The following is a 57671-nucleotide window of genomic DNA, read 5'->3' on the forward strand; positions in this document are numbered from 1 at the left end:
GCCCCGCGCGGCGCTCGCGGTGGGCACGGCCGCGACCCTCGGCACGGCCGAGCGCTACGCCCTGCACTCGGCGATCGCCCTGTTGACCCTCACCACCGAACGTTCCCGGGCGCTGTACGAGGCCGAGCAGCGGATCGGCGCGGCCGTCCTGCGGATGCTGCTCGCGGGGGAGCCCGACCACGCGCGGGCCGTCGCGGGCGACCTGTACGGGGCGCTGCTCGACGCGCCGTTCCGGATGGTGATCGCGGACTCCGTGGCGCCGCCGTCGAGCGGGAGGGCGGCACGGGGCGGGGGCACGTCGACCGGGACGGCGGCGCTGCTCGCGGAGGCGGTGACCGGGGCCGGTGGTCCCGGTGTGGGCCCTTCCCCAAGCTCTCAACTGCGTACGAGCAGCGGAGACCCCATCCCGGTCCTCGCCGACGTGGTGGAGTCCGCCGCGGCGCGCTCCGGGGAGGCGCTGCTCGTCGTCCCCGACAACCAGCGCCTCGTGCTGCTCGCCGTCGACGGCGGGACGGCTGCCGAGGCCTGCCTCCAGTACGCGGAGGCGCTGGAGTCCACGCGCGGCGAGGGCTCGTCCGAGGAGGAACTGGTCATCGGCTTCTCGGCGCCGGCCGGGCCGATCGCGGCGGTGTCCGCGTACAAGCAGGCCGAACAGGCGCTTTCCGTTGCCCGCAGGCGTGGGCGGATTCTCGTCGAGCACGAGGACGTGGCGACGGGTTCGGTGCTGCCGCTGCTCGGCGACGATGCGGTGCGGGCGTTCGCGGACGGCCTGCTGCGTGCGCTGCGTGACCACGACGCCACCGGTCGGGGTGACCTGGTGGCCTCGCTCCGGGCGTGGCTCTCCCGGCACGGGCAGTGGGACGCGGCGGCGGCGGACCTGGGCGTCCACCGCCACACGCTTCGCTATCGGATGCGTCGGGTGGAGGAAATCCTGGGCCGCTCCCTGGACGACCCGGACGTCCGCATGGAGCTGTGGCTGGCCCTGAAGGCGACGGGGGCGTAGGAGCCGCCACAACCTTGGGGCTCCGCCCCAAACCCCGCGCCTCAAACGCCGGCGGGGCTGGATCTGTCAAGCCCCTGCGGCGATTGAGCAGCGGGGTCCGGGGCAGAGCCCCGTGGCCGTAACGCCGTTCTGCCGATCTGTCGAAGACGACCCCGTCCACCACTCCGTAACGTCGAAACCGTCACCCGCCACTACCGACCTACCGTGGTCACACGCACCCCCACCCACCACGGAGAGGCCGGTACACGTACTCATGACCACCCACGCCTTCTGGCTCGCCGGCCGCCAGGCCACCGGTGACACGACGTTCGACGTCCACAACTCCTACGACGGCCGCCTCGTCGGCACCGTCGCCGAGCCGACCGAGGCCCAGGTGGAGGAGGCCGTCGCCGCCGCCCACGCCGTGGTCGACGAGTTCGCCGCGACCCCCGCCCACGTCCGGGCCAAGGCCCTGAACCACGTGGCCGACCGCCTGATCGAGCGCACCGAGGAGATCGCCCAGCTGATCTCCGCGGAGAACGGCAAGCCGATCAAGTGGGCCCGCGGCGAGGTCGGCCGCGCCGTCTCCGTGTTCCGCTTCTCCGCCGAGGAGGCCCGCCGCTGGAACAGCGGTGAGGCCCAGCGTCTCGACACCGACGCGGGCGGCACCGGCCGCATGGCCATCACCCGCCGCATCCCGAAGGGCGTCGTCCTCGGCATCGCGCCCTTCAACTTCCCGCTGAACCTGAGCGCCCACAAGGTCGCCCCGGCCATCGCGGTCGGCGCGCCGATCATCCTCAAGCCGGCGCCCGCCACCCCGATCTCGTCCCTCATCCTCGGCGAGCTGCTCGCGGAGACGGACCTCCCGGCCGGCTCCTGGTCGGTCCTGACCGTCCCGAACGACCGCATGCCCGCCCTCGTACAGGACGAGCGCCTGCCGGTCATCTCCTTCACCGGCTCGGGCCCGGTCGGCTACGCGATCATGGACAGCGTGCCGCGCAAGCACTGCACCCTGGAGCTCGGCGGCAACGGCGCGGCCGTCGTTCTCGCCGACTACGCCTCCGAGGCGGACCTGGACTGGGCGGCGAGCCGCATCGCCACCTTCTCCAACTACCAGGGCGGCCAGTCCTGCATCTCGGTGCAGCGCGTCATCGCCGACGCCACCGTCTACGACCGGCTCCTGCCGAAGATCGTCGCGGCCGTCGAGGCGCAGGTCACCGGCGACCCGGCGGACGACGCCACGGACGTCGGCCCGCTCGTCAGCGAGGACGCCGCGAAGCGGGTCGAGTCGTGGGTCGACGAGGCCGTGCAGGCGGGCGCCGCCCTCCTCGCCGGCGGCAAGCGCGAAGGCGCCACGTACGCGCCGACCGTCCTCGCCGACGTACCGGCCGACGTCACGATCTCCTGCGAGGAGGTCTTCGGCCCGGTCCTCACGGTCAAGAAGGTGGACGGCGAGGCCGCGGCCTTCGCCGCCGTCAACGACTCCAAGTACGGCCTCCAGGCGGGCGTGTTCACGCACGACCTCCAGACCGCGTTCCGCGCCCACCGCGCCCTCGAGGTCGGCGGCGTCGTCATCGGCGACGCCCCGTCCTACCGCGCCGACCAGATGCCGTACGGCGGTGCCAAGCAGTCCGGCGTCGGCCGCGAGGGCGTCAAGTTCGCCATGGACGACTACACGTACGAGCGCGTCCTCGTCCTGACGGGCCTCGCCCTGTAGTACGCCCGCGAAGCCGGTACGGACACCAAGACCCCGGCGCGTGCCTGATCCACGCGTCGGTCACGACGGCCGGAGCCCACTGTGCGGGGGCTCCGGCCGTCGGCGTTCGGGTGCACGGGGGCTGGTCGACATGCCCGTTATCGGGTACATACGATCCAGTAGCACCGGTCGGTAACGAGCCGGGCGGTGGACCCGACGCGCGGCGAGGTGAACCTCATGTCCGCAACACCCCGGCCCAAGGTCTCGGAACGAGAAGCACGCGAAGTCGCGGAGGCGGCCCGCGAACAGGACTGGCGCAAGCCCAGCTTCGCCAAGGAACTGTTCCTCGGCCGGTTCCGGCTCGACCTCATCCACCCGCACCCGATGCCCGCCGACGAGGACGCACAGCGCGGCGAGGAGTTCCTCGCCAAGCTGCACGACTTCTGCGAGACGAAGATCGACTCGGCCCGCATCGAGCGCGAGTCGCGGATCCCCGACGAGACGATCAACGGGCTCAAGGAGCTCGGCGCGCTCGGCATGAAGATCGACACGAAGTACGGCGGCCTCGGGCTCACGCAGGTCTACTACAACAAGTCCCTCGCGCTGGTCGGTTCGGCCTCGCCCGCCATCGGCGCGCTGCTCTCCGCGCACCAGTCCATCGGCGTGCCCCAGCCCCTGAAGCAGTTCGGCACGCAGGAGCAGAAGGACACGTTCCTGCCGCGCTGCGCCCGCACCGACATCTCGGCCTTCCTGCTCACCGAGCCCGACGTCGGCTCCGACCCGGCCCGGCTCGCCACCACCGCGGTCCCCGAGGGCGACGAGTACGTACTCGACGGCGTGAAGCTGTGGACCACGAACGGCGTCGTCGCCGACCTCCTCGTCGTCATGGCCCGCGTACCGAAGTCCGAGGGCCACAAGGGCGGCATCACCGCGTTCGTCGTCGAGGCGGCCGCCGAGGGCATCACCGTCGAGAACCGCAACGCCTTCATGGGCCTGCGCGGCATCGAGAACGGCGTCACCCGCTTCCACCAGGTACGGGTCCCGGCCGCGAACCGGATCGGTCCCGAGGGCGCGGGCCTGAAGATCGCGCTCACCACCCTCAACACCGGACGGCTCTCGCTGCCCGCCATGTGCGTCGGCGCCGGCAAGTGGTGCCTGAAGATCGCCCGCGAGTGGTCGGCGGAGCGCGAACAGTGGGGCAGGCCGGTCGCGTTCCATGAGGCGGTCGGCTCGAAGATCTCCTTCATCGCGGCGACCTCCTTCGCCCTGGAGGCCGTGCTCGACCTCTCCTCGCAGATGGCGGACGAGGACCGCAACGACATCCGCATCGAGGCCGCCCTCGCCAAGCTCTACGGCTCCGAGATGGCCTGCCTGATGGCGGACGAACTCGTCCAGATCCGCGGCGGCCGCGGCTTCGAGACGGCCGAATCCCTCGCGGCTCGCGGCGAACGGGCCGTCCCCGCCGAACAGGTCCTGCGCGATCTGCGGATCAACCGCATCTTCGAGGGCTCGACCGAGATCATGCACCTGCTGATCGCACGCGAGGCCGTGGACGCCCACCTCTCGGTCGCGGGCGATCTCATCGACCCCGACAAGTCCCTCTCCGACAAGGCGAAAGCGGGTGCGAAGGCGGGCGGCTTCTACGCCAAGTGGCTCCCGAAGCTGGTGGCAGGGCCGGGGCAACTCCCGCGTACGTACGGCGAGTTCAACCCGTCCGGCCACCCGGACCTCTCCACGCACCTGCGCTACGTGGAGCGCTCGGCCCGCAAGCTCGCCCGCTCCACCTTCTACGCCATGTCCCGCTGGCAGGGCCGCATGGAGACGAAGCAGGGCTTCCTCGGCCGCATCGTCGACATCGGCGCCGAACTCTTCGCCATGAGCGCGGCCTGCGTACGCGCCGAACTCCTGCGCTCCACGGAGGCGTACGGCCGCGAGGCCTACCAGCTCGCCGACGCCTTCTGCCGGCAGTCCAGGATCCGCGTCGACGAGCTCTTCGACCGGCTCTGGACCAACACCGACGACCTGGACCGCAAGGTCGTCAAGGGCGTCATCGGCGGTACGTACACGTGGCTGGAGCAGGGCGTCGTCGACCCCAGCGGCGACGGCCCCTGGATCGCGGAGGCGACGCCCGGACCCAGCAAACGCGAGAACGTGCACCGGCCGATCCGCTGATCCCGGCCACGCTTGTGCCATCCCGTGTCGGACGCACAGGGAGTTCACGCAAGAATGGGGGGATGAGCGACAGCCCATCCCCCCTCGCGGACCCGCACCTCGTCTTCGACCCGGCCCCGGCCGACGCCCCCAGGGACGTCGTCGTCCTGGGCTCCACGGGCTCCATCGGCACGCAGGCCGTCGACCTCGTCCTGCGCAATCCCGACCGGTTCCGCGTCACCGCGCTCAGCGCCGCCGGCGGCCGCGTCGAACTGCTCGCCGAGCAGGCGCACCGGCTGCGCGTGCGCACCGTCGCCGTGGCCCGCGAGGACGCCGTACCCGCGCTGCGCGAGGCGCTGGCCGCGCGGTACGGGGCGGGGGAGAAGCTCCCAGAGATCCTTTCCGGCCCCGACGCCGCCACCGAGATCGCGGGCCGTGGCGACTGCCACACCGTCCTCAACGGCATCACCGGCTCCATCGGCCTGGCCCCGACGCTCGCCGCCCTCGAAGCGGGCCGCACCCTCGCGCTCGCCAACAAGGAGTCGCTGATCGTCGGCGGCCCCATCGTCAAGCGCATCGCCAAGCCCGGCCAGATCATCCCGGTCGACTCCGAGCACGCCGCACTCTTCCAGGCCCTCGCGGGCGGCACCCGCGCCGACGTCCGCAAGCTCGTCGTCACCGCGTCCGGCGGCCCGTTCCGCGGCCGCACGAAGGCGGACCTCGGACACGTCACCATCGAGGACGCCCTCGCGCACCCCACCTGGGCGATGGGCCCGGTCATCACCATCAACTCCTCGACCCTGGTCAACAAGGGGCTCGAGGTCATCGAGGCGCACCTGCTGTACGACATCCCCTTCGACCGCATCGAAGTCGTCGTGCACCCGCAGTCCTACGTGCACTCCATGGTCGAGTTCGTCGACGGCTCGACGCTCGCCCAGGCCACCCCGCCCGACATGCGCGGCCCCATCGCGGTCGGCATCGGCTGGCCCGAGCGGATCCCCGACGCCGCGCCCGCGTTCGACTGGACGAAGGCCTCCAGCTGGGAGTTCTTCCCGCTCGACAACGAGGCGTTTCCGGCCGTGGGGCTCGCCCGTCATGTGGGGGAGCTCGCGGGCACGGCCCCGGCGGTGTTCAATGCCGCCAACGAGGAGTGCGTGGACGCGTTTTTGAAGGGCGCCCTGCCGTACAACGGGATCATGGAGACCGTGACAAGGGTGGTCGACGAACACGGCACACCCGAATCGGGAACTTCGCTCACCGTCGCGGACGTCCTCGAAGCGGAGACCTGGGCGCGCGCCCGGGCCCGTGAACTGACCGCAACGGACAAGGCAGCCGCGGAGGCCCGTGCATGACGACCTTGATGATGATCCTCGGCGTAGTCATCTTCGCGGTGGGTCTGCTGTTCTCCATCGCTTGGCACGAGCTGGGCCACCTGTCGACGGCGAAGCTCTTCGGTATCCGCGTACCGCAGTACATGGTCGGCTTCGGGCCCACCATCTTCTCGCGGAAGAAGGGCGACACCGAGTACGGGGTCAAGGCCATCCCGCTCGGCGGCTACATCCGCATGATCGGCATGTTCCCGCCGGGGGCGGACGGCAGGATCGAGTCCCGCTCGACCTCGCCGTTCCGCTCCATGGTGGAGGACGCGCGCGCCGCGGCCTTCGAGGAGCTGAAGGAGGGGGACGAGACCCGGCTCTTCTACACGCGCAAGCCGTGGAAGCGCGTCATCGTCATGTTCGCCGGACCCTTCATGAACCTGATCCTCGCGATCGGCCTGTTCCTGACGGTCCTGATGGGCTTCGGCGTCACTCAGCAGACGAACGTCGTCTCGTCCGTCTCGTCCTGCGTCATCCAGGCCAGTGCCCACCGCGACACCTGCAAGGCCTCGGACCCGCAGTCCCCGGCGAAGGCCGCGGGCCTGCAGCCGAAGGACAAGATCGTGTCCTTCAACGGGGTCGCCACGGACGAGTGGAACGCCCTGTCCGACGAGATCCGCAAGAGCGCGGGCGACACGGTCCCGATCGTCGTCGAGCGCGACGGGCACCAGCAGACGCTGAACGCGAAGATCGCCACCAACCAGGTGCCGAAGAAGGACGCCAGCGGCCAGATCACCGACGGCTACGTCAACGCCGGCTTCCTCGGTTTCACCGCGGCCACCGGCGTCGTGCGCCAGGACTTCGGCTCCTCCGTGACGTGGATGTCCGACCGGGTCGGCGACGCGGTGGACTCCATCATCGCGCTGCCCGCGAAGATCCCCGCCCTGTGGGACGCGGCCTTCGGCGACGGCCCGCGCGAGCAGGACTCTCCGATGGGCGTGGTCGGCGCGGCCCGGGTCGGCGGTGAGATCTTCACCATGGACATCCCGGCGACGCAGCAGCTCGCGATGGCGCTGATGCTGGTCGCGGGCTTCAACCTGTCGCTCTTCCTGTTCAACATGCTGCCGCTGCTGCCGCTCGACGGCGGGCACATCGCGGGCGCCCTGTGGGAGGCGCTGCGCAGGAACCTGGCGAAGGTGTTCCGGCGCCCCGACCCGGGCCCGTTCGACGTGGCGAAGCTCATGCCGGTGGCGTACGTGGTGGCTGGGGTATTTGTCTGCTTTACGGTGCTCGTCTTGATCGCAGATGTGGTGAACCCGGTGAAGATCTCCTGATCAGAAGCCCGTCACCCGCCGTTTGTACGCGGTTCGGGACTGCCCGGCACCATGAGTACCGGGCAGTCCCTCTTTGTGAGGGTTTCGGGGGGCGCGATGTGCTCGGGCACGCGCCGGTGACGTAATCTCGGAAGCCTCTGGACTCGATCCTCCACCTTGGGGTTGCACAGCAGATGACTGCGATTTCTCTCGGCATTCCGGACGTACCGATCAGGCTCGCCGAGCGGCGCAAGAGCCGGCAGATCCAGGTCGGCACGGTGGCCGTCGGCGGCGACGCCCCGGTCTCGGTGCAGTCGATGACGACGACGCGTACGTCGGACATCGGCGCCACGCTCCAGCAGATCGCCGAGCTGACCGCCTCCGGCTGCCAGATCGTGCGCGTGGCCTGCCCCACGCAGGACGACGCGGACGCGCTGTCCGTCATCGCCCGGAAGTCGCAGATCCCGGTGATCGCGGACATTCACTTCCAGCCGAAGTACGTCTTCGCGGCCATCGAGGCCGGCTGCGCCGCGGTGCGCGTGAACCCGGGCAACATCAAGCAGTTCGACGACAAGGTCAAGGAGATCGCCCAGGCGGCGAAGGACCACGGCACGCCGATCCGGATCGGCGTGAACGCGGGCTCCCTCGACAAGCGCCTGCTGCAGAAGTACGGCAAGGCGACGCCCGAGGCGCTGGCCGAGTCGGCGCTGTGGGAGGCGGGCCTCTTCGAGGAGCACGGCTTCCGCGACATCAAGATCTCCGTGAAGCACAACGACCCGGTGGTCATGGTCAACGCGTACCGGCAGCTCGCCGCGCAGTGCGACTACCCGCTGCACCTCGGTGTGACCGAGGCGGGCCCGGCGTTCCAGGGCACGATCAAGTCCTCCGTCGCCTTCGGCGCGCTGCTCGCCGAGGGCATCGGCGACACGATCCGGGTGTCGTTGAGCGCGCCTCCGGTCGAGGAGATCAAGGTCGGTAACGCGATCCTGGAGTCGCTGAACCTCAAGCCGCGCCGCCTGGAGATCGTCTCCTGCCCGTCCTGCGGCCGCGCCCAGGTCGACGTCTACAAGCTCGCCGAGGAGGTCACGGCCGGCCTCGAAGGCATGGAGGTCCCGCTGCGCGTGGCCGTCATGGGCTGTGTCGTCAACGGCCCGGGTGAGGCGCGCGAGGCCGACCTCGGTGTCGCGTCCGGCAACGGCAAGGGCCAGATCTTCGTCAAGGGCGAGGTCATCAAGACGGTGCCCGAGTCGAAGATCGTGGAGACGCTGATCGACGAGGCGATGAAGATCGCCGAGCAGATGGAGAAGGACGGAATCCCTTCCGGGGAGCCGTCGGTGTCCATCGCAGGCTGACTCCGTCGCCGCCAGGCCCGCGCACCCCTCCGGGTGGGCGGGCCTTTTGTGTTCGGCGTCCTGCGGTCCCGCCGTGGTCCGGTTCGCGCAGTTCCCCGCGCCCCTGAAAGGCGCACTGCGTGCGCCGTCTCAGGGCGCGCTCCTGATGCAGCGGCGAAGCCGCTGGTTTCAGGGGCGCGGGGAACTGCGCGAACGCGACCAACGACGCGACCGGCAGTCGCCGACGCGAACCGGACACGTGAACGGCCCCCGCGGGGCGTCCCGGGCGGACGGCCGAAACGTCGACCCGCCACACCCGCGGAGCGCCAGGTACAGTGCGGAGATCAGTAGCCCATCTGGTGAGGCCCCTCCGCACGTGTTGACTCAGACCACCACTCGGGTGCTCGAACCGAGCGACCTCGACGCCGCGCTCGCCGTCCTCGACCGCGAGCCCGTCGCGAACGCCTTCGTCACGGCCCGGGTCCGGGCCGCGGGCCTCGACCCGTGGCGGCTCGGCGGCGAGATGTGGGGCTGGTACGAGGACGGGATGCTGGAGTCCCTGTGCTACGCGGGCGCCAACCTCGTCCCCATCTGCGCGACCGACCGCGCCATCCGCGGCTTCGCCGACCGCGCCCGCAGGGCAGGCCGCCGCTGCTCCTCCATCGTCGGCCCGGCGGAGCCCACCGCCCGCCTGTGGCAGCTGCTCGAAGCGGGCTGGGGCCCGGCCCGCGAGATCCGCCCCCAGCAGCCGCTGATGGTGACCGACCGGATGCCCACGGACGTCACCCCCGACCCGTACATCCGCCGTGTCCGCAAGGACGAGATGGACACGATCATGCCCGCGTGCGTGGCGATGTTCACCGAAGAGGTCGGCATCTCCCCGATGGCCGGTGACGGCGGCCTGCTGTACCAGGCGCGGGTGGCCGAACTGGTCGGCTCGGGCCGCTCGTTCGCCCGTCTCGACGAGCACGGCAAGGTCGCCTTCAAGGCGGAGATCGGCGCCGCGACCGACCAGGTCTGCCAGATCCAGGGCGTGTGGGTGGCCCCCGAGTACCGGGGCCTGGGCCTCGCCGCCCCCGGCATGGCCGCGGTCCTGCGCTACGCCCTCGCCGACGTCGCCCCCGTCGTGAGCCTCTACGTCAACGACTTCAACACCCCGGCCCGTGCCGCGTACAGGCGCGTGGGATTCGAGGAGGTCGGGGCGTTCATGAGCGTGCTGTTCTAGACACCCTGTGTTGCCCGTCTCATCTCTTTCGTGCGCATTGACATTAGTAAGTCTTATGGACCATAAAGGTACTGCTTTGCTTTGGTTCAAGCTTCACTGACTGTAGGTGCCTCTCGATGTCTGCTCCCGGTTCCGGCATGGCCGCCTGGCAGGAATGGCGTGCCGACCGGCACCGCTCCCTCACCGCCCCCACGGGCAACCTCGCCCTCGTCGAGACCCGCTGGCTCCCGGCCGGCGAGACCCCCGACCTCGACGCCGCCCGCGCGGGGCAGCCCGGCACCGTCACCGTGACGGCCCTGGAGCGCACCGACATGGTCACCGGCGCCCCCGAGCACGGCCTGCGCTTCTGGGACGCGAACTCCCCGGCGATCCAGGCCTTCGAGAGCGTCGACGCGTTCGCGTACGACCCGTCCTGGGTCCTCGACGCCACGTACACGCCCGTCGAGGGCGCCCGCACCGTCGCCTTCGAGCACCTGCGGGACAACGGCGGCACCCGCGAGAAGGTCGTCCCCGGCGACATCGCCCTGACCGTCGACGGCACCGACTACACGCTCTCCGCGTTCGACGACGACGGCACCCTCCTCCTCGTCTTCGGTGACCCCACGAACGGCGACAGCACCTACGGAGCGGGCCGTTTCCTCTTCGTCGAGCACACGGGTTCCGTGGATCACACCGGTCAGGGCCGGGTGCGCCTCGACTTCAACCGGGCCTTCGTACCCCCGTGCGGCTTCTCCGATCAGTACAACTGTCCGATGCCGCCGCGGCAGAACCGTCTCCACCTGCCCGTCGAGGCAGGCGAGAAGCTCCCGGTCCTCCGCGACGGCGCCGCCGGCACCGCTCACTGATCGATTCCTCCCCGCACCCCGTCACGTAAGGCCCCCTCATGCGCGTCTCCAAGAGATCCCTGTCCGTCGGCACGCTCACCGTCGCCCTCGCCGTGACCCTCGCCGCCTGCGGCGGAGGCTCGAACTCGGCCTCCGGCGGCGGCGCGTACGACAAGGACGCCGCGGTCAACATCGGCTCCCTCTACGAGCCGCAGAACCTCGACAACACCGCGGGCGGCGGCCAGGGCGTCACCGAGGCCCTCAACGGCAACGTCTACGAGGGCCTGTTCAAGCTCACCGACAAGGGCAAGGTCGAGAAGCTCCTCGCCGAGGACTACAAGGTCTCCGGCGACGGCCTCACCTACACCTTCACCCTCCGCGACGGCGTGAAGTTCCACAGCGGCAAGAAGCTGACCAGCGAGGACGTCAAGTACAGCCTGGAGAAGGTGATCGCGAAGGACTCGCAGTCCGCGCGGAAGTCGAACCTCGAGGTCATCAAGGACGTCGCCACACCCGACGCGAAGACCGTCAAGGTCACGCTGTCGAAGAAGTCGATCTCCTTCGTCTACAACCTCAGCTACGTCTGGATCATCAACGCCGACGCCAAGAACCTGAAGATCACGGAGGACGGCACCGGCCCGTACCAGCTGAAGAAGTGGACGCGCGGGTCCGCGCTCGGCCTCGACCGGTTCGGCGGCTACTGGGGCGACGCGGCCAAGAACAAGCAGGTCGTCTTCCACTACTACAAGGACGCGACCGCCCTCAACAACGCGCTCCGGACCAACGCCGTCGACGTCGTCACCAGCGAGCAGTCGCCCGACGCCCTCGACCAGTTCAAGTCCGACCAGAACTACAAGGTCAACGACGGCAACTCGACCACCAAGCTGCTCCTCGCCTTCAACGACAAGGCGAAGCCGTTCACGGACGTCAAGGTGCGCCAGGCCGTCTCGGCCGCCATCGACGACAAGAAGCTCCTCGAATCCGTCTGGGGCGGCTACGGCAAGCAGATCGGGTCGATGGTGCCTCCCACCGACCCCTGGTACGAGGACCTGACCGACGTCAACGCGCACGACGTCGCGAAGGCCAAGCAGCTCCTGAAGGAGTCGGGTCACGCGAAGGGGTTCAGCTTCACGCTCGACACCCCGAACTACGACCCGCACCCCACGGCCGCGACCTTCATCAAGTCGCAGCTCGCCAAGGTCGGCATCACCGTCAAGATCAACACGATCACGCCCGACGAGTGGTACACGAAGGTCTACAAGAACCGCGACTTCACGGCGACGCTCCAGGAGCACGTCAACGACCGCGACCTGGTCTGGTACGGCGACCCCGACTTCTACTGGGGCTACGACAACAAGCAGGTCCAGGACTGGGTCGACAAGGCCGAGCAGGCGTCGAGCACGGCCGAACAGACCGAACTGCTCAAGAAGGTCAACCGCAAGACCGCCGAGGACGCGGCCAGCGACTGGCTCTACCTGTATCCGCAGATCGTCGTCGCGAACACGAAGCTGTCGGGCTACCCGCTGAACGGCCTGAACTCGCAGTTCTTCGCGTACGACATCAAGAAGAGCAGCTGACCGACCGGCCATGCTGAGATACCTCCTGCGGAGGCTGGTGTTCCTGCTGGTCTCCCTCGTCCTCGCGTCCGTCGTGCTGTTCGTGCTGCTGCGGATGCTGCCAGGCGACCCGGCGAACGCGCTCACCTCGGTGGGCGCCTCGCCGGAGCAGATCGCCGCGGCCCGGCACTCCATCGGCTCCGACAAGCCGCTGCCCGAGCAGTTCACGCACTGGATCGGCCAGTTGGCGAGCGGTGACCTCGGCACGTCCTTCGTGTCCTCGCTGCCCGTCGGGCCCGAGGTGTCACAGCGACTGAACGTGACGGTGCCGCTGACGCTCTCCGCGTTCGTGCTCGCCGTGCTCGTCGCCGTACCGGCGGGCTTCGTGGCCGCGTACAAGCGGCGGACCTGGTACGGGGCGCTGCTCAGCGGCGTCTCCCAACTCGGCATCGCCGTCCCGGTGTTCTGGCTCGGCATGATCCTCATCGCCGTGTTCGCGCTGAACGCGGGCTGGCTGCCGTCCGGCGGCTTCCCGCAGGACGGCTGGGACACCCCGGCCGAGGCCGTGCAGTCGCTGGTGCTGCCGGTGGTGACGGTGGCGCTCGTCATGTCGGCGTCCCTCATCCGCTACGTACGCTCCGCGACGCTCGACGTCCTCGACAGCGAGTACCTGCGCACGGCGCGGGCGCTCGGCTCGTCCTTCGCGCGGGCCATGTGGCGGCACGGGCTGCGCAACGCGTCCGTGCCGGTCATCTCCATCCTCGGCATCGAGCTGGCGTCCACGCTGCTCGGCGCGGTCGTCGTCGAGTCCGTGTTCGCGCTGCCGGGGCTCGGCTCCATGCTCGCGACGGGGATCGCGCAGCACGACTACCCGGTGATCCAGGGCGTGCTGTTCGTGTCGACGTTCGGGGTGCTGATCATCGGCTTCGTGGCGGACCTCGTGCAGCGGCTCGTGGACCCGCGCCTTCGCGGCCGGCTGTCGGGGGGCGGTGTGCGATGAAGCGCCGGTCATCGGTCACGTTGTGGACGGGCGCCGTCTTCGCGGGACTCGTCGTGCTGCTCGCGCTCGTCTCCCTGTTCTGGCTGCCGTACGACAGTGAGGACACGTCCGGCGGCCGGCTCGCCGGACCCGGCGGCGGGCACCTGATCGGCACCGACAAGCTCGGACGCGACCTGTTCACGCAGCTCATGACGGGTTCGCGGATCGCGCTCCAGGCCGGGCTCGGCTCGGTCGCGGTGGCGGCGCTGCTGGGCGTGACCCTGGGGTTGTTGGCCGCGTTCGCGCAGGGCTGGTTCGACGACACGCTCTCCGCGCTGCTCGACATCCTCATCGCGTTCCCGACGCTGCTGCTCGCGATGCTGATTGTCGCGGCGCGGTCGGCGACGCTCGGCTCGGCGATCCTCGCGATCGGCCTCGCGCAGAGCGCGGTGGTGGCGCGGCTGACCCGGATCCTGGTCAAGCGGGTGCTCGCGCAGGACTACATCACGGCGTCCCGTACGTCCGGCACGACCTGGCCGCGGATCGTCGCGGGCCACGTCCTGCCCAACATCTGGCCGACGCTCGCGGTGAACCTGGCGCTCCAGTTCGGCCTCGCCGTCCTCGCGGAGGCGGGCCTTTCGTACCTCGGCCTCGGCGCACCGCCGCCCAACGCCTCGTGGGGCCGGATGCTCCAGGAGGCGCAGGCGACGTTCACGACGGCGCCGGCGGGAGCGCTCGCGCCGGGCGTGCTGCTCGTCCTGCTGGTGATCGGCGTCAACCTGGTCGCGGACGGGCTGCGGGACGTCCTCGACCCGACGGCACGGAAGGAGAGGGCGACGGCATGAGCGATGCGACGTTGCTGTCCGTGGACGGACTCACGATCCGTTCGGGCGACGGGCGCGAGCTGGTGTCCGGCCTCGATTTCGAGGTCGCGCGCGGCGAACGCCTCGGCCTGATCGGCGAATCCGGCTCGGGCAAGTCCCTCACGACGCTCGCGGTGCTCGGTCTGCTGCCCGCGGGCATGACGGTGACGGGCAGCGTCGAGCTGGCCGGTACGCAGATCGTCGGCGCGAGCGAGAAGACCCTCGTGGGGGTACGCGGCCGGAGTGCGGCCGTCGTCTTCCAGGAGCCGCTCACGGCGCTCGACCCGCTGATGCGGGTCGGCAGGCAGATCGCCGAACCCCTGCGCACGCGGCGGCAGTTGAAGGGGGCGGCGCTCAGGTCGGCGGTGGCGGACCTCCTGGCACAGGTGCGGCTCCCGGACCCGGACCGCATCGCCCGCGCCTTCCCGCACGAGATCTCCGGCGGCCAGCGCCAGCGCGTGGCCCTCGCCATGGCGCTCGCCTGCGACCCGGCGTTGCTCATCGCCGACGAGCCGACGACGGCGCTGGACGTGACCGTGCAGGCCGAGATGCTGGAGCTGATCGAGGGGCTGGTGCGCGAGCGCGGCATGGCGGTGCTGTTCGTCAGTCACGACCTGGCGGTGGTGTCGAAGGTGACGGACCGCGTCCTGGTGATGAAGGACGGGCGCGCGGTCGAGTCGGGCGCGGTGGCCGACGTCGTACGGGCCCCGCGCGAGGCGTACACGCGGGCGCTGGTGGACAGCGCGCGGCAGTTGGAGTCCGCGCTCGACCTCGGAGGTGGGCGATGAGCGCCCCTGTGCTGGACCTGGACCGGGTGTCCTACGCGTACCGGGGCGCCGCGGCGCCTGTCGTCACGGACGTATCGGTGGCGGTGGAGACCGGGCAGAGCCTCGCGCTCGTCGGTGAGTCGGGCGCGGGCAAGACGACCCTGCTGCGCATGCTGCTCGGCCTCGCCCGCCCCACGGCCGGGACGGTCCGCTTCGACGGGGACGAGCTGCGGCCGCGCGACCGTGCGCAGATGACGGCGTTCCGCCGCAGCGTGCAGTGCGTCTTCCAGGACCCCTACGCCTCGCTCGACCCCCGGCAGCGGGTGCGGCGGATCGTGGCGGAGCCGCTGCGCTCGCTCGGCGTCGCGACCGGGGCGGAGGCGGACCGGAAGGTCGCGCACGCCCTCGAACGGGTGGGGCTCCCGGCCGACGCGGGGGAGCGGTATCCGCACGAGTTCTCCGGCGGGCAGCGCCAGCGCATCGCCATCGCGCGGGCCACCGTGTGCGACCCGCGCGTCCTCCTCGCCGACGAGCCCGTGTCCGCGCTGGACGTCACGACGCGGGTCAAGGTCGTCGACCTGCTGGCCGAGCTGAAGGAGACGGCGGGGCTGACGATCGTGATGGTGTCCCACGACCTGTCGGTGGTGGCGGCGTTGTGTGAGCGCACGGCGGTGCTGGAGCGGGGACGGGTGGTCGAGGCGGGCCCCACGTCGACCGTCCTGGGGGCGCCCGCCCACGCGTACACGCGGCGCTTGCTGTCGAGCGTCCCCAGGCTGCCCGCAGCCACCTGACGCCCACCCGTCCCCCGGTCACGGGGCTCCGCCCCGGACCCCGCGCCTCAATCGCCGGCGGGGCTATAAATAGCCCCTGCGGCGTTTGAGCAGCGCGGGCTCCATTTGGAGCCCCTGCGGCGATTGAGGAGGCCCGTCCGGCAGGACTGTCGGGCGGGCCTGCCGTCGGCGCCGGCCCCGGCTACCCGTACAGCCGACCGCCGCACCGGGGTACCCTCCCCGCATGCCGCACCGGAACCGTACGGACGACCGCGCCGTCACCATCGGGCCCCTGGACCTGCGCAGCCGGGTCGACGAGGCGCTCGCCGTGCAGGCGTACGCGTTCGGGCTCAGCGACGACGAGATCGCCGTCCGCCGGCAGATCGTGCTGCGGCACATCACGTACCCGGGGGCCCGCGCCCGCGGCGCCACGACGGAGACCGGCCGACTCGTCGGGTTCGTGTACGGGATGCCGAACGACCGCACCCACTGGTGGTCCACCGTCGTCGAGCCGTATCTGCGGTCCCGCGGCGAGGACCACTGGCTCGACGACTCCTTCGTGATCACGGAGTTGCACGTGCACCCCGGCTACCAGAACCGCGGCATTGGCCGGGCGCTCATCACGGCGATCACCGACGGCGCCGCCGAGCCCCGCTCGATCCTCTCCGCGATCGACTTCGACAGCCCGGCCCGCGGCCTCTACCACTCGCTCGGCTACGAGGATCTGGCCCGCCAGGTGCTGTTCCCGAGCGCCCCGCGCCCGTACGCCGTGATGGGTGCGCCGCTGCCGCTCAGGCGCCTGGCCGGATAACCGATTTCCGGCCGCGCCCGGGGCCCGGCTAACCTCCTGACATCACCCTCTCGCTGCAGGAGTCAAGAATCATGGCCAAGGTCCAGGTCCAGCGCATGTCCCGATTGATGGTGAAGACACTGCGCGACGACCCGGCGGACGCCGAAGTCCTCAGCCACAAGCTGCTGGTCCGCGCCGGTTTCGTGCGCCGCACCGCCGCCGGTGTCTGGTCCTGGCTGCCCCTCGGCCGACGGGTCTACGCGAACGTCGAGCGCGTCATCCGCGAGGAGATGGACGCCATCGGCGGCCAGGAGGTCCTGCTGCCCGCCCTCCTGCCCAAGGAGCCCTACGAGGCGACCGGGCGCTGGGAGGAGTACGGCGCGGAGCTGTTCCGCCTCCAGGACCGCAGGGGCGGCGACTACCTGCTCGGCCCGACCCACGAGGAGATCTTCACCCAACTGGTCAAGGACCAGTGCACGTCCTACAAGGACCTGCCGGTGATCCTCTACCAGATCCAGACCAAGTACCGCGACGAGGCCCGTCCGCGCGCCGGCATCCTGCGCGGCCGCGAGTTCCAGATGAAGGACTCGTACTCCTTCGACCTCTCCGACGAGGGCCTCGCCGAGTCGTACGGCCTGCACCGCGCCGCGTACCAGCGGATCTTCGAGCGCCTCGGCCTCGACTACCGGATCTGCGCGGCGACCGCGGGCGCGATGGGCGGCTCGAAGTCGGAGGAGTTCCTGGCCCCGGCCGCGGCCGGCGAGGACACCTTCGCGGACTGCCCGGCCTGCGACTACGCCGCGAACACCGAGGCGGTCGGCTTCGCCGTGCAGGCGGTCGACGCGGAGGGCGTGGCCGCGCTCGTCGAGGTCCCCACCCCCGACACCCCGACCATCGAGACGCTCGCCGCGTACATGGAGGTCCCGGCCTCGGCGACCCTCAAGAACCTCCTCGTGAAGGTCGACGGCGAGATCGTCGCCGTCGGCGTCCCCGGTGACCGCGAGGTCGACATGGGCAAGGTCGAGGCGCACTTCGCCCCGGCCGCGGTCGAGCTGGTGACGGCGGAGGACTTCGAGGGGCGCGACGACCTGGTCCGCGGCTATGTCGGCCCGCAGGGCCTGGACGAGAAGGTCACGTACATCGCCGACCCGCGGGTCGCCCCCGGCACGGCGTGGATCACCGGGGCCAACAAGGACGGCGTGCACGCGAGGAACGTCGTCGCGGGCCGTGACTTCGAGGTCTCCGAGTACGTCGACGTGGTCGTCGTCCAGGAGGGCGACCCGTGCCCCAACTGCGGCACCGGCCTCAAGCTTGACCGCGCCATCGAGATCGGCCACATCTTCCAGCTCGGCCGCAAGTACGCGGACGCGTTCCAGCTCGACGTCCTCGGCCAGAACGGCAAGCCGGTCCGCGTCACCATGGGCTCGTACGGCATCGGCGTCTCGCGGGCCGTCGCGGCGCTCGCCGAGCAGCACGCCGACGACAAGGGCCTGATCTGGCCGGAGGAGATCGCCCCGGCGGACGTCCACGTGGTGGCTGCCGGCAAGGCGCTCCAGACGGAGCTGGCCCTCGAGGTCTCCGACAAGCTGGCGGCGGCGGGCGTCCGCGTCCTGGTGGACGACCGCCCCGGTATCTCCCCCGGCGTGAAGTTCACCGACTCCGAGCTGATCGGCGTCCCGAAGATCCTGGTCGCGGGCCGCCGCAGCGCCGACGGCGTCGTAGAACTCAAGGACCGCCGCACCGGCGAGCGCGAGGAACTCACAGTCGAGGAGGCCGTGGCCCGCCTCACGGCGTAACGGGTCCACCACGGCCAGCCGGTCCCAGGGTTACGGTCGACGGTTCCTACGCAGCGGGGCTCCGCCCCGGAACCCCGCTGCTCAATCGCCGCAGAGGCTTTATCTACCGCCCCGCACCGCTCGGGTGCTTCGCCAGCGGCGGGGCTGACGGAGCCGACCGCGACGGGTGAGCCATTTAAGCCCCGCCGGCGTTTGAGGCGCGGGGTCCGGGGCGGAGCCCCGTGACGTGGGGACGGTCGACCGCAACAGACAGGCCCCCGGTCGACCTCACAGCCAGCCCGCGAACTCCAACAGGTTCTCGCCGTCCTGGTGCCGCCCCACGCGCAGTGCACGCGCGCCCGATTCCACCGCCCGGAACAACGTCCACCCCCGCAGCCGCTCCTGGTCCACCTCCAGGGACTCCGCGAGCCGCTTCACCCGGCGTCGGGTGATCGCGGGGCCCGACGGTGAGCCGATGAGGTCCTCCACCCGGTCACGGACAAGCCGCGCCAGGTCGAACGCGGTCTCGCCGACGACCGGGTCGGGCCCGACCGCCAGCCACGGCATCCGCTCTCCGGACAGCACCTTGGACTGCCGGAACGTACCGTGCAGCAAACGGAGTTCGGGCGGCGAGGACACCAGCTCGTCCCGCGTCCCGAGGGCTGCGTCGATCAGCGGCGCCACGTCGGGGAAGGCGTCCACCGTCGCACGCATCCCGACCGCCTGGCGGCCCGTGCGCTCCGGAACGGTCTCGCAGTTGCGCCCCTCGGGCGGGTCCACCCAGAGGCGGCGCAGCGTGCCCGCCGCCTCCAGGAGCGCCTTCGCCTCCGGCAGCGTACGGACGGAGATCTCCGGGTGGAGGCGTTCCAGGAGCAGCGCGCCGTCGTTGACGCCCGGGTCAAGCAGCCGCACCGCGCCGAAGCCGTCCCAGTGCGTCAGCGCCGCACGCTCCGCCTCCGGGCGGAACCGCTCGGGCGCCAGTTTCAGGATCGCCGGTGAGCCGTCCGCCCTGCGGACGTGGGTGACCAGGCCGCTGCGGCCCCCGGGCACATGCACCCGCTCCACCGTCACATCGCGCCGCGCCGCCGCCTCGTCGAGCAGCGGGCCGACCCGGTCGAGCCACGCCGACGCCCCGTCGTCACGCACCTCGCCGAGCGCGTTCACAAGACGCGGAGGCGGTTCGAATGCCAGGGGCGCGGATGCCATGCGCGGGGATTTCCTTCCAGTTCTGCCTACGTGCTGGGGTCCTCCGGAGAGGACGGTGCCGACGACGATGCGGTCGGCGCCGCGGCCCGTTCGGAGAGCCCAGGGAAGGCTACGCTGCCGCCGCCCCAGCGCACGGCACGGACCGCCGCCTCGCGGAGCGCGTCGGCCGCGCTCCGGCGCCGCTCGCCGCTCGCCGCCCGTACGAGATCCGAGTAGACGCCCGCGACCCTGTTCTCGATGTCCGCGGCGAGCCGCGCCGCCGCCGACGCGTCGGGTACCGGGAACGGCAGGGCGTACGCCCCCGCGGACTCCTCGGGATTGCCGCCCAAGTCGCGCACCGTGCGCCGCAGTTCGTCGCGGCGGGCGCGATGCGCGTCGTACGCGTCCCTGGCCCGGCCCCTGCGGTCCTCGCCGATCCGGCCGCCGACCACCCCGTAGCCGTACACCGCCGCGTGCTCGGCGCGCAGCGCCGCCTGCACCGCCGCGAGCAGTTCGTTCTCGCTCATTCCTGTCCGTCCTCCGACAGCAGATACGCGTGCCCGGCCCCGGCCGCCGCCACCGACGCGAGCAGCCGCGCCAGCTCGCCCGGAGCGTCCACGAGCGCGGACATCCGGCGGTCCGAGAGCCGCTGCTCGGCCACCGAGAGCGCCTTGAGGATGTCCTTCTCGGAGGCCGGCGCTGCGGCCGACTTGTTGCCCGGGCGGGCCGCCGCGCCCGACGGCCGGCCCGCCCCGCCGAACGCCTTCACGTGCCGCTCGACCTCGGCCCGCAGCGGGTTCAGCCGCTCCGCGAGCGCCGGACGGGCCGACACCGCCTGGTCGTACTGGCCGAGGAGGTCCGTGCTCTCCCGCGCCGCCTGTGTCCGCAGCCGCTTCTCCTGCGCGGCGGCGGGCGCCCCGCTGCCACCGTCGGCGCCGCCATCGGCGTCCGAGCAGCCGGTCAGCAGCGCGGCCCCGGCCAGCGAGGCGAGCAGAGTCCTACGTCGTGGCCCGGAGCGGGCGAGAGGGGGCAGCGGCACGGCAGGCGTCCTCAGGGGCGAAGAGGCGGGAGGGGAGAGGGCTTTCGGCGGGCGGCGCCTTGATCGGAACTGATCAGGTTCGATCGAGGGGGAGCGGCCGTGATCACCGTACCGCCGCCCTTGCACGGGTGGACGGCAACACCCCCCTGGACCGGATACCCTTTGACCTGACGCGCAAGGAAAGTCAGTAACTACAACAGCACACGCGGCCGAGGAGTCACCCGGATGAGCACCACCCAGAACGAGAGGCTGCGGGAACTACTGGAACCGCTCGTCACCTCACAGGGGCTCGAACTCGAAGAGATCGAAGTGGCCTCGGTCGGACGCAAGCGTGTGCTGCGCGTTGTCGTCGACTCCGACGAGGGCGCCGACCTTGACGTGATCGCCGATGTGAGCCGCGCGCTCTCGGCGAAGCTCGACGAGACGGACGCCATGGGCGAGGGCGAGTACGAGCTCGAGGTCGGAACGCCCGGCGCCGAGCGCCCCCTCACCGAGCACCGCCACTACATCCGTGCGACGGACCGCCTCGTGAAGTTCCAGCTGAACGACGAATCCGAGCTGGTCGCGCGCATCATCAAGGTCGACGACGACGGCCTTGACCTGGAAGTACCGGGAGTGAAGGGGCGCAAGCCCACCTCCCGAAGGCTCGACTTCGCCGACCTCGCCAAGGCGCGGGTCCAGGTCGAGTTCAACCGCAAGAACAAGAACGAGAACGACGACAGCGACGTTCAAGAAGAGGAGGCGTAGCCATGGACATCGACATGAGTGCCCTGCGGGGGCTGGTCCGGGAGAAGGAGATCTCCTTCGATCTGCTGGTCGAAGCGATCGAATCGGCCCTCCTCATCGCCTACCACCGCACCGACGGCAGCTTCCGCCACGCGCGCGTGAAGCTCGACCGCGACAGCGGCCACGTGACGGTCTGGGCGAAGGAGGACCCGTCGGACCTCGAAGAGGGCCAGGAGCCCCGCGAGTTCGACGACACCCCCTCCGACTTCGGCCGGATCGCCGCCACGACCGCGAAGCAGGTCATCCTGCAGCGGCTGCGCGACGCCGAGGACGACGCGACGCTCGGCGAGTACGCGGGCCGCGAGGGCGACATCGTGATGGGCCAGGTCCAGCAGGGCCGCGACCCGAAGAACGTGCTGGTCGACATCGGCAAGCTGGAAGCCATCCTGCCGGTGCAGGAGCAGGTTCCCGGCGAGGAGTACCCGCACGGCCTGCGCCTGCGCTCGTACGTCGTGCGCGTCGCCAAGGGCGTCCGCGGCCCCTCCGTGACTCTGTCCCGTACGCACCCGAACCTCGTGAAGAAGCTCTTCGCGCTTGAGGTGCCGGAGATCGCCGACGGCAGCGTCGAGATCTGCGCCATCGCGCGCGAGGCCGGCCACCGCACGAAGATCGCCGTGCGCTCCACCCGGAGCGGGCTCAACGCCAAGGGCGCCTGCATCGGCCCGATGGGCGGGCGTGTGCGCAATGTCATGGGCGAGCTCAACGGCGAGAAGATCGACATCGTCGACTGGTCCGACGACCCGGCCGACATGGTCGCCAGCGCGCTGTCCCCGGCCCGCGTCTCCAAGGTCGAGATCGTGGACCTCGCGGCCCGCTCGGCCCGCGTGACCGTGCCCGACTACCAGCTCTCCCTCGCCATCGGCAAGGAGGGGCAGAACGCCCGGCTCGCGGCCAGGCTCACCGGCTGGCGCATCGACATCCGCCCGGACACCGAGCAGGGCGGCTCTCCCGAGGATGCTCCCGAAGGGGAATAATTCCGAGCGCTCGGCGCTTGGATCACGACAGTATGTGACGAGCCAACCGTTCGATCTTTGCCCCAAAGGGGTGAGGTCGGTACGGGGAGGTAGACTTAACCGTGTCTGGTCGGACGCATGCCCGCGCATGCCCTGAGCGAACCTGCGTGGGATGCCGGGAGCGAGCGGCCAAGAGCGAACTGCTGCGGATCGTGGTGATCGAGGGACAGTGCGTCCCCGATGATCGCGGTACGCTGCCCGGCCGGGGTGCGTACGTGCATCCCGCCCTTGCCTGTCTTGACCTGGCGGTCCGCCGCCGGGCGTTCCAGAGGGCCTATCGGGTCCCTGGACCGTTCGACACGGCGGCCCTGCGCCACCGCGTCGAGCAGGCGACACCGTAAGAAGCGCCGTACGGGACCCCCGTGCGGCCCTGGTATTCCGCGAGTTGGAAGTAGGTCGAGATTGCGATGAGCACTCGATGAGCACGCGATGAGTACGCCCATGAAGTAGCGACGGTCCGGCGTAACCCGGACCTAAAAGGAGCGAAGTGGCTAAGGTCCGGGTATACGAACTCGCCAAGGAGTTCGGCGTAGAGAGCAAGGTCGTCATGGCCAAGCTCCAAGAACTCGGTGAATTCGTACGTTCGGCGTCCTCGACCATCGAGGCGCCGGTTGTACGCAAGTTGACTGACGCCCTGAATCAGGGCACCAACGGCGCGGCCAAGAAGCCCGCCGCCAAGAAGGACTCGCCCGCGAAGCCCGCGGCGCCGCGTCCCACCCCCTCTCCCGCGCAGGCCGCCAAGCCGGCTGCCCCGCGTCCGGGCCCGGCTGCGCCGAAGCCCGCCGCGGAGAAGCCCGTCGCGGAGCCCACGGCGGAGACCCCCGCGGCGGAGAAGCCCGCAGCCCCGGCCGCTCCGGCGGCTCCGGGTCCGCGTCCGGGTCCGGCCGCACCGAAGCCGGCCCCGAAGCCCGCTTCCCCGGCCCCCAGCACGCCGGAGTTCCAGGCTCCCGCCGCTTCGCAGGCCCCCGCGGCCCCGAAGCCCAGCGGCCAGTCCGCTCCGCGTCCCGGCGCCCCGAAGCCCGGTGGCCGTCCGGCCCCCGGTCAGGACCGTGGCCAGGGTCAGGGTCAGGGTCAGGGCCAGGGCCAGCGCGGTGACCGTGGCGACCGTCAGGGCGCCCCGCGTCCCGGTGGCCAGGGCCAGCGTCCCGGTGGCGCCCGTCCCTCGGGCCCGCGTCCGGGCAACAACCCCTTCACCTCTGGTGGTTCCACCGGCATGGCGCGCCCGCAGGCGCCCCGTCCGGGCGGCGCCCCGCGTCCCGGCGGCCAGGGTGCCCCGGGCGGTCCGCGCCCGCAGGGTGGCGGCCAGGGTGGTCCCCGTCCCCAGGGTCAGGGCGGCAACCGTCCGAGCCCGGGCAACATGCCCCGTCCGCAGGCAGGCGGCGCCGGCGGCGCGGCCGGTCCGCGGCCCGGCGGTGGCGGCGGCAACCGTCCGAACCCCGGCATGATGCCGCAGCGTCCCGCAGCGGGCCCGCGTCCGGGTCCGGGTGGCGGCGGCGGTCGCGGTGGCCCCGGTGGCGGTGGCGGTCGTCCCGGTGGCGGCGGTGGCGGTCGTCCCGGCTTCGCCGGTCGTCCCGGTGGTCCCGGTGGCGGTGGCGGCGGCTTCGCCGGTCGTCCCGGTGGACCCGGTGGTGGCGGCGGCGGTCGTCCCGGCGGCTTCGGTGGACGTCCCGGTTTCGGTGGTCGTCCCGGTGGTCCGGGTGCCCGTGGTGGCACGCAGGGTGCCTTCGGCCGTCCCGGCGGTCCCGCGCGTCGCGGTCGCAAGTCGAAGCGGCAGAGGCGCCAGGAGTACGAGGCCATGCAGGCCCCGTCGGTCGGCGGCGTGATGCTGCCTCGCGGCAACGGCGCTGTTGTTCGCCTGTCGCGCGGTGCTTCGCTCACCGACTTCGCCGAGAAGATCAACGCCAACCCGGCGTCGCTCGTCGCGGTCATGCTGAACATCGGCGAGATGGTCACGGCCACGCAGTCGGTCTCCGACGAGACGCTGCAGCTTCTCGGCGACGAGATGAACTACTCGGTCGAGATCGTCTCCCCCGAGGAGGAGGACCGCGAGCTGCTCGAGTCCTTCGACATCGAGTTCGGCGAGGACGAGGGCGGCGAAGAGGCCCTCATGGCGCGTCCGCCGGTCGTGACCGTCATGGGTCACGTCGACCACGGTAAGACGCGACTGCTCGACGCGATCCGCAAGACCAACGTCATCGCGGGCGAGGCCGGCGGCATCACGCAGCACATCGGTGCCTACCAGGTCGCGACCGAGGTCAATGGCGCCGAGCGCGCCATCACCTTCATCGACACCCCGGGTCACGAGGCGTTCACCGCCATGCGTGCCCGTGGTGCGAAGTCGACCGACATCGCGATCCTCGTGGTCGCGGCGAACGACGGCGTCATGCCGCAGACGATCGAGGCGCTGAACCACGCCAAGGCCGCCGAGGTCCCGATCGTCGTCGCGGTCAACAAGATCGACGTCGAGGGTGCCGACCCGACCAAGGTGCGCGGTCAGCTGACCGAGTACGGCCTGGTGGCCGAGGAGTACGGCGGCGACACCATGTTCGTCGACATCTCCGCCAAGCAGGGCGAGAACATCGACTCCCTGCTCGAGGCCGTGGTCCTGACCGCGGACGCCTCGCTCGACCTGCGGGCCAACCCGGAGCAGGACGCGCAGGGTATTGCGATCGAGGCCCACCTCGACAAGGGCCGCGGTGCCGTCGCGACCGTCCTCGTCCAGCGAGGCACGCTCCGTGTCGGCGACACGCTGGTCGCGGGCGACGCCTACGGCCGTGTCCGTGCCCTGCTCGACGACAAGGGCGAGCACGTGCAGGAGGCGGGTCCCTCGACTCCGGTCCTCGTGCTCGGTCTCACCAACGTCCCGGGCGCGGGCGACAACTTCCTGGTGGTCGACGAGGACCGTACGGCCCGTCAGATCGCCGAGAAGCGTGCCGCCCGTGAGCGCAACGCGGCGTTCGCCAAGCGCGTGCGCCGTGTCTCGCTCGAGGACCTGGACAAGGTGCTCAAGGCCGGCGAGGTCCAGCAGCTCAACCTCATCATCAAGGGTGACGCTTCTGGTTCCGTCGAGGCTCTCGAGTCCTCCCTGCTCCAGCTGGACGTCGGCGAAGAGGTCGACATCCGCGTCCTGCACCGCGGCGTCGGTGCGGTCACGGAGTCGGACATCGACCTGGCCATGGGCTCGGACGCCATCGTCATCGGCTTCAACGTCCGTGCGGCCGGTCGTGCCGCGCAGATGGCCGAGCGCGAGGGTGTCGACGTCCGGTACTACTCGGTGATCTACCAGGCCATCGAGGAGATCGAGGCGGCCCTCAAGGGCATGCTCAAGCCGGAGTACGAAGAGGTCGAGCTCGGCACGGCGGAGATCCGCGAGGTCTTCAAGTCGTCCAAGCTGGGCAACATCGCGGGTGTTCTCATCCGCTCCGGCGAGGTCAAGCGCAACACGAAGGCGCGTCTCCTCCGCGACAACAAGGTCATCGCGGAGAGCCTCAACATCGTGGGCCTGCGTCGCTTCAAGGACGACGTCACCGAGATCCGCGAAGGGTTCGAGGGTGGTATCAACCTCGGCAACTTCAACGACATCAAGGTCGACGACGTCATCGCGACGTACGAGATGCGCGAGAAGCCGCGCGTCTGAGCTTGATACGCGACTGGGGCCGGTCGACGGGAGTTATTTCCGTCGATCGGCCCCGGCCGTTGCGTGTACCGTTCCCGTATCGGTGGCCGGAAGCGGTCGCCCATACGAACCCGAACCGGCGGGACATCCGGATACACACATGTATGTGGGGACTCTGTCCTTCGATCTGCTCCTCGGCGACGTCCACTCGCTGAAGGAGAAGCGCTCCCTCGTCCGTCCGATCGTGGCCGAGCTGCACCGCAAGTACGCGGTGAGCGTCGCGGAGACGGGCAACCAGAACCTCCACCGCAGGGCCGAGATCGGGCTCGCGGTGGTCTCCGGGGACACCGGCCACCTGACCGACGTACTGGACCGCTGCGAGCGACTCGTCGCCGGGCGGCCCGAGGTGGAACTGCTCTCGGTTCGCCGCAGGCTCCACAGCGACGACGACTGACGCAGACTTGAAGCAACAAGCACGTAAGCACTTAAAAGGAGACGGACCAGTGGCCGACAACGCGCGCGCCAAGAGGCTGGCGGACCTCATTCGAGAGGTGGTGGCCCAGAAGCTGCAGCGTGGGATCAAGGACCCGCGGCTCGGCTCCCACATCACCATCACCGACACCCGGGTGACGGGCGACCTCCGGGAAGCCACCGTGTTCTACACGGTGTACGGGGGCGACGAGGAGCGGGCCGAGGCGGCCGCCGGTCTGGAGAGCGCCAAGGGCATCCTGCGCTCGGCGGTCGGTCAGGCGGCCGGCGTGAAGTTCACGCCGACCCTGGCCTTCGTCGCGGACGCCCTGCCGGAGAACGCCCGCACCATCGAGGACCTCCTCGACCGGGCCCGGCAGTCCGACGAGCAGGTGCGGGAGGCGTCCGCGGGCGCCGACTTCGCCGGCGGTGCGGACCCGTACCGGAAGCCGGAGGATGCCGACACGGACGCCGCGGACGCCTCTGAGAAGGACGGCGAAGCCTGAGCATGTCCGACCGCACCCCTCCGCCCGACGGCCTTGTCATCGTCGACAAGCCGTCGGGCTTCACTTCGCACGACGTCGTGGCCAAGATGCGCGGGATCGCCAAGACCCGCAAGGTCGGCCACGCGGGCACCCTCGACCCCATGGCGACGGGCGTGCTGGTGCTCGGCGTCGAGCGCGCCACCAAGCTCCTCGGCCACCTCGCGCTGACCGAGAAGGAGTACCTGGGCACGATCAGGCTCGGGCAGAACACGCTCACGGACGACGCGGAGGGCGAGCTCGTCTCGTCCACCGACGCGTCCGGGGTCGGGCGCGAGGCCATCGACGCGGGCATCGCCGCGCTGAGCGGCGACATCATGCAGGTGCCTTCGAAGGTCAGCGCCATCAAGATCAACGGCGTCCGCAGCTACAAGCGGGCCCGCGAGGGCGAGGAGTTCGAGATCCCGGCGCGCCCGGTCAAGATCTCGTCCTTCGCCGTGTACGACGTCAGGGACGCGGTCGCCGAGGACGGCACGCCGGTCCTCGACCTGGTCGTGTCCGTCGTCTGCTCGTCCGGTACGTACATCAGGGCGCTCGCCCGTGACCTGGGCGCGGGGCTCGGTGTCGGCGGGCATCTGACGGCGCTGCGGCGCACGCGCGTCGGCCCGTACAAGCTGGACTCGGCGCGCACCCTGGACCAGCTCCAGGAGTCGCTGACCGTGATGCCGGTGGCCGATGCGGCCGCCGCCGCGTTCCCGCGCTGGGACGTCGATGAGCGCCGCGGGAAGCTGCTGCTGAACGGCGTACGCCTGGACGTGCCCGAGGAGTACGCGGGCGCGGGTCCCGTCGCCGTGTTCGGGCCCGGTGGGCAGTTCCTCACCCTGGTCGAGGAGTCCAAGGGGAAGGCGAAGAGCCTGGCCGTGTTCGGCTGAGCTTGCGCCATCACCGATTTCGGTGGAGCGGCGGGTTCCGGTCTCTGGGTGGCCGCCGCTCCACGCCCCCCTCTCAAGGGTGTATCCAGCGCGCCCGTTCACTTCACCCCTTCGGGCGGGCGCTCGGAGTGAATGGGGGGAGCGCAAGGGGGCGCGTTCACCGCTGACGCTGTCCTGCTGATCATTGCGCGCCTACCGTCGAGGCAGGGGCGTGGCGGAGAACGGCGGGAGGGTCGCGTCATGGTGGACCCGCCGCTGGTACGGATCAGTGATCTGGCCGGGCGGCCGCGCGGCGCGGGCTTCGCGGCGGACGACCGGGGGACGGTCGTGACCGGCCACGAGGTGGTGAGCGGGCTCGGGCGCCTGCTGGTGCACGGGCCGGGCGGTGCGAGCTGTGTGGTGGAGCCCGAGTCGATCGTCGAACTGCCCGAAGCGAACCTGGCGTTGCTGCGTACGGAGGGGCTCGGTGCGGTGCCGCTGCCGGTGGCGGCCTCGGGGCCACCCGCGGCGGGGGCGTACGTCCGGATCCCCGCGGGCGGCTGGCGCGAGGCGCGCGTCCTGGGGCGCTCGCCGGTCGCGTACGTGGCCGGGGGCCGCAGGCATTTGCTGGACGGTGTCCTGGAGTTGGCCGTCGGTACGGACGGGGCGGATGCGCTGCGCGTCGGCGGCGGGGCCGCGGGCGGTCCTGTGCTCGACGCGCGTACGGGTGCCGTCGTCGCGGTGCTCGGTACGGCGCTGCGGGCCGGGCACCGGGCGGCCGGGTTCGCGGTGCCGCTGCGGGCGGTGGCCGCCGGTGCGGGCGGGCGGGGTCCGCTCGCCGAACTGCTCGCGCGCAATGCCGCGGCTGTGCCCGCGTACGGGGACGATCTGAATCTCGGCGGGGTGCTGCAGCTGGCCGGGATCTCGGTGGGCAGCGACGGGCCGGGGACGGGCGGGCCCGAGCCGGTCGAACGGCCGGATGTGGTGCGGGAGTTGGACTCCTTCACGGCGGGCGCGGACGGCGAGGCGCGGGTACTGGCCCTCGTCGGGGAGCCGGGGAGCGGGCGGACCACGGAACTCGCCGCGTTCGCCGAGCGGCGGGCCAAGGGGGACGGCGCGGCTCCCACGGTGTGGCTGCGGGGCGCGGACCTGAGCGAGGACGACGCGTCGGTGGCGCAGGCGGTGGGGCGGGCGCTCGCGCGGGCGGGCCGGATCGTGGCGGCGTCGCGGGAGGAGGCGGTCGCGGCGGGGGCCGTGGCCGCGGGAGCCGTTGGGGACATCTCCGCCGAGCGGATCGCCGAGGTCGCCCGGGAGACGGGGCGGCCGCTCGTGCTGTTGCTCGACGGGCCCGAGGAGATGCCGCCCGTGCTCGCGCACCGCCTGAGCGGCTGGTCGCGGGGGACCGAGCGGTGGCTCGCGGCGTGCGGGGTGCGGTTGGTGGTGGCTTGCCGTGCCGCGTACTGGGAGCAGGCGGGTGCGCTGTTCGGCGCGGACGTGCTGTACGGGTCGGCCGCCGGGGCGCTGCCGCCGGGTGTACGGATCGGTGACCTTGCGGGGGACGCGGCGCGGCGGGCGCGGGAGCGGCTCGGTGTGCCGGAGGGGGCGCTCGCGGAGCGGGAGGCCGGGCATCCGCTGTCGTTGCGGCTGCTGAGCGAGGTGCGGGCGGCGCTGCCGGGGCGTGTGGCCGGGTGCCCCGACCGGGACGAGATCTTCGGGGCGTACCTGGACCTCATGTGCCTACGAGTGGCGGTCCGGCTGGCCGCGCCTTCCGGCGTACGGGGGAGTGGGGTGCGCAGGCTGGCGGCGCGGGTGGCGGGGCAGGTGCACGAGGCCGCGCGGCGGAGTCTTGGGCCGGGGCAGGGGGAGTTGGACCGGGAGTCGTTCGAGGAGCTGTTTCCGTGGGGGGCGGCGCGGGACGGGGTGGCCGGGTGGGCGTCGGCGGTGCTGACGGAGGGGGTGCTGGTGCCGGCGGGGGGCGGGTTCCGGTTCGCGCACGAGGAGGTCGCGGACTGGATCCAGGGGATGCACTTGGATGTGGACGGGGCGTTGGAGGCGCTTGTGTTCCGGCGGCGGGGGGACGGGTTTTCGGTTCCGCGGCATCGGGCGGGGCCGGTGGTGCGGGCGCTGCTCCTGATCGAGCGGCAACTGGGCTGCGCGGAACTGGGGCTTCGGCTACGGGAGTTGCTCCCGTGGGCCCTGCGGAGGCCTGACGCGGGGGCGGGGGAGCGGGTGGCTGCGGCGGGGTCTACGTCTGACGCGGGTGCGGGCCGAACCGGGGGCCGCCTTGCCCACCCTGCCGCCCAAGGCGGCAGATTGCCCAAGGCGGCGCGGCATCGGCCGGTGCCGCCAAATCCAGCCCCTGCGGCGATTGAGCAGCGGGGTCCGGGGCGGAGCCCCGAGGCGTGGGGGGAAGGGGGCCTGGACGCGGCCTGGTGGGGTGTGGCACTGGTGCGGGGGGCGTTGGAAGGGGTTCGGGACGCCGGACCGTACCTCGACGTGCTCCAGGTGATCGCGGAGCGAGGCCGCTTCGACGGGGAGTTCTGGATGCGGATCGCCGTGGACGACGACACCCGGTTCGAGCTGCTGCGGCAGGCCGTCGTGCGGGACGGCGGCGAGGTCGGCGGCCGGTGTCTGGACGCCGTCGCGGAGGCACTCGCCGCCGAGCCGCGGCGCGTACAGCAGAGGCTCACGCGCTGGTTCGACGACGAGCGGGCACTGCCCGCCCTGCCCGACGCCACCGTCGCCGACGCCGCTCAGGCCCTCCTCCACACCCATCGCCACCGCGATCTCGACGGCCTGGTCGAGGCCCTCGTCGACTGCGCCCAGCCGCGCGCCGACGAGCTGCTCGCCACCTTGGCCGACGAGGAACCGTCCGCCCTGTGCCGGGCCGTCGACCGGTGGGCCCACGACGAGCGGCCCGACCGGCACGCAGCCGCCGCCGCGTACGGCCTGCGGGTCGCCCCGCGGGTCGGCGACGCGGCCGACCGGGAGCTGCTGCGGTACGCCGCGTTCGCGCTGCTTGAGCGGCCCTCCGATCGGACGGCGCTGCACGGCGCCGCGCTCGCCCTCCTCGTACGGGATCCGGACTCCCGGCCCGCGTACCTGGCGCGGGCGCTGGAGCGGTTCACCGTCGGCGACGCGCAGGTGTCCGCCGACGCGCTCGCCCCGGCCGTGGCCACCCACCCGGAGCCCGTGTTCACGGCGTTCCAGGCGCGGCTGCGGGAGCCGGGACCCGGCCTCGGAGACATCCTGCGGACCCTCGCCGAGCTGACCGAACCCGTGCACGCCCGGCGCGCCGCCGCACTCGTGAAGGAGCTCGCCGAGGACTGGCCGGACGCCGCGGCCGGGCACGTGGCGGTGTTCGTCGACCGGTGTCTCGAGCGCGAGGACGGTGCGCGGGCCGTGATGTACCCGCTGGTCGTGGGTCTCGTCTCGGAGCGGCCCCCGGTCGTGCGGAGCGCCCTGGCGCGGGTGCTCGCCGCGCCCGGCACGACCGCGTCGCGCGCGCTGCGGGCCGAGCTGCTCGACGTACTGCTGGAGGACGAGCGGGACCCCGGCGTGCTCGACGCGCTGCTGTGCGCCGCCGCGCGGGACGCGGCGCGGCGCGGCGCGGCCAGGACGCGGGACCTGGTGCACCGGACGGGCATGCTGCGGGTGCGTACGCCGGAAGGGGCGTCCGGCTTCGACCGGCTGCTCGTGGAGCTCGCGCGGTCCGTGCCGGGGTTCGCGGGCCTGGTGGCAGGGTGGCTGGCGGGAGCGCCCCGTGAGTGGGCGGCGCTCGTCGGCCCGGGCTCCCGCCGCATGATCGAGAACCTGGCCGGTGTACGGGTACCGGCTTAGCGTCGCGGGCCCGCCCGATGCGAAGCGTGGGTGGGCGGCATGGCACTCTTAGACCTGCGTATCGGGTACAGAGACGCAACGGTCTAAACGGTCGGACACAGGTTTGCGAGGGGCAATCACCGTGCAGCGCTGGCGTGGCTTGGAGGACATCCCCCAGGACTGGGGGCGCAGCGTCGTCACCATCGGCTCCTACGACGGGGTGCATCGCGGGCACCAGTTGATCATCGGGCGGGCCGTGGAGCGGGCGCGCGAGCTCGGCATCCCGGCCGTCGTGGTCACCTTCGACCCGCACCCCAGCGAGGTCGTGCGCCCGGGTTCGCACCCGCCGCTGCTCGCCCCGCACCACCGGCGCGCCGAACTGATGGCCGAGCTCGGCGTGGACGCGGTGCTGATCCTCCCGTTCACCACCGAGTTCTCGAAGCTGTCGCCCGCCGAATTCGTGGCGAAGGTGCTCGTCGACAAGCTGCACGCGCGTGTGGTCGTCGAGGGCCCCAACTTCCGCTTCGGGCACAAGGCCGCGGGCAATGTCGACTTCCTGGCCGAGCAGGGACAGACGTACGACTTTGAGGTCGAGGTCGTGGATCTGTACGTCAGCGGCTCGGCCGGTGACGGTCAGCCGTTCTCTTCCACGCTCACCCGGCGGCTCGTCGCCGAGGGCGACGTGCTGGGCGCCGCCGAGATCCTCGGCCGTCCGCACCGCGTCGAGGGCGTCGTCGTGCGCGGCGCGCAGCGCGGCCGCGAGCTCGGCTTCCCGACCGCCAACGTCGAGACGCTCCCGCACACCGCGATCCCGGCCGACGGGGTCTACGCGGGATGGCTGTACGTGAACGACGAGGCGATGCCCGCCGCGATCTCCGTCGGCACGAACCCGCAGTTCGACGGGACGGAACGCACGGTCGAGGCCTACGCCATCGACCGGGTCGGGCTCGACCTCTACGGCCTGCACGTCGCCGTGGAGTTCGTGGCGTTCGTGCGCGGGATGGCCAAGTTCGAGTCGCTCGACGAGCTCGTCGCCGCGATCGCGGACGACGTGAAGCAGGCGCGTGAGCTCATCGAGGCGACCAAGGCCTGAACCGCACCGGCGTGACCCAGGTCACGTCCAGGTGTGTCACATCGGGTCGGGGAGCTCCGTCGTAGTGGTGTCACCACTTATGACGGAGTGCGAAGGAGCCCCTCATGGAACCGCGACTCGACCTCTTCAAGAACCCGGTCATCGGCAAGATGCTCAAGCACGTCATCGCGGCGGGCAAGGCTGCCGAGGGTTCGGGCGTGCCGACCCCGACGCTGAACCTGGTCATGATCCGGGCCAGCCAGATCAACGGCTGCTCGGGCTGTCTGGACATGCACGTCAAGGACGCCGCCGAGGCCGGTGAGACGGCGGTCAGGCTCGCCCTGGTCGCCGCCTGGCGCGAGGCCAAGGTCTTCACCGAGGCCGAGAAGGCCGCCCTGGAGCTGGCCGAGGCGGGCACCCGCATCGCGGACAGCGCCGGGGTCTCCGACGAGGTGTGGGAGAAGGCCGCCAAGCACTACGACGAGGCGCAGCTCGGCGCGCTGGTCGGCTGCATCGCCATGATCAACACGTTCAACCGGTTCAACGTGATGACCCAGCAGCCGGCGGGCGACTACGTGCCCGGCATGTTCGGCTGAGCCGAACTCGGACCGCACGCGTGAAGGCCCGGCTCCGAGGGGAGCCGGGCCTTCACCGTTCTGGGGCCGTGCTACTCGGCGGTGGCCCCCGCCGCCGCCCAATGGCACGCCACCTGCGACGTGGCCGCCCCCGTCAGCACCGGAAGATCCACCGTCCGGCACGAGTCGGCGACCCCCGCCGCCTCCGCCCTGCCGTCCGCCAGGACCTGGCAGCGCGCGTGGAAGCGGCAGCCGCCCGGGATGCGGGACGGGTCCGGGGGCTCGCCCGTCAGGACCACCGGCTCACCCGGTGCCTCCGGGAGAACCGACAACAGAGCCTGTGTATACGGGTGTTGGGGCGAGGTCAGGACGTCCTCCACCCGGCCCGTCTCCACGATGCGGCCCAGGTACATCACCGCCACCCGGTCCGCGATGTTCCACGCGAGGCCGAGGTCGTGCGTGACCACGAGCGCGGAGAGGCCAAGATCGTCCCGCAGGCGCAGCAGCAGGGCGAGGATCTCACCCCGTACGGAAGCGTCCAGAGACGCCACCGGTTCGTCCGCGACGATGAGTTCCGGGTCGAGGACCAGTGCGCCCGCGATGACCACGCGCTGGCGCTGGCCGCCCGACAGCTCGTGCGGGTAGCGCAGGAAGAAGCGCTCGGGAGGGCGAAGTCCCGCGCGCGACAGGGCGCTGGTGACCGCCTCGCGTTCGTCGCCCGCGTACCCGTGGATGCGCAGCCCCTCGGCCACCGCGTCGTACACCGTGTGCCGCGGGTTCAGGGAGCCGCTCGGGTCCTGAAGGACCAACTGGACGCGTTTGCGGTACGACTTGAGGGCCTTCGAGGCGTAGCCCAGCGGCTCGCCCGCGAACGTGACCCTGCCGGACGTCGGCCTCTCCAGGCCGAGCAGGGTGCGCGCCAGGCTCGTCTTGCCACAGCCGGACTCGCCGACGAGCGCCACGATCTCACCCGGCGCGATGTCCAGGTCGACGCCGTCCACGGCCCGCGCCTCGGCGGCGCCGCGCCGGCCGGGGAACGTGACGTGCAGCTGGTCGGCGCTGAGGAGGGTCTGCACAGAGCCGTCCGGCTTCTGCAGCGTTTCTGTCATGCCGTGGTGCTCCTTGCTTCGACTTCCGTGCCCAAAGCGTCACTCGAGCCCACGTGCACGCACGCCGCCCGCCGCTCCGGACCCGCCACCCGCAGCACCTGGTCCTCGCTCGCACACACGTCGAGCGCCACCGGACAGCGCGGGTGGAACGTGCAGCCGGACGGCAGTGCCGACGGGTCCGGCGGGTCGCCGGGCAGGCCGCGCGGCGCGAACCGGGACGCCGGGTCGCCGATCGTCGGGAACGCTCCCGACAGCGCCTTCGCGTAGGGGTGCACCGCCTCCTCGTAGACCTGGAGGGCCGGGCCCTCCTCGACGACGCGGCCCGCGTACATCACCGCGAGCCGGTCGCAGGTGTCGGAGAGGACCGCCAGGTCGTGGCTGATCATGACGAGGCCGAGGTTCTCCTCCGCCACCAACTGCTCGATCAGGCGCAGGATCTGGGCCTGGATCATCACGTCCAGGGCCGTCGTCGGCTCGTCGGCGATGATCAGGTCCGGCTCGCAGGCGAGGGCCATCGCGATCATCACGCGCTGGCGCTGGCCGCCCGAGAGCTCGTGCGGATAGGCGTTCGCGCGCGCCGCCGGGAGGCCCACGTGTTCGAGCAGCTCGCCGACCTTGTTCTTCGCGCCCTCCTGCGTCGCCTTCTTGTGCAGGAGGATCGGCTCGGCGATCTGGTCGCCGATGCGGTGCACGGCGTTGAGCGAGTGCATCGCGCCCTGGAAGACGATCGAGGCGCCGGCCCAGCGGACGGCCCGCACCCGGCCCCACTTCATGGCGAGGACGTCCTCGCCGTTCAGCAGGATCTCGCCGGTGACCTTGGCGTCCTTGGGTAGCAGGCGAAGGAGCGCGAGCGCAAGTGTGGACTTCCCGCAGCCGGACTCGCCCGCGATGCCGAGCTTCTGCCCGGCCCCGACGGTGAGGTTCACGCCGCGGACGGCCTGCGCCCCGCCGGCGTACGTCACCGTCAGGTCCTTCACCTGAAGCAGCGTCATGAGCGGGCCCCCAGCTTCGGGTTCAGGACGGACTCGACCGCGCGGCCGCACAGGGTGAAGGAGAGCGCGACGATGGCGATGGCGATGCCGGGCGGGGCCAGGTACCACCAGTCGCCCGCGCTGACCGCGCCCGCCTCGCGCGCGTCCTGGAGCATGCCGCCCCAGGAGGTGACCGTCGGGTCGGACAGGCCGAGGAACGCGAGGGTCGCCTCGGTCAGGATCGCCGAGGAGATGATCATCGTGGTCTGGGCGAGGACCAGCGGCATCACGTTCGGCAGCACGTGCCGGGTCATGACGTGACTGTGGCTGCCGCCGAGCGCGCGCGCCCGCTCGATGTAGGGGCGCGCCTCGACCGAGAGGGTCTGGGCGCGCACGAGACGCGCGGTCGTCGGCCAGGTCGTCACGCCGATCGCGATGATCACCGTCCACATCGAGCGGTCCATGACGGTCGCGAGCGCGATGGCCAGGACCAGCGTCGGCATCACCAGGAACCAGTCGGTGACGCGCATCAGGACCGTCGAGTACCAGCCGCGGAAGTGGCCCGCGACGATGCCGATGACGGTACCGATCGCCACGCACAGGAACGCCGCGAGCAGGCCCACGGTGAGTGAGATGCGCGCCCCGTACACCAGGAGGGCGAGCACGCTGCGGCCGAACTGGTCGGTACCCAGCGGGAATTCACCGCTCGGCCCTTCCAGCGGGCCACCGGGCGCGTCGGTGACGCTCTCCGCGTCCGAGCCGACCAGGACCGGGGCGAGGATCGCGATCAGGGCGATCAGGATCAGCAGCCCGAGGCCCCACAGGCCGCTGCGGTGCGCGCGGTAGGACTTCCAGAAGCGGGCCAGGGACTGGCGCTTGCGGGCGCGCGCGAGGGACCGCGCGCTGGACGCCTTCGGTGTCTTCGCGGGCGCGGTGTCGGTTTCGGTGTCGGTCGTCGTCATCGGCCCACCCTCGGGTCGAGCAGCGGATAGAGGATGTCGGCGAGGGTGTTCGCGAGGATCACCGCGGTGGCGAAGACGAAGAACAGGCCCTGGACGAGCGGCAGATCGGGCACGGAGAGCGCCTGGTAGAACAGGCCGCCGAGGCCCGGCCACGAGAAGACGGTCTCGACGAGAATCTGCCCCGCGACGACATGCCCCAGGTTCACGAACATCAGCGTGAACGTCGGCAGCATCGCGTTCGGCACCGCGTGCCTGCGGCGCACCAGGTCGTCCTTGAGGCCCTTGGCACGCGCGGTCGTCAGATAGTCGCTGCCCATCTCGTCGAGCAGCGAGGAGCGCATGACGAGGAGCGTCTGCGCGTAGCCGACCGCGACCAGGGTGATCACCGGCAGGATCAGATGGTGCGCGACGTCGAGGACGTACGCGAGCCCGGTCTCGCCGCCCGAGTCGAGGCCGCCCGTCGGGAACATGCCGGGGATCGGCCCGATGCCGACGGCGAACACGATGATGAGGAGCAGACCCAGCCAGAACGCCGGGACCGAGTACAGGGTCAGCGCGAACGCCGTGTTGAAGCGGTCGCTGCGCGACCCGTTGCGCCACGCCGTCCGCGTGCCGAGCCAGATGCCGAGCGCCGAGTACAGGACGTACGCCGTGCCCGTGAGCAGCAGCGTCGCCGGGAGCGCGTCGAGGATCTTGCCCATGACCGGGGTGTGGAACTGGAACGAGGTCCCGAAGTCACCGGAGAGCGCGTCCCCGATGTACGACGTGAACTGCTTCCACATCGGCTGGTCGAGGCCGTACTGGTGGCGCAGGTTCTGCAGTTGCTCCGAGGAGACCTTGCGGCCGCCGGTCATCTGCTTGACCGGGTCGGAGGGGATGAGCCGGAAGAGGAAGAAGCTCGTGACGAGGACGGCGAAGAGCGAGACGATCGCGCCGCCGATCTTCGCGAGCGCGTACTGGACGTACGCCTTGGTGTTGCGGGCCCGGGGGCCGCGGGCGGCCGACGGCGGCCCGGCCGAAGCCGGGTCGCCGTCGGTCTGCGCATCCGCGGACCGCGCGAGCGCCGGAGTGCTGTCAGCTGTCATGGTTCACATGTCTTCTTACTCGCGTAGCCGCGCTTCGCTTACTCGCGCTCGTCCGCCGTCGTCCGGCGCCGCCTGGCCACGAACACTCCGCCGCCGATGACGAGGAGCGCCGCGACCACGATGCCGATCACGATGCCGGTGGAGCTGGACGAACCGCTGTCCTCGCTGTCCGAAGCGGCCGCGGGTTCGGCCGACCACCAGCTCCAATACCCGTCCTGGCCGTAGATGTTGCCGGCCGCGGTGGGCATCGTCTGGATGGACTTGATCTGGTCGGTGCGGTAGGCCTCGACCGCGTTCGGGTACGCCATGACATTCATGTAGCCGGAGTCGTAGAGCCAGGACTCCATCTTCTTCACGGTGTCCGCGCGCTTGGCTGGGTCGTACTCGGCGAGCTGCTGGTTGTAGAGCTTGTCGTAGGTCTTGTCGCAGATGCCGTTGTCGGTCTGCGCGACCTCCTTCGGCTTGCTCGGCAGGGCGGCGCAGGTGTGGATGCCGAGCACGAAGTCCGGGTCCGGGTTCACCGACCAGCCGTCGAAGGCGAGGTCGTACTCACCGGCGTACCAGGGCACGGAGACGTCGTCGACGCAGTTGAGCTTGAGGCCGATGCCGATCTTGCCCCACCACTCCTTGAGGTACTTGCCGACCGCCTTGTCGTTGGGGTCGGTGGCGTGGCACAGCATCCGCAGGTTGATCGGCTTGCCGTCCTTGCCGACGCGCTTGCCGTCCTTCATCTTGTAGCCCGCGTCGTCGAGCATCTTGCCCGCGGCCTGCGGGTCGTAGCCCAGCTGCTGATCGCCCGAGGGCTGCCAGTAGTAGTCCTGGAAGCGCGGCGGGATGTAGCCCTGGCCGCGCACGGCGTGGCCCTGGAAGACCTTGTCGACGATCGCCTTGGTGTCGACGGACTTGAAGAGTGCCTGGCGGAAGTCCTGGTCGAGCAGCGCAGGGTTGCCGTCGCCGAACTTCTTGCCGCTCTTGGTCTTCCAGCCGGGGTTCACCGCGATCGCGTAGAAGCGGCGGCCGGGGCCCTCGTTGACCTTGATGTCCTTCTCGCCCTTGAGGGACGCCGCCTGGGCGGGCGTCAGGGCGGGGGAGCCGGCCACGAAGGAGACCTCGCCCTTGCGCAGGGCGGCGACCGCGGCGTCCTGGTCCTTGTAGGCCTTGAAGACGATGTTGTCGAACTGCGGCGTCTTCGTCTTGCGCCAGAACTCCGGGTTGCGCTTCAGCTTCACGTACTGGTCGGCCTTGTAGCCGGTCACGATGTACGGACCGTTCCCGACGATCGGGAACTTGTCGTCATTATTGAACTTCGAGTAGTCCTTGACGTCCTTCCAGATGTGCTCGGGCACGATCGGGATGTCGAGGGACGTCATCGTCGCCTGCGGCTTCTTCAGCTCGACGACGAGCTTGGTGTCGCTGGGCGCGGTGACCTTCTTGAAGTTGCCGACGAACGAGCCGTTGGCGGTCGCCGCCGCGTCGTCCGTCATCATCTTGTTGAAGGTGAAGGCGGCGTCGTGGGCGGTGGCCTGCTGACCGTCGGACCACTTCGAGTCGGAGCGGATGGTGTACGTCCACGTCAGCTTGTCGGCCGAGGGCTTCCACTTGGTGGCGAAGCCCTGGATGACGTGGTTGTCCTTCGGGTCGTAGTTGGTCGGGTACTCGTACATCAGACGGAGGATGCTCGTACTGACCAGGCGCGTCGCCAGGAACGGGCTCAGCGAGTCGACGCTCTGCGCGACGGCCACGGTGAGGGTCTTCTTCTTGCCGCTGTCGGCGTTGGCCTTGGCGGCGGCGTGGGAGGAAGTGGCGTTGGCCTGTTGCGGCGCCGGGTTGAGTGGCGTGGCGAGGCCTGCCGTCAGGGTGAACGCCGCGGCGCCGGCCGCGAGGAGTATCCGCACTCCGCGCCGCGGGGGGCGGGCCGTTCTGTGGTCCATGTCTTGCTGAGCTGGTGTGTCCATCGGCGGTGACCTCGCGCATCGCTCGCACAGCTGGGCTGGATCTGGGATTTCGTGAGTTTTCAGGTCGACTGAAGTGTTGGTTTACCAGCGGCAGTTGAGGAACGTCAACGGCGGGTGAACCCCATGTGGCCTGCGGAAATAACGAGTTGACCTGCATTTCACGCACATTGGTCGAGACCTCTGATGCTTTGCAGGCCAGGGGATGGCACCCGGATGGGTGCAGGACACGCAAAAGGTCCGCACCGGTGTTCGACGGATGCGGACCTTTTGCGTGCGCGTACGTGTCAGTACGCGTGAGTACGTGTACGTGGGGCCGCTGGAGGGCTACCGCTGTGGCGGAGGCGGCAGTTGGGTGCGGCCGAAGCCTTCGGCGACCATCGCGGACAGGTCGAAGTACGCCTCCCGCACCTTGGGGCGCATCATGTCGAGGTCGACCTCCGCGCCGGCCGCCAGGTGCTCGTCGAAGGGGATGACGGTCACGCCGCGGCAGCGGGTCCTGAAGTGGCCGACGATGTCGTCCACCTTGATCATCTTGCCGGTGTCGCGGACGCCGGAGATCACGGTGAGGGAGTGCCGGACGAGTTCGGTGTACCCGTGCGCCGACAGCCAGTCGAGGGTCGTGCTCGCGCTGGAGGCGCCGTCCACCGACGGGGTCGAGATGATGATCAACTGGTCCGCGAGGTCGAGGACTCCGCGCATCGCGGAGTACAGCAGGCCGGTTCCGGAGTCGGTCAGGACGACCGGGTAGTGCCGGCCGAGTACGTCGATCGCGCGGCGGTAGTCGGCGTCGTCGAACGTCGAGGAGACCTCCGGCTCCACGTCGTTGGCGATGATCTCCAGGCCGGAGGGGGTCTGGGAGGTGTACTGCCGGATGTCCGCGTACGAGTGCAGGTGCGGGATGTTCTGCACCAGGTCGCGGATGGTGGCGCCGGTCTCGCGGCGGACGCGGCGGCCGAGGGTGCCGGCGTCCGGGTTGGCGTCGATCGCGAGGATCTTGTCCTGGCGCTCCGAGGCGAGGGTCGAGCCGAGGGCCGTCGTGGTGGTCGTCTTGCCGACGCCGCCCTTGAGGCTGATCACGGCGATCCGGTAGCAGGACGAGACCGGAGTGCGGATGAGGTCCAGCTTCCGCTGCCGCTCCTCCTCTTCCTTCCTCCCGCCGAACTTGAACCTCCCGCCGCCCGCACCGGGCGCCTTGCTCCGCTGCTTCTGCCGCTTGCTGTTGACGAGCCGCTCGGCGGACAACTCGACGGCGGCGGTGTAACCGAGGGGGGCGTTGTCGCCGGGGGCGTGGGGGTGCGGGCGCGGTTGCGGTTGCGGGGGCTGGTGGTGCTGCTCGGGTGGGGCGGGCTGCTGCCAGGCGGGGGCGGGGCTGGGGTAGCCCTGCGGGGGTTGGGCGTTGGGCGCGGGCGCCGGTTGGGCTGGGGGCAGCGGTTGGGCGGGTGGTTGTGGTTGACCGGGGAGAGGGGAACCGTAGGCCGCTGCCGGTGGGGCGGGCGCCGGTGGGGCGGGCGCTTGGCTGGGCGGGGAGCCGAAGGCGGGGTGGCCCTGGGCGGGGTACGCCGGTGGCTGTGGTTGGCCCGGCGGGGGGAAGCTGTAGCCGGGTTGGGGCGTGGGGGTGCTGGGGCGCTGGCCCTGGTGGGTCGGTGCCGGTTGGGCCGCGGGTTGGGGGAAGCCGTAGCCGGGTTGGGGCGTGGGCCCGGTGAGTGGCTGTCCTGGGGCCGGTGGTGCCGGGAGGCTCGGTTGGGCCGAAGGCTGAGGGAAGCCGTACGTGGGCGGTGGCGTGGGTGCGTTGGGTGTCTGCGGGCTTGGGGCCGGCGATGCCGGGTGGGTTGGTGGTTGCGGGTGCCCGTAACTGGGCTGTGGCGTGGGTGTGTCGGGGGGCTGCTGGCCTGGGGGTGGAGGTTGCGGGGGTCCGTGACTTGGCTGTGGTGAGGGTGTGTTGGGGTCGGGTTGCGGGAAGTCGTGGCCGGTGGGTGGCGTGGGTGTGTCGGGGGGCTGCTGGCCTGGGGGTGGAGGTTGCGGGGGTCCGTGACTTGGCTGTGGTGAGGGCGTGTTGGGGTCGGGTTGCGGGAAGCCGTAGCCGGTCGGTGGCGTGGGTGTGTCAGGGGGCTGCTGGCCTGAGGTCGACGGGTGAGGTGACCCGTAACTCGGCTGTGGTGCCGGTGCGTTGGGCGCGGGCTGCGGGAAGCCATAGTCGGGGTGCGTGTTTGGTGTGGGTGGGGCGGCCTGGGCGTGGGGGTGAGGCTGCGGAGGGCCGTATTCACCCTGCGGTGGCAGAGGCTGGCGCGCAGCCGCGGGTGCCGGTTGGCCGGGTGGCTGAGGGAAGCCGTATGCGCCCTGGGGCTGCGGTGGGGCCGCGGCGGGCTGTGCGGGCGGGGTGTACGGGGCTGCCAGGGGTGGTTGGCCGGGCGCGGGGGCGCTCCACCGCGGGGCCGTGGGCGGCGCGGCCGGCTGGAACGACGGCGGCAACGGGGGAACCCCGCCTTCCGGAGGGGGCGGGGGAGCCCAGCCCACCGGAGCGTTGGGCGCGTCGCTGGGAACCGGGGTGCCCGCGATGGCCGGTGTGGCGCCGGGGATTGGGGGCGCGGGAGCTGCCGTCGGGGTGTCAGTGATGGGTTCGGGCGCGGTCACCGCGGGGTCCGCGGCGGGTGACGTGGGGGCGGCGGTGGGCGCTGTTGGCGTGGCCGTGGGCGTCGCGTCGGGCTCCTCGGTGTGCGGGGCCGCGAGGGGGAAGTCCGGGGCCGGTGGGGCGGCTTCGGTCGGCTGCGCGCGGGCGCTCCCCGTGTCGATGTCGACGTGTACGCGGTGGGCGTCGACCCATGCGCGGGACCGCTCATCGGGGCTCTCCGTGGGCGCGGGAGCCGGCGGCTCCCCGAGTGCGGCGAGCTCCTCGAAGTTCCGCTTCAGCGAGGGCGCGGAGAAACGCAGGGTGGTCCCGCTGTCCAGGTCGCCGCTGTTCAGACCCCCGTCGGCCAGGCCTCCGTTCTCCGGACCCCGGTCCTCCAGCTCGCCGCTCCCACCGCCAGGCGCAACCTCCGCACCAACTGGCGCCTCCGGCGCACCAGTCGGTGCCCCCGCCGCACCAGCCAGCGCCCCTGCCGCACCAACCGGCGCCTCGGCCGCACCAACCGGCACTACCGGCGCCTCCGCCATACCAGTCGGCGCCACCGGCGCACCAACTGGCGCTACCGGCGCCACTGGCGCATCCGCCGCACCAGTCGGCGCCACCGGCGCACCAGCCAGCGCCCCTGCCGCACCAACCGGCGCTACCGGCGTCTCCGCCGCACCAACCGGCGCCTCGGCCGCACCAGTCGGTGCCTCCGCCGCACCAACCAGCGCCCCCGCCTCACCAGCCAGCGCCCCCGGCGCCCCCGCCTCCCAGTTCGCCTCTCCGCCACGCGAACTCGCCTGCTCGTACCAGGGCGGTGGCGCGTAGTCGATCGTGAACTTGCCCGTCTGCTCGACACCGGTCCCCGCCCCGGCCCCCGCACCGGCAGGTGAATCGCCGTCCCCGCGGACATCGTCCCGATCGCTGCTCACAACGCCTCCTGGTGTGGTCGAGCACCCGGCGTGCCCCCCGCTCCCCGGACGCGCGCGGAAACAGCGGGAACACAGGGCACGTCCTCTCCCAGCCTAATCACCAAAACCGCCCGCACGGCAGGCCCGCCCACACCCCGTCGACTAGACTCGCCGCGCCGTGACTGGGGAGGTCGTGGCTCGGACGGCGGCGGGGAGGACGTGGCGTGCGGCATCGGATCAGGGGTGGCGCCCCGCCCGGGTGCGCAGCGCACCCCAGCTGACCGCTCCGCACCCGACCCCGGCGAGAACTCACCTCATGCCTACCGCGCTCACCCACGACGACCCCGTACACCTCGGCCCCTTCCACCTCGTCGGGCGCCTCGGCAGCGGCGGGATGGGCACGGTGTACGTCGCGCGGACCGCCGGCGGGCGAACCGTCGCCGTGAAGACGATGCACGCCCGGCTCGCCGCCGACCACGCCGCCCGGACCCGGTTCCGGCTCGAGATCGACGCCGCCCGCGTCATCGGCGGACAGTTCGGCGCGAAGGTCGTGGACGCGGACCCGCTCGCCGAGACGCCCTGGCTGGCCACCGAATACGTACTCGGTCCGCCGCTCGATGAAGCCGTAGAGGCAGGCGGGCCGATGCCCGAGGCGACCGTCCGCGCGCTGGGCGCCGCCCTGTGCGGAGCACTTGGGCAACTGCACCGCAGCGACGTCGTGCACCGCGACCTCAAGCCGTCCAACATCCTCCTCACGGCGTACGGCCCGAAGGTCATCGACTTCGGTATCGCTCGGGCCATCGGCGACGACCGCCTGACCCGCGTCGGATCCGCCGTGGGCACCCCCGCGTTCATGTCACCCGAGCAGGCCACCGGTCAGGAACACGGCCCGGCCGGAGACGTGTTCGCGCTCGCCGGAGTGCTCGTGTTCGCGGCCCGTGGCAGCGGCGCGTTCGGGAACGGGCAGGCCGCCGACCTGCTGTACCGCGTGCGGTACGGCGAGCCGGACCTCACGAGCGTGCCCGCCGGGCTCGTCCCCGTACTGGCGCGCTGCCTCGACAAGGATCCGGCGCGGCGCCCTGCTACCCACGAGCTGTCGACCCAACTGCACACAGGAGCAGGGGAGTTCGCTGATCATCTGTCCGGTGCGCTGCTCGGTGACATCGGGCGCCGGGCCACCGACGTATGGCAGACCATCCCGCAGCGGCTGCCCGCGCCCCTGACGCACACGCTCCCGCAGACCACCGCCGTGGACGCCACCGGGACCGGCCCCGTGTCGCGGCGCCGCTTCCTCGCCGCCGGAGGAGTCCTCGGCGTCGGCGCGGTCGCGGCCGGCGGCGCCTGGTGGTGGACCGGCCGCTCCTCGCAGGAGGAGAGGAAGGCGGCGGTCTCCAAGGCCGCCTCCGACACCCGCGACCGACGTGACCTCGACCCCCTCTGGAAGGACGAGGGCTACTTCGAGACCAGCGTCGTCGACGGCGGAAAGTCGATGATCCCGGCCATCGTCGACGGGGTGGCCGTCGCCATGCGCGGGTACGCCCGCGGCTTCGCCGTGTCCGACGGCGCGAAGAAGTGGGACGAGCACATCGGCAGCGGATGGCAGTGGACCGCCGCGGACGGCAAGCTCTACCACCTGGTCTACAACGTGTCCGAGGACGACAAGGCCGGAGCGCCCGTCACCCTCGAAACGATCGCCCCGCGCACCGGTAAGAAGCTCAAGACGCTCGCCCGCCTCGCCGACACCACCGACCACCTGGAGGGGAACCAACTCCTCTGTGTCGCCGACGACATCGCCTACGTGGCCGTGGGCAAGGGCAAGGGCGACAAGATCGGCTACGCGCCCGCGCAGAAGTGGACGCTGCGCGCCGTGAACTGCCGGACCGGCAAGACCCTGTGGTCGCGGCCGCTGCCCCGCAGGGACGAGCTCGACCAGTCCATGTACTTCCTCGGCGCGACGGTGGCCGGCGGGCGCCTCGTCACGTACCAGCAGATGAAGGAGGACGAACCCCACATCGTCGTACGGGACTTGAAGACCGGCGGCATCCTGTGGAACGTCCCCTACCTCGTCGACGACGTCGCCACGCTGTGGGCCGCGATGGCGGCCGACGACACGTACCTCTACATCGGCGGCACCCGGCTCCGCGCGGTGCGTCTCAAGGACGGCAAGGCGCAGTGGCAGACGCCCGAAGGCCGCGCGTTCGGGCCGCCGACGCTGAACGGCGGTGTCGTGTACGCCGTGGGCGAGGGCGTCGGGCTCGCCGCGTACAAGGCGGGCAGCGGCGAGCGGCTGTGGGTGGAGAAGGACGGCACCGCCGACGAGCAGTCCAGGGCCTGGCGGCCGCTCATCGGTGAACAATGCGCGTACTACCGCAACGGCGCCCAGTTGCGCGGCGTCGACCTCGACAGCCACGCGGTCTCGTGGACGTACAAGACGGACGGCGACCGCTTCTACGCGAACCCTGAGCGCACGCGGATCTTCTCCCTGAGCGACACCGCCAAACTCGCCGCGTACCCCATGAAGTGACTCCGAATGATGTGACACATTCCCGTGAAGTGACACATCCCCCCACGCACATACGTTCCGCGACCGCCTCCCCGGCAGAAGGCCCCACATGAAACCCCTCGGCATCGGCGACCCCCTCCGCCTCGGTCCCTACCGCGTCCTCGGCGTGCTCGGCGAAGGCGGCATGGGCAAGGTGTACGTCGGTCAGGACGGCGCCGGGACGCTCGCCGCGGTCAAGGTGCTCAAGCCCGAACTCGCCCACGACACGAACCTCGCCCAGCGGTTCGTGCGCGAGGCGCAGGCCGCACAGGCCGTGCGCAGCAAGGGCGTCGCGAACGTCCTCGGCGCGTGGACCGAGGGCGGCCGCCCGTGGATGGCCACCGAGTTCCTCGCGGGCCTCACCCTCGACCAGGCCGTCGAGGCACACGGGCCACTGCCCGAGCCCGCCCTGCGCGCCCTTGCCGCCTCCCTCGCGCACACCCTCGCCGACATCCAGGCGGCGGGCTTCATCCACCGCGACCTCAAGCCGCCGAACATCGTGCTGACGTCGACGGGCCCGCGCGTCATCGACTTCGGCATCGCCCGCCCCGAGCACGGACTGACCCTCACCACGACAGGGGAGGTGCCGGTCACCCCCGGATACGGGGCCCCCGAGCAGGTGCTCGGCCGCCGCGTCACACCGGCCGCCGACATCTTCTCGCTGGGCGCGGTGCTCGTGTACGCGGCCAGTGGACGGCGCGCGTTCGACGGCGGACACGTGGCTGCGGTGCAGTACGAAGTGGTGCACGGCGAGCCTCAACTCCAGGGAATCAACCCGGAGTTGCTGGCGCTGATCGCACCCTGCCTCGCCAAGGACCCCGCCCACCGCCCCACGCCCGCCCAGATCGCCGAGGCGATGCGCCCGCCCAAGGGGGCGGAGAAGGCCTGGCGGCGCGGCTCCATCGCCGAAGCGATCACCGAGCGGGAGACCGGGGCGAAGCACCTGGCGACCACCATCGTGGGCGGCGCGCAGCAACTCCAGAAGCCCGCCATGTCGCGAAGACGCCTGCTGACGACGCTCGCCGTCGGCGGCACCGTCGCCGCGGCGGGCGGCGGCACGGCCGCGTGGTGGTACGGCTCGCGCCCCGACAGCGCCCTGTTCGACATCCCGGCCGCGGCCAGGACCCCCGTACAGGCGCTGAAGCCCAAGCCGGCCGACGACTACGCCGAGAACGGCGGAGCCATGAAGCTGTGGTCCGTCACCACCGCCGACGCCACCTCACCCGAACTGCTGCCCGTCCGCGACGTGTTGGTCTTCGCGCTCGGCTCCGGCGGCATCGGGGCGTACGGCGTCAAGGCCGGCAAGCGGCGCTGGTCAGCCGACGGCCTGCGGGCCAGGTCCGGCTACGTGTCGCTGGCCGACCGGCTCGTCGTGGGCGCGGACGAACAGGGGACGCTGCACACCTTCGTGCCCTCCACCGGAGCCGCGAAATGGACGTGCGAGCAGGCCGAGGCCGAGACGCTGCTCGCCGCCGGCGCCGACGCGGTGTACATGATCACGAAGGACGACCGGCTGCGCTGCGTCAACAGCGAGGACGCCGAGGTGCGGTGGACCGTCACCGTGCCCGCGAAGTTCCGCAAGAAGCTGCACGGCCCGGCCGCCGTCGGCGGGGGCGTCCTCGTCGTCCCGTCCACCGACGGCACGGTGCTCGCGGTGCGCACCAGTGACGGCCGTACGGCATGGACGCAGTCCGAAGAGTCGGAGTCGGTCGTCCGCCCCGCCATCGCCGACGGCATGGTCTACCTCAACGGCAAGACGCTGGAGGCCTACAGGCTCCGCGACGGAAACCGGGAGTGGAGCACGTTCCCGCTGGGCGGCGCCAACTCCGTGTACAGCAAGTGGGGTCCGCCCGAGGTGCGGGGAAACCACGTGTACGCCAACGCCGTCGACGTCACCCGCTGCCACAACCGGGCCGACGGCAACCAGGAGTGGTTCGCGGTCGGCCCGTCCACGACCAGCCGCGTGCTGACGCAGGGCACCAGCGTGTGGTCCGTCGACGACGGTGACGGAATCGGCGAACTCCAGTTGAAGGGCATCCCGCAGAAGGACGGCAAGAACGTCTGGACGACGCGCTACCCACGGCCCCACTACACGCAGCTCGCCGCCGCCGGGAACCGGGTCTTCCTGCTGATGGACAGCGCCGTGCACGCGCTGAGCGCCTTCTGAGGCCGAAGGGACTGACGACACATGCAGAGCGCCGCGCAGCAGGTGGGCCCCTACCTCCTGCTCACCTCCATCGACCCCACCGACCACGCCGTCGTCCGCCACATCGCCCGCACCCCCGGCGGTGACCGCACCGTCCTCCTCAGCACCCCCGCCCCCGGCGTGGACCCGAACCGCTTCATGGCCGAAGCGGACGCGGCGCGCTACCTGTTGGGCAGCTGGACACTTCCGACCGCCGAGCTGGCGCCACCGGGCGGAGCCCCCTGGCACGCACGCCCGTATATCCCGGTACTGCCCCTGCGGACCGCGCTCGCACTCCACGGCGGCCCGCTGCCGGAGCACACCGTCCGCGCCCTCGGTGTCGCACTCGCCGAGACACTGTCCGTCATCCACGGCCAGAGCCTCGTCCACGCGGGCCTCTCCCCGGCGGCCGTCCTGCTCTCCTTCGACGGCCCGCGCCTCGACTGCTTCGGCACGGTACGGGCGGCGGCGCCGGATGGAGCGATGCGGCGCGACCTGCCGGGCGTCGACGTCACTGCCCTCGCCCCGGAGCAGGCGGCAGGCGGACATCCGCGCCCCCTCGGCGACGTGTACGCGCTGGGCGCGACCCTCGCGTACGCCGCGACGGGCCACACGGTGCCCGAACGGGAGGAACTCCCGGCGCCGCTCCGCTCGCTGATCAGCAGGTGCCTGTCCCGGGACCCGGTGCAGCGGCCGCAACTGGCGGACGTCGTAGGTGAGTTGAGCGCGGGCACGGGCGCGGCACGTCAACCGGTCGGCTTCGGCGCCACGGACCACGCCTCGGGCCTGCTGACCCCCGGCTGGCTACCGGCCCGCCTCGTCGCGGCGCTGGCACACCAGGCGGCATCGGTACTGGACGCGGACCTACCGACGCCGTAGCCGACGACCACGGTGAGGGTCCTAGGCCTCCGCGCCACCATTGCGCGGAGCCGGCTCCAGGTCGAACTCCCCGTCCCGGGCGCCGAGTACGAACGCCGTCCACTCGGCCTCGGTGTACCGCAGCACCGTCTCCGGCTCCAGCGACGAACGCATCGCCACGGCACCGTCCGGCAGCTTCGCGATCTCGACGCGCTCCTCGTCCTGCTCGGTACCGGGCGCGCTCTCCCACTCGACGCCGGAGATGTCGAGCGCGTACAACTCGTTCTTCTCGCGCTCCTTACGGGCCTCGATCTCCTCCGGCGTCTCGCCTGAAGTCCCCACGCCGCACCAGCCCTTTCGTCGCCTTGTGACAATCACCGTCAGCTTAGTGGGGGTTGACCGGCGACCACGGTGAGCCGACGAAACGGGACTCTTTGGTGGAGGCAGCGGCCCGATGGACGCACGGGTCCGGTCCGTCCGGGAGGATGTCCTGACGCATCAGCACGGGGAGGACTCCAGCAGTGAGCAGCAACCATCCGGGCCCGTACGCCGGCCAACCCCAACAACCGGGGCCGTACGGCGCGCAGCCGGGACCGTACGGACAACCGGGTCATCCGGTCCCGCCTCAGTCGTATGGGCAGCCGGGGCCGCCGCCGGGCCCGTACGGGCAGCAGCCGGGGCAGCCCGGGCAACCGCCGTACGGCGGTTACGGGTTCCCGCAGCAGCCGGGTGGATATCGGCCGCCGCCACGCCGCGGAGGTCTGGGGAAGACCTTGGCGTTCGTCGCGTGTGGGGCGGCGTTGATGACGCTGATCGGCTTCGGCCTGTTCTGGATCCGCGACGCGCAGGGCCCGGACGACGACGGCCCACACAAGCTGACCGCGCCGTCGACGATGTCCTTCGCCACGTACTACCGCGCCGGCGACCCGGCGGATCCCGACCTCGCGACGGAGGATCCCAAGAAGCTGGAGTGGCACGAGATGGAGAAGCCGACGGAGATCGCCGTCAGCTACTCCGACGAGCTCGTCGACAACGTCGACACCTCTGACATGGGCGCGGCCCAGGACGCGTTGCAGCGTGCGGGGAACAGCAAGAGGTTCTCGGTTACGGGTGGCTACGGCAGGTTCAACAACCCCGAACTGGCCTTGGCCTACTACTTCGAACTCGTGGGTGACAAGCTCCGCGAAGCTACAGACAAGGCCCCCGGCCACGTCGTCTCATCGCTGGGCGTGGAGGAGGACACGGAGGCGGACTCGCTCGAGGGTGACGCGGTGATGAGGTGCGCGGACCTCAGGGTGGACAATTGGGACGACGACAACCCCGCCACTGAGACGACGGTGTGCGGCTGGGCCGACTACGCGACGGTCGGGGTGGTCACTCCGTACGACGGCACGTTCGGCCTGACGACCGAGGAGGCGGCGGAGCTCACGGGACACGTCCGCAGCGAAATGCGAGTGGAGAACTAGGCGCGTAGACGCATGCGCGAGGCCCGTGACCAGATGGATGGTCACGGGCCTCGGTGCGTCAACTATTGGGCGTCAGGCGCCTACTGGCGCGGGGGACCCCACGGCGGTTGCTGCTGCTGTCCGTAGGGGCCGGGCTGCTGCGGGGCCTGGGGCGGGTAGCCGCCCTGCTGGTATCCGGCCTGCTGGTAGGCGTGCGGGGGCATGGTGCCGGGGGCGCCGGGTCCGCCCGGGCCGCCACGGTTGTTCTTGTTGCGGGACACGACGACGATGACGACGATCACCACGATGATGACGAGCGCGGCGATGCCGATGCCGACGTAGAGGAACACGTTGGAGCTGTCGTCGTCATTCGAGGCGCTTGACGCGTTGTCGGTGGCGGGCGAGGAGGCTCCATCAGCCTTGTCTCCCGAACCCTTCGGGAGCGCGGACAGGTCCCATGGGCCGTTCGCACCGCCCTTGGGGATGTTCGCGGTGAGCGCCTTGAGCGGGCTCAGGTCGCCGTAACCGTGGTAAGCGTCGGGCAGCTTCGACTTGTCGACGCCCTTGGCGATGTACGTGGACTTGATGACACGGTTGACCAGCTGGCCGGGGGTGTAGTCCGGGTACTTCTGCTTGAGGAGGGCGAAGGTGCCGGAGGTGATGGCGGTCGACATGGAGGTTCCGTCGCCGGTGACGTAGTCACCCTTGACGAACTGGCCGTCATCGGTCTCGAAGCCGCCTTGGCTGGTGGCGACGATGATGTCCTTGGCGGGGGCCGTGAACATGAGTTTCTTAGAGTAGTTCTCTTCGGCCCAGGGGGTTCCGTTCTGGACGGAACCACCGACTTGGGTGACGCCGGGAACGGAGCCGAGGCCGCGCTTCTCCTCTACACCGTCGTTGCCGGACGACTGGACGACTACAACATTGTGGGCCAGCGCGTAAGCGATGGCTTCTTTGTCTGCTTCGTCTGCGTAGCCTTGTTCGATGGAGATGCTGATGACGTCGGCACCCTGGTCGACGGCGTAGCGGATCGCTTCGTCCCATTCACAGGCTTCCTTGCCGTTCTTGCCGAGGGCGCCGCCCTCAGTGGCAAAGAGGTCAACGGGCAGGATCTTCGCATCCGGGGCGATTCCCAGCACGCCTTCGCTGTTCCCGGCCCCGTGCCCGTGGCCCGCGATCAGAGAAGCCATTCCCGAGCCGTGGTCGTCGCGGGTCTCCTTGTTGGCTGGCCTGCCGTCCGAACACCGCTTTCCTGCAAGCACGTTGCCCGTCAGGTCGGGGTGCGTGCTGTCGACGCCGTCGTCGAGTACGGCGACGGTGACACCCTTGCCCGTGGCGACCTTGTGGACGGCGTCGATGTCGAACGCCTTGTTCTGCCACTGCTTGTCGCGGGTCGCGTCCGCCGATGCGGCCGATGCGGTGCCGAGCACAAGGGCTCCCACCATGGCTGCGCCACCGATCGCGCGGAGCGTCCTGTGCGCGAAGCGCATGCTCTGCCACCTTTCTGTGTTGGTTCCGCGCTAGCCACACGTGGGCCCGTGACCGGGTGGATGGTCACGGGCCTCGGTGCGTCAGCCGTTGGGTGTCAGGCGCCTACTGGCGCGGGGGACCCCACTGCGGGGGCTGCTGCTGGCCGTAGGGGCCGGGCTGCTGCGGGGCCTGGGGCGGGTAGCCGCCCTGGTGGTAGGCGGGCGGGGGCATGGTGCCGGGGGCACCGGGTCCCCCAGGACCGCCCGGGCCGCCACGGTTGTTCTTGTTGCGGGACACGACGACGATGACGACGATCACCACGATGATGACGAGTGCGGCGATGCCGATGCCGACGTAGAGCAGTGTGTTCGAGCTGTCGTCGTCCGAGGAGTCGGAGGCGGCGCCGGTGCCGGACGTGGAGTCCCCGGACCCGGTGTCCTTGCCGGAGACCTTGGGGAGCGAGGAGACGTCCCACGGGCCGTTCGCACCGCCCTTGGGGATGTTCGCGGTGAGAGCCCTGAGCGGGCTGAGGTCGCCGTAGCCGTGAAACTTGTCCGGGAGCTTCGACTTGTCGACGCCCTTGGCAATGTAGGTGGACTTGATGATGCGGTTGACCAGTTGGCCGGGGGTGTAGTCCGGGTACTTCTGCTTGAGGAGGGCGAAGGTGCCGGAGGCGATGGCTGCGGACATCGACGAGCCGTCGGAGGTCAAGTAGTCGGCCGATTGGCTGTTGCCGTCGGCGTCCTCGTACTTGCCGTCGGACGTGGCGACGGTGATGTCCTTGCCTGGGGCGGTGAAGAGCAGGTGCTTGGAGTAGGTCGAGTCTTCCCAGGGGGTCCCGTTCTGGGTGGAGGCGCCCACCTGGACAACGCCGGGGACGGATCCGAGTCCGCCGTTGTCCTCGACGCCGTCATTGCCGGATGAGAGGACCAGGACGGCGTTGTGCGCGAGCGCGTATGCGGCGGCCTCCTTCGAGTCCTGACCGGCAAAGCCCTGGTCGAGCGACATACTGATGATGTCCGCGCCCTGGTCAACGGCGTAGCGAATGGCTTCCGGCTTGCTGCAGGCCGTCTTCTTCTCCTGGTCGACGGATCCGCCTTCGGTGGCGAATACGTCTACGGGGAGGATCTTTGCGTCAGGCGCCATTCCCAGCAGGCCCTGACTGTTGCCGGAACCGTGCCCGTGGCCCGCGATCAGAGAGGCCATGCCGGTGCCGTGGTCATCGACGGTCTCTACGTTGGCGGGCTGGCCGTCCTTGCAGCGCTTCCCGGGAAGGACATTGCCGGTGAGGTCGGCCTGCGAGCCATTCACACTGTCGTCGAGTACGGCGACGGTGACGCCCTTGCCCGTGGCGACCTTGTGGACGGCGTCGATGTCGAACGCCTTGTTCTGCCACTGGTCGTCTCTGGTCGCGTCTGCCGATGCGGCCGATGCGGTGCCGAGCACAAGGGCTCCCACCATGGCCGCGCCGCCGATCGCGCGGAGCGTCCTGTGCGCGAAGCGCATGCTCTGACACCTTTCGTGGTGAATTTCCTGCTGATGTGCGTGGGGCCCACGACCGGAATGGTCGTGGGCCCCACGAACGGTATCTGGTTACTCGATGACGGGAGGGTTGGCTTTGCGGTCCTTGGGTGTCCAGGTCTCCTTGTCCTCGGTGAGGTAGTCAGGGAGACGACTGTTGTTACCGCCTTCGCCGCGCTGCTTTCCGGCGCCGCGTCCGCCGCCGGCTCCAGCGGGTCCGAAGCCGCTGCGGCCGTTCTGGCCCTTGCCGCCGGCGCCGGTGCCACCCGCGCCGGAGCCGCGGTTGCGAAGCCCCGTACCGCCAGGGGTGAACGCCCCGCCGGTCTTGCCCTTGGCACCGCCGACCGCGCCGCCCTTCAGCCGGGCCCCTGCGCCGGTCTTGCCGGCGAGACCCTTGCCGGCCGCACCGCCGCCGGCGCCCGCGCCGCCGCCCATGCCGCCCATACCGCGACCGGCAGCACCCGTGCCACGACCGGCGCCACCGCCGCTCATGCCGCGACCAGCTGCTCCCCGCCCCGCCGCGCCGCCGCCCGCCCCACGGGCAAGACCCGCCGCGCCGCCGGCCATACCACCGGCGAGGCCGCCGGCCATGCCACCGCCGATACCGCCGCCCGCACCGGCTCCTGCTCCGCCGCCAACGCCGCCACCTGCACCGAGTCCGCCGCCGGCTCCGATACCGGAACCCGAGCCCGTGTCAATGCCGGGGCCGGCGCTCTCCAGGCCTGTGCCGATCTGGGAAGCGTCGGAGGGGCCCGAAGCAGTCGGCGGCTTCAGTCCGTTTGAGTCGAAGCCTGGGATGCCCTGACCCACTCCGCCACCGCCACCGATGCCGCCCCCGCCGATGCCGGGGTTCGCGCCGCCGGCGCCGGGGACATTCATGTCACCCGGGCCGCCAGGGGTGTTCGGGTGGGGAGGCGTGGGCGGGGTGTACTCGTGGCCGCCGCTCGTGAGCGATGATGCATTCGACTTGTAGTTGTTCCCCAGCCGCTCCATGTGAATCGCAGCCTGGAGCGCCCCCTGCTGGTCGGCGCCCATGCTGTCGCCCCACTTGTCGATGACGTGCTGAGTGTCCATGCCGCTGGCCAGGTCGGACTGGATGCTGCCTTGGGCGTCCAGAATCCTGTTCATCGCTTTGTACTGGGCATACGCCCCGGTGACGGGGCCGGCGATCATGGCGGCGTAGTCCTTGGCGGACATGTTGCTGAACATGTCCGTCGCGGCATCCCACGTCCTGTCCCACCAGTCGACATCGATGCTCTGAACCTGGTCCTGGATGGTGTAGAGCTCGTCCGCGGAGTTGTCCATCGCCCTGCCGGCGAGATCGGCGAAGTTGCCGCCGTTGGCCATCTCCTGGCTGATCTTGCCGGCCTCGTCCCGGAACTTGTCCGCGGACGAGCCCTTCCACTTCTCCAGGACCTTCTTCACCGCGTTGTCGAACTGCTGCTTGAGGCCGCCGCTGCCATCGGAGCCCACGAGGTGCTCGCGGACCTCGGTCCAGTTCTGCGCGACCTCTTTGACCGTCTGCGGCTTGGCGTCCGCGACCATCTGCTTCAGCTTGTCGAGGTCGTTCTGGTTGAAGTGGGTGTCCCATCCCTTGCCCGAGCCACTACTGCTCAAGCCGCCGCCCGACGGCGCGTTTGCCACCATCTCCCCGTCCCCCTTCAGGCGTTGCGGTTCGCGACGCCGGAGTCTCCGGTCTCCTTGACCGCGTTGTCGGCCTCCGCGTCCTGGTACTTGCCGCGGGCCGTGTCCGTCTTCTTGCCGAACTTGTCGACGAGCTTCTCGATCTTCGCGATCATTTCGACTTCGATCTTCTGCTTCATGTCCCCGTGCGCGTTGTACAGCTCCTGCGCTTCCGAGAACCCGTTGCCCAGCGCTCCGCTCGGCAAGTAGGTCCCGTACTTCGCCTTGTCCTTCGGCCCGTTCATGTCAGACAGGACCTGGTTCAGCTCCTTGACCACCTGGTCAAGGGCGTCGAGATCGACCTCGTAACCGCCGTCAGCCATCGCAGGCCGCCTTCCCCGTTATCCCCTAATGCCCTTATGTCGCGCGTAGTTCAGTGCGCAGACAGCTTCTCTAGGATCGCTCCCCGCACACTGAACTCACAAGTCGAGCACAGGTTCCCTCACAGAACGTCCCCGACAGGCCGTCCCTACACAACGTCCTCGCCCCGCCGCCGCAACCAGTCCCGCCTCGCCATCGCGCCCGCCGCGATGATGGCGAAGGCGAGGCCGCCGCCGATCACCAGGTACGTGCCGTAGCGGGAGTTGCGCTCCGCCGGGGTTTCGCCGAGGGTCAGTTTCGCGGCGGTGATCTTCTCGCTGCCGGGGCCCGCGGCCGTCGCCCCCTGAAGGTCCTTGTTGGTGATCTGCTGGGTCGGCGCGGTCTCGTCCTTGACGGCGGCCACGGGGTCGATGACGCCCCAGCCGATGTTGTTGTCGCGGTACGCGTGCGAGCGCGACGCCGTGTCCTCGAGGTGCCAGATGATCCGCTCGGGGGTCCACTTGGGGTGCTTCTGCTTGAGCAGGGCCGCCACCCCGGCCGCGTACGGAGCGGCGAACGACGTTCCCTGGTCGACGCATTGGCCGCCCTGGGGGACGGTCGAGACCATGTCGACGCCGGGGGCCGCGATGTCCACGTGCTTGTTCGGTGTGGAGAACGGGGCGCGTTCGTTGTTGCGGTCGGAGGCCGCGACGGACAGCACGTTGGGGTTGGGGAGGGCCGCCGGGTAGGTGTCGGACGCCTTGCCCGACGAGCCGCTGTTGCCGGCCGAGGCGACGATGAGAATGCCCTTCGCCTCGGCGCTGTTCACCGCTGCCTGCAAGGGGCCGAGCTTGGACACGTTCGCCGTCGTGCCCTGAGAGATGTTGATGACATCGACGTTGGCCGAGACGGCGGCGTTGATGGCGTCGATCATGGTCGCCAGGTTGCCGCCCTCCTCCGCCGTGCTCGTCTGCAGGGGCAGGATCTTGGCGTCGGGGGCCAGGCCGTGGAAGCCCGAGCCCTTGATCGGCGAGGCCGCGATGATGCCGGCCACCTTCGTGCCGTGGCCGACGCCGTCGGTCGTGGGCTTGGAGCCCTTCGCGAACGACTTGCCGCCGAGGACCTTCCCCGCCAGCTGCTCGTTCTTCGTGTCCACGCCCGTGTCGATGACGGCCACGGTCGTGCCGTCACCCTTGAGGGACTTGCCCTCCCACAGCTGCTCCGGGATGACGCGCTGCAGCGACCACGGCGTGCCCTTGATGACGTTGCCGCCGAACTGGCAGTCGGTGGAGGCCAGTTGGGTGCCGTCGTCGGCGACGGCGGGCGTCGCGGTCAGGCAGCCGAGTACGGTCGTCGCCGCGAGCGTCGCGAGCGCCGCGGCCGTGCGTCGGGCGGCGACACGGTGGGCGGCGACGATGGGTGCCATGGTGGGTGCCACGGTCTCTGTTCCCCCTATGAGTTCTGAGCCAGGGATTCGGCGTCAGGAGTTCTGCGTCTGCTCGGCGGCCGCGGTCGTCAGGTCGGGCCCGGACGGCAGGAGCTTGGACCACTGGGCGGGGACCGACACCTTGCGCGTCTTCTCGTAGCCGAGGCGGATCTGCGCCCTGCCGACCTCTTCCTTCTCCGAACCCGACCCGTCCTTGCCGGAGTCGTTGTTCATGGGGAGGTAGTAGCGCAGGCCCGTGTCGGTGGCCAGGTAGTTGAAGCCGCTGGACGACTTGCCCTCCTGCTCCTGGTAGAGCAGGCCGCTGCCCGGGCTGACGTACGAGGACGCGCTCGACGCGATCGAGCCGATGGGCAGGGACGAGCCCGCCCAGGTGGTCAGGTCGGTCGATTTGCCGCCGTGGTAGACGGAGCAGGAGGTGTCCTTCGACCCGCCGTTGGCGAGGGAGACGGCCTGGGAGGGCCAGGTGTCACCGCCCGTCAGGCTTCCCTGACCCAGGGTCAGTTCGCCTTGAGTGATCGTTGCGATCCGGGAGTTGCCGCCGAGCGTTTCCCTGAGGAGAGCCGTCTGGAAGTCGGTGACGGAGATGACCCGGTTCTGCTCGACCAGGTAGTGCTGGCCACCGTTGGTTTGCAGGAGCGTGCCTGTGGTGCGGTACTTGGGCGGTACGCCGCTTGCGCTGGAGGCGCCGCCGGCGCCCGGCACGGACGGCACCGAGATCGGCTCCGGGCTTTGGGTGAGCGTTGCGAGCCAGTCGTCCGTGACGGTGCGCGGCTGGGCGTGGTCGCCGAAGAGCGTGCGGACGAGTTGGTCGAGACTGAGGGCGGGGCTCCCTGCGAGCTTGTACGCGACACCCTTGTTGCTCACCAGGTACGGCGTGCCGCTCTTGTCCTGGACGTACAGGGCCTGGTCGCCCGCCAGCTTGCCCGAGTCCTTCGCCGTGACCTTCTGCGCGTCCTTGTCGTCGAGCACGAATACGGTCTGCTGTACCGACGTCGCGTCCGTGCCGCCGCTCGCCTGCTGGCAGAGCGCCCACACCTTGGCCGCTCCCGCGTCCTTGGCGCTCGGCATTCGGTCGGGCGCGTAGGGAATTCCGACCATCGATCCCTGGGCGATATTCGATTCGTCGAGGAACTTCTCCTTGACGGTCTTCACCGAACCCTCACCGCTGTTTTTCGGATTCAGCAGAAGCTTCGCCGACGCGAGATTGAGGACGGGGTGCAGGACGGGCGTGTCCTTGCCGTTCTTGTCCTTCTTGCCCGACTTGAGTACCACGTACCGCGTCGCCGAGGGGTCCGTGACGATGATTCCCGCCTCG

44 protein-coding genes and 2 pseudogenes (2 of these 46 only partly in view) are annotated in these 57671 nt (G+C 70.8%); 29 read left to right on the top strand and 17 right to left on the bottom strand.

Going from position 1 to position 57671, the window contains the following annotated elements:
• The 15 genes from ACIRHA_RS28945 to ACIRHA_RS29015 all read left to right on the top strand — a co-directional run.
• Positions 1 to 1003: the 3' portion of a PucR family transcriptional regulator gene (locus tag ACIRHA_RS28945; RefSeq protein ID WP_403851780.1), read on the top strand. Its footprint begins 683 nt before the window's first position; 1003 of the gene's 1686 nt are visible here — the last part of the coding sequence; its start codon lies beyond the left edge, outside the window; its stop codon occupies positions 1001 to 1003.
• Positions 1004 to 1256: 253 nt separating this feature from the next.
• Complete coding sequence (locus ACIRHA_RS28950) at positions 1257 to 2699, top strand: aldehyde dehydrogenase family protein (protein ID WP_403851783.1); 1443 nt, start codon at positions 1257 to 1259, stop codon at positions 2697 to 2699.
• Between the two features lie 216 nt (positions 2700 to 2915).
• Positions 2916 to 4850, top strand: a complete 1935-nt coding sequence (locus tag ACIRHA_RS28955) for an acyl-CoA dehydrogenase family protein (RefSeq protein ID WP_403851786.1) — start codon at positions 2916 to 2918, stop codon at positions 4848 to 4850.
• 62 nt (positions 4851 to 4912) lie between these two features.
• Entirely contained in the window at positions 4913 to 6181 is a 1269-nt protein-coding gene (dxr, locus tag ACIRHA_RS28960) for a 1-deoxy-D-xylulose-5-phosphate reductoisomerase (RefSeq protein WP_403851789.1), read from the top strand.
• Positions 6178 to 7479 (top strand): M50 family metallopeptidase, encoded by a 1302-nt coding sequence (locus tag ACIRHA_RS28965; protein ID WP_403851792.1) that lies wholly within the window; start codon positions 6178 to 6180, stop codon positions 7477 to 7479. The genes dxr and ACIRHA_RS28965 overlap by 4 nt, the downstream gene beginning before the upstream one ends.
• 173 nt (positions 7480 to 7652) lie before the next feature.
• Complete coding sequence (gene ispG / locus ACIRHA_RS28970; RefSeq protein ID WP_403851795.1) at positions 7653 to 8810, top strand: flavodoxin-dependent (E)-4-hydroxy-3-methylbut-2-enyl-diphosphate synthase; 1158 nt, start codon at positions 7653 to 7655, stop codon at positions 8808 to 8810.
• Positions 8811 to 9165: 355 nt separating this feature from the next.
• Positions 9166 to 10014, top strand: coding sequence for a GNAT family N-acetyltransferase (locus ACIRHA_RS28975; protein ID WP_403851799.1), 849 nt, complete (start codon positions 9166 to 9168; stop codon positions 10012 to 10014).
• Between the two features lie 116 nt (positions 10015 to 10130).
• The gene (locus ACIRHA_RS28980; protein ID WP_403851802.1) at positions 10131 to 10859 is read left to right on the top strand and encodes a DUF1684 domain-containing protein; all 729 of its coding nucleotides are present in this window, start codon (positions 10131 to 10133) and stop codon (positions 10857 to 10859) included.
• A gap of 38 nt (positions 10860 to 10897) precedes the next feature.
• Positions 10898 to 12415 (top strand): ABC transporter substrate-binding protein, encoded by a 1518-nt coding sequence (locus ACIRHA_RS28985; RefSeq protein ID WP_403851805.1) that lies wholly within the window; start codon positions 10898 to 10900, stop codon positions 12413 to 12415.
• Positions 12416 to 12425: 10 nt separating this feature from the next.
• Positions 12426 to 13394 carry an ABC transporter permease gene (locus ACIRHA_RS28990; protein ID WP_403851808.1) on the top strand — a complete coding sequence of 323 codons (969 nt, stop codon included), beginning with the start codon at positions 12426 to 12428 and terminating at the stop codon, positions 13392 to 13394.
• On the top strand, positions 13391 to 14218 hold the full coding sequence (locus ACIRHA_RS28995) for an ABC transporter permease (RefSeq protein WP_403851811.1): 828 nt from the start codon (positions 13391 to 13393) through the stop codon (positions 14216 to 14218). Before ACIRHA_RS28990 ends, ACIRHA_RS28995 begins: the two co-directional genes overlap by 4 nt.
• A complete protein-coding gene (locus ACIRHA_RS29000) occupies positions 14215 to 15024 on the top strand; it encodes an ATP-binding cassette domain-containing protein (RefSeq protein WP_403851814.1) in 810 nt (269 codons plus the stop codon). Before ACIRHA_RS28995 ends, ACIRHA_RS29000 begins: the two co-directional genes overlap by 4 nt.
• Positions 15021 to 15794 carry an ABC transporter ATP-binding protein gene (locus ACIRHA_RS29005; protein WP_403851817.1) on the top strand — a complete coding sequence of 258 codons (774 nt, stop codon included), beginning with the start codon at positions 15021 to 15023 and terminating at the stop codon, positions 15792 to 15794. The genes ACIRHA_RS29000 and ACIRHA_RS29005 overlap by 4 nt, the downstream gene beginning before the upstream one ends.
• 223 nt (positions 15795 to 16017) lie before the next feature.
• Positions 16018 to 16584 (top strand): GNAT family N-acetyltransferase, encoded by a 567-nt coding sequence (locus ACIRHA_RS29010; RefSeq protein WP_403851821.1) that lies wholly within the window; start codon positions 16018 to 16020, stop codon positions 16582 to 16584.
• A gap of 71 nt (positions 16585 to 16655) precedes the next feature.
• Positions 16656 to 18359, top strand: coding sequence for a proline--tRNA ligase (locus tag ACIRHA_RS29015; RefSeq protein WP_403851824.1), 1704 nt, complete (start codon positions 16656 to 16658; stop codon positions 18357 to 18359).
• A 267-nt stretch (positions 18360 to 18626) separates the two neighbouring features.
• On the opposite strand, the gene ACIRHA_RS29020 is transcribed toward ACIRHA_RS29015, so the two are convergent.
• From ACIRHA_RS29020 to ACIRHA_RS29030, 3 genes are read right to left on the bottom strand one after another with little or no spacing between them, the layout of a single operon-like run.
• Positions 18627 to 19529 carry an aminoglycoside phosphotransferase family protein gene (locus tag ACIRHA_RS29020; RefSeq protein WP_403852157.1) on the bottom strand — a complete coding sequence of 301 codons (903 nt, stop codon included), beginning with the start codon at positions 19527 to 19529 and terminating at the stop codon, positions 18627 to 18629.
• Positions 19530 to 19570: 41 nt separating this feature from the next.
• Positions 19571 to 20050, bottom strand: a complete 480-nt coding sequence (locus ACIRHA_RS29025; protein WP_403851827.1) for a ferritin-like domain-containing protein — start codon at positions 20048 to 20050, stop codon at positions 19571 to 19573.
• Positions 20047 to 20562: a hypothetical protein gene (locus tag ACIRHA_RS29030; RefSeq protein WP_403851830.1), complete on the bottom strand. Its 516-nt coding sequence runs from the start codon at positions 20560 to 20562 to the stop codon at positions 20047 to 20049. Before ACIRHA_RS29030 ends, ACIRHA_RS29025 begins: the two co-directional genes overlap by 4 nt.
• Positions 20563 to 20787: 225 nt before the next feature.
• Here ACIRHA_RS29030 and rimP point away from each other — a divergent pair, with 225 nt between their 5' ends.
• The 10 genes from rimP to ACIRHA_RS29080 all read left to right on the top strand — a co-directional run bounded on the left by rimP (position 20788) and on the right by ACIRHA_RS29080 (position 33325).
• Positions 20788 to 21309: a ribosome maturation factor RimP gene (gene rimP / locus ACIRHA_RS29035; RefSeq protein ID WP_403851833.1), complete on the top strand. Its 522-nt coding sequence runs from the start codon at positions 20788 to 20790 to the stop codon at positions 21307 to 21309.
• A 2-nt stretch (positions 21310 to 21311) separates the two neighbouring features.
• Complete coding sequence (gene nusA, locus ACIRHA_RS29040; protein ID WP_403851836.1) at positions 21312 to 22322, top strand: transcription termination factor NusA; 1011 nt, start codon at positions 21312 to 21314, stop codon at positions 22320 to 22322.
• Between the two features lie 101 nt (positions 22323 to 22423).
• Entirely contained in the window at positions 22424 to 22702 is a 279-nt protein-coding gene (locus ACIRHA_RS29045; RefSeq protein ID WP_403851839.1) for a YlxR family protein, read from the top strand.
• A 146-nt stretch (positions 22703 to 22848) separates the two neighbouring features.
• A complete protein-coding gene (gene infB / locus ACIRHA_RS29050; protein ID WP_403851842.1) occupies positions 22849 to 25998 on the top strand; it encodes a translation initiation factor IF-2 in 3150 nt (1049 codons plus the stop codon).
• Between the two features lie 139 nt (positions 25999 to 26137).
• Entirely contained in the window at positions 26138 to 26431 is a 294-nt protein-coding gene (locus ACIRHA_RS29055) for a DUF503 domain-containing protein (RefSeq protein WP_403851844.1), read from the top strand.
• 49 nt (positions 26432 to 26480) lie between these two features.
• A complete protein-coding gene (gene rbfA / locus ACIRHA_RS29060; RefSeq protein ID WP_403851847.1) occupies positions 26481 to 26951 on the top strand; it encodes a 30S ribosome-binding factor RbfA in 471 nt (156 codons plus the stop codon).
• A 2-nt stretch (positions 26952 to 26953) separates the two neighbouring features.
• Positions 26954 to 27859 (top strand): tRNA pseudouridine(55) synthase TruB, encoded by a 906-nt coding sequence (gene truB, locus ACIRHA_RS29065; RefSeq protein ID WP_403851850.1) that lies wholly within the window; start codon positions 26954 to 26956, stop codon positions 27857 to 27859.
• Between the two features lie 240 nt (positions 27860 to 28099).
• Positions 28100 to 31678 (top strand): trypsin-like peptidase domain-containing protein, encoded by a 3579-nt coding sequence (locus ACIRHA_RS29070; RefSeq protein ID WP_403851853.1) that lies wholly within the window; start codon positions 28100 to 28102, stop codon positions 31676 to 31678.
• Between the two features lie 121 nt (positions 31679 to 31799).
• Positions 31800 to 32750 carry a bifunctional riboflavin kinase/FAD synthetase gene (locus ACIRHA_RS29075; RefSeq protein WP_403851855.1) on the top strand — a complete coding sequence of 317 codons (951 nt, stop codon included), beginning with the start codon at positions 31800 to 31802 and terminating at the stop codon, positions 32748 to 32750.
• Positions 32751 to 32854: 104 nt separating this feature from the next.
• A complete protein-coding gene (locus ACIRHA_RS29080) occupies positions 32855 to 33325 on the top strand; it encodes a carboxymuconolactone decarboxylase family protein (RefSeq protein WP_403851858.1) in 471 nt (156 codons plus the stop codon).
• Positions 33326 to 33396: 71 nt separating this feature from the next.
• Here ACIRHA_RS29080 and ACIRHA_RS29085 read toward each other — a convergent pair whose 3' ends face one another.
• The 7 genes and pseudogenes from ACIRHA_RS29085 to ACIRHA_RS29115 form a co-directional block, all read right to left on the bottom strand.
• A complete protein-coding gene (locus tag ACIRHA_RS29085) occupies positions 33397 to 34413 on the bottom strand; it encodes an oligopeptide/dipeptide ABC transporter ATP-binding protein (protein ID WP_403851861.1) in 1017 nt (338 codons plus the stop codon).
• Positions 34410 to 35405, bottom strand: coding sequence for an ABC transporter ATP-binding protein (locus ACIRHA_RS29090; RefSeq protein WP_403851864.1), 996 nt, complete (start codon positions 35403 to 35405; stop codon positions 34410 to 34412). The genes ACIRHA_RS29085 and ACIRHA_RS29090 overlap by 4 nt, the downstream gene beginning before the upstream one ends.
• On the bottom strand, positions 35402 to 36346 hold the full coding sequence (locus tag ACIRHA_RS29095) for an ABC transporter permease (protein ID WP_403851866.1): 945 nt from the start codon (positions 36344 to 36346) through the stop codon (positions 35402 to 35404). The genes ACIRHA_RS29090 and ACIRHA_RS29095 overlap by 4 nt, the downstream gene beginning before the upstream one ends.
• Positions 36343 to 37431: an ABC transporter permease gene (locus ACIRHA_RS29100; RefSeq protein WP_403851869.1), complete on the bottom strand. Its 1089-nt coding sequence runs from the start codon at positions 37429 to 37431 to the stop codon at positions 36343 to 36345. Before ACIRHA_RS29100 ends, ACIRHA_RS29095 begins: the two co-directional genes overlap by 4 nt.
• A gap of 38 nt (positions 37432 to 37469) precedes the next feature.
• A complete protein-coding gene (locus ACIRHA_RS29105) occupies positions 37470 to 39362 on the bottom strand; it encodes an ABC transporter substrate-binding protein (protein WP_403851871.1) in 1893 nt (630 codons plus the stop codon).
• Positions 39363 to 39734: 372 nt separating this feature from the next.
• A pseudogene (locus ACIRHA_RS29110) lies at positions 39735 to 41153 on the bottom strand (AAA family ATPase); the annotation flags it as partial.
• A 1644-nt stretch (positions 41154 to 42797) separates the two neighbouring features.
• A pseudogene (locus ACIRHA_RS29115) lies at positions 42798 to 42926 on the bottom strand (SCO5717 family growth-regulating ATPase); the annotation flags it as partial.
• A gap of 295 nt (positions 42927 to 43221) precedes the next feature.
• Here ACIRHA_RS29115 and ACIRHA_RS29120 point away from each other — a divergent pair.
• From ACIRHA_RS29120 to ACIRHA_RS29130, 3 genes are all read left to right on the top strand, one after another.
• Entirely contained in the window at positions 43222 to 45429 is a 2208-nt protein-coding gene (locus ACIRHA_RS29120; RefSeq protein WP_403851874.1) for a protein kinase, read from the top strand.
• 88 nt (positions 45430 to 45517) lie between these two features.
• On the top strand, positions 45518 to 47614 hold the full coding sequence (locus ACIRHA_RS29125) for a protein kinase (protein WP_403851876.1): 2097 nt from the start codon (positions 45518 to 45520) through the stop codon (positions 47612 to 47614).
• 21 nt (positions 47615 to 47635) lie between these two features.
• Positions 47636 to 48511, top strand: a complete 876-nt coding sequence (locus tag ACIRHA_RS29130; protein WP_403851879.1) for a serine/threonine protein kinase — start codon at positions 47636 to 47638, stop codon at positions 48509 to 48511.
• Between the two features lie 21 nt (positions 48512 to 48532).
• Here the strand turns inward: ACIRHA_RS29130 and ACIRHA_RS29135 are convergent, their stop codons facing one another.
• On the bottom strand, positions 48533 to 48832 hold the full coding sequence (locus ACIRHA_RS29135; RefSeq protein WP_403851882.1) for a DUF397 domain-containing protein: 300 nt from the start codon (positions 48830 to 48832) through the stop codon (positions 48533 to 48535).
• Positions 48833 to 49293: 461 nt separating this feature from the next.
• Between ACIRHA_RS29135 and ACIRHA_RS29140 the strand changes: the two genes are divergently transcribed.
• Complete coding sequence (locus tag ACIRHA_RS29140) at positions 49294 to 49956, top strand: hypothetical protein (protein ID WP_403851885.1); 663 nt, start codon at positions 49294 to 49296, stop codon at positions 49954 to 49956.
• A gap of 80 nt (positions 49957 to 50036) precedes the next feature.
• Here the strand turns inward: ACIRHA_RS29140 and ACIRHA_RS29145 are convergent, their stop codons facing one another.
• The 6 genes from ACIRHA_RS29145 to eccB form a co-directional block, all read right to left on the bottom strand.
• Positions 50037 to 51425, bottom strand: a complete 1389-nt coding sequence (locus tag ACIRHA_RS29145; protein WP_403851888.1) for a S8 family serine peptidase — start codon at positions 51423 to 51425, stop codon at positions 50037 to 50039.
• Between the two features lie 103 nt (positions 51426 to 51528).
• Positions 51529 to 52911 carry a S8 family serine peptidase gene (locus ACIRHA_RS29150; RefSeq protein ID WP_403851891.1) on the bottom strand — a complete coding sequence of 461 codons (1383 nt, stop codon included), beginning with the start codon at positions 52909 to 52911 and terminating at the stop codon, positions 51529 to 51531.
• 87 nt (positions 52912 to 52998) lie between these two features.
• Entirely contained in the window at positions 52999 to 54573 is a 1575-nt protein-coding gene (locus tag ACIRHA_RS29155) for a hypothetical protein (protein WP_403851894.1), read from the bottom strand.
• A 14-nt stretch (positions 54574 to 54587) separates the two neighbouring features.
• A complete protein-coding gene (locus ACIRHA_RS29160; protein WP_403851897.1) occupies positions 54588 to 54932 on the bottom strand; it encodes a hypothetical protein in 345 nt (114 codons plus the stop codon).
• Positions 54933 to 55078: 146 nt separating this feature from the next.
• Positions 55079 to 56335, bottom strand: coding sequence for a type VII secretion-associated serine protease mycosin (mycP, locus tag ACIRHA_RS29165; protein WP_403852160.1), 1257 nt, complete (start codon positions 56333 to 56335; stop codon positions 55079 to 55081).
• 54 nt (positions 56336 to 56389) lie between these two features.
• Positions 56390 to 57671, bottom strand: the 3' portion of a protein-coding gene (gene eccB / locus ACIRHA_RS29170) for a type VII secretion protein EccB (RefSeq protein ID WP_403851900.1). It continues 215 nt past the right edge of the window; only the last 1282 of its 1497 coding nucleotides appear in the window; the start codon falls outside the window, past its right edge; the stop codon is at positions 56390 to 56392.

This window comes from Streptomyces sp. NPDC102360, from assembly GCF_044766085.1.
Taxonomy (GTDB): domain Bacteria; phylum Actinomycetota; class Actinomycetes; order Streptomycetales; family Streptomycetaceae; genus Streptomyces.

What these genes read in the sequence shown, in the direction of transcription:
- ACIRHA_RS28955 (WP_403851786.1), top strand. Translation starts at nt 2,916, where the DNA reads ATGTCCGCAACACCCCGGCCCAAGGTCTCGGAACGAGAAGCACGCGAA.
- ACIRHA_RS29125 (WP_403851876.1), top strand. Translation starts at nt 45,518, where the DNA reads ATGAAACCCCTCGGCATCGGCGACCCCCTCCGCCTCGGTCCCTACCGC.
- ACIRHA_RS28965 (WP_403851792.1), top strand. Translation starts at nt 6,178, where the DNA reads ATGACGACCTTGATGATGATCCTCGGCGTAGTCATCTTCGCGGTGGGT.
- ACIRHA_RS29090 (WP_403851864.1), bottom strand. Translation starts at nt 35,405, where the DNA reads ATGACGCTGCTTCAGGTGAAGGACCTGACGGTGACGTACGCCGGCGGG.
- mycP (WP_403852160.1), bottom strand. Translation starts at nt 56,335, where the DNA reads ATGGCACCCATCGTCGCCGCCCACCGTGTCGCCGCCCGACGCACGGCC.
- dxr (WP_403851789.1), top strand. Translation starts at nt 4,913, where the DNA reads ATGAGCGACAGCCCATCCCCCCTCGCGGACCCGCACCTCGTCTTCGAC.
- ACIRHA_RS29105 (WP_403851871.1), bottom strand. Translation starts at nt 39,362, where the DNA reads ATGGACCACAGAACGGCCCGCCCCCCGCGGCGCGGAGTGCGGATACTC.
- ACIRHA_RS29055 (WP_403851844.1), top strand. Translation starts at nt 26,138, where the DNA reads ATGTATGTGGGGACTCTGTCCTTCGATCTGCTCCTCGGCGACGTCCAC.
- ACIRHA_RS29015 (WP_403851824.1), top strand. Translation starts at nt 16,656, where the DNA reads ATGGCCAAGGTCCAGGTCCAGCGCATGTCCCGATTGATGGTGAAGACA.
- rimP (WP_403851833.1), top strand. Translation starts at nt 20,788, where the DNA reads ATGAGCACCACCCAGAACGAGAGGCTGCGGGAACTACTGGAACCGCTC.
- ACIRHA_RS29085 (WP_403851861.1), bottom strand. Translation starts at nt 34,413, where the DNA reads ATGACAGAAACGCTGCAGAAGCCGGACGGCTCTGTGCAGACCCTCCTC.
- ACIRHA_RS29150 (WP_403851891.1), bottom strand. Translation starts at nt 52,911, where the DNA reads ATGCGCTTCGCGCACAGGACGCTCCGCGCGATCGGCGGCGCGGCCATG.
- truB (WP_403851850.1), top strand. Translation starts at nt 26,954, where the DNA reads ATGTCCGACCGCACCCCTCCGCCCGACGGCCTTGTCATCGTCGACAAG.
- ACIRHA_RS29130 (WP_403851879.1), top strand. Translation starts at nt 47,636, where the DNA reads ATGCAGAGCGCCGCGCAGCAGGTGGGCCCCTACCTCCTGCTCACCTCC.
- ACIRHA_RS29000 (WP_403851814.1), top strand. Translation starts at nt 14,215, where the DNA reads ATGAGCGATGCGACGTTGCTGTCCGTGGACGGACTCACGATCCGTTCG.
- ACIRHA_RS29010 (WP_403851821.1), top strand. Translation starts at nt 16,018, where the DNA reads ATGCCGCACCGGAACCGTACGGACGACCGCGCCGTCACCATCGGGCCC.
- ACIRHA_RS29145 (WP_403851888.1), bottom strand. Translation starts at nt 51,425, where the DNA reads ATGCGCTTCGCGCACAGGACGCTCCGCGCGATCGGTGGCGCAGCCATG.
- ACIRHA_RS28995 (WP_403851811.1), top strand. Translation starts at nt 13,391, where the DNA reads ATGAAGCGCCGGTCATCGGTCACGTTGTGGACGGGCGCCGTCTTCGCG.
- ACIRHA_RS28990 (WP_403851808.1), top strand. Translation starts at nt 12,426, where the DNA reads ATGCTGAGATACCTCCTGCGGAGGCTGGTGTTCCTGCTGGTCTCCCTC.
- ACIRHA_RS29100 (WP_403851869.1), bottom strand. Translation starts at nt 37,431, where the DNA reads ATGACAGCTGACAGCACTCCGGCGCTCGCGCGGTCCGCGGATGCGCAG.
- ACIRHA_RS28980 (WP_403851802.1), top strand. Translation starts at nt 10,131, where the DNA reads ATGTCTGCTCCCGGTTCCGGCATGGCCGCCTGGCAGGAATGGCGTGCC.
- ACIRHA_RS29005 (WP_403851817.1), top strand. Translation starts at nt 15,021, where the DNA reads ATGAGCGCCCCTGTGCTGGACCTGGACCGGGTGTCCTACGCGTACCGG.
- ACIRHA_RS29155 (WP_403851894.1), bottom strand. Translation starts at nt 54,573, where the DNA reads ATGGTGGCAAACGCGCCGTCGGGCGGCGGCTTGAGCAGTAGTGGCTCG.
- ACIRHA_RS29160 (WP_403851897.1), bottom strand. Translation starts at nt 54,932, where the DNA reads ATGGCTGACGGCGGTTACGAGGTCGATCTCGACGCCCTTGACCAGGTG.
- nusA (WP_403851836.1), top strand. Translation starts at nt 21,312, where the DNA reads ATGGACATCGACATGAGTGCCCTGCGGGGGCTGGTCCGGGAGAAGGAG.
- ACIRHA_RS29080 (WP_403851858.1), top strand. Translation starts at nt 32,855, where the DNA reads ATGGAACCGCGACTCGACCTCTTCAAGAACCCGGTCATCGGCAAGATG.
- ACIRHA_RS29025 (WP_403851827.1), bottom strand. Translation starts at nt 20,050, where the DNA reads ATGAGCGAGAACGAACTGCTCGCGGCGGTGCAGGCGGCGCTGCGCGCC.
- ACIRHA_RS29120 (WP_403851874.1), top strand. Translation starts at nt 43,222, where the DNA reads ATGCCTACCGCGCTCACCCACGACGACCCCGTACACCTCGGCCCCTTC.
- ACIRHA_RS28950 (WP_403851783.1), top strand. Translation starts at nt 1,257, where the DNA reads ATGACCACCCACGCCTTCTGGCTCGCCGGCCGCCAGGCCACCGGTGAC.
- ACIRHA_RS29095 (WP_403851866.1), bottom strand. Translation starts at nt 36,346, where the DNA reads ATGACGACGACCGACACCGAAACCGACACCGCGCCCGCGAAGACACCG.
- ACIRHA_RS28985 (WP_403851805.1), top strand. Translation starts at nt 10,898, where the DNA reads ATGCGCGTCTCCAAGAGATCCCTGTCCGTCGGCACGCTCACCGTCGCC.
- ACIRHA_RS29070 (WP_403851853.1), top strand. Translation starts at nt 28,100, where the DNA reads ATGGTGGACCCGCCGCTGGTACGGATCAGTGATCTGGCCGGGCGGCCG.
- ispG (WP_403851795.1), top strand. Translation starts at nt 7,653, where the DNA reads ATGACTGCGATTTCTCTCGGCATTCCGGACGTACCGATCAGGCTCGCC.
- ACIRHA_RS29140 (WP_403851885.1), top strand. Translation starts at nt 49,294, where the DNA reads ATGACGCTGATCGGCTTCGGCCTGTTCTGGATCCGCGACGCGCAGGGC.